This is a genomic window from Bacillus sp. FJAT-27986 (genome assembly GCF_001685035.1).
GTDB lineage: Bacteria > Bacillota > Bacilli > Bacillales > Pradoshiaceae > Pradoshia.
The window spans coordinates 346029-403699 of record NZ_MAYV01000001.1 but is presented as its reverse complement, the minus strand read 5'-3'; the positions used below and the strand labels follow the sequence as shown (position 1 = coordinate 403699).

57 protein-coding genes and 1 other annotated feature (2 of these 58 cut by a window edge) are annotated in these 57671 nt (G+C 39.2%); of the genes, 55 read left to right on the top strand and 2 right to left on the bottom strand.

Annotated elements, in window-relative coordinates; genetic code table 11:
- The 33 genes from spoVE to A8L44_RS01720 all read left to right on the top strand — a co-directional run.
- Window positions 1-37 carry the 3' end of a stage V sporulation protein E gene (gene spoVE, locus A8L44_RS01875; protein ID WP_066102297.1) on the top strand. The gene continues 1064 nt to the left of window position 1, outside the view, so 37 of the gene's 1101 nt are visible here — the last part of the coding sequence; the start codon falls outside the window, past its left edge; the stop codon is at window positions 35-37.
- Between the two features lie 182 nt (window positions 38-219).
- A complete protein-coding gene (murG, locus tag A8L44_RS01870) occupies window positions 220-1308 on the top strand; it encodes an undecaprenyldiphospho-muramoylpentapeptide beta-N-acetylglucosaminyltransferase (protein WP_066100700.1) in 1089 nt (362 codons plus the stop codon).
- A 472-nt stretch (window positions 1309-1780) separates the two neighbouring features.
- The gene (locus tag A8L44_RS01865) at window positions 1781-2527 is read left to right on the top strand and encodes a cell division protein FtsQ/DivIB (protein ID WP_254654679.1); all 747 of its coding nucleotides are present in this window, start codon (window positions 1781-1783) and stop codon (window positions 2525-2527) included.
- A gap of 444 nt (window positions 2528-2971) precedes the next feature.
- On the top strand, window positions 2972-4261 hold the full coding sequence (gene ftsA / locus A8L44_RS01860; RefSeq protein ID WP_066100693.1) for a cell division protein FtsA: 1290 nt from the start codon (window positions 2972-2974) through the stop codon (window positions 4259-4261).
- Window positions 4262-4298: 37 nt separating this feature from the next.
- A complete protein-coding gene (ftsZ, locus tag A8L44_RS01855; protein ID WP_066100689.1) occupies window positions 4299-5450 on the top strand; it encodes a cell division protein FtsZ in 1152 nt (383 codons plus the stop codon).
- 381 nt (window positions 5451-5831) lie between these two features.
- Entirely contained in the window at window positions 5832-6761 is a 930-nt protein-coding gene (spoIIGA, locus tag A8L44_RS01850; RefSeq protein ID WP_066100686.1) for a sigma-E processing peptidase SpoIIGA, read from the top strand.
- A 67-nt stretch (window positions 6762-6828) separates the two neighbouring features.
- Window positions 6829-7548 (top strand): RNA polymerase sporulation sigma factor SigE, encoded by a 720-nt coding sequence (sigE, locus tag A8L44_RS01845; RefSeq protein ID WP_066100683.1) that lies wholly within the window; start codon window positions 6829-6831, stop codon window positions 7546-7548.
- Window positions 7549-7700: 152 nt separating this feature from the next.
- Entirely contained in the window at window positions 7701-8477 is a 777-nt protein-coding gene (gene sigG / locus A8L44_RS01840; RefSeq protein ID WP_066100680.1) for an RNA polymerase sporulation sigma factor SigG, read from the top strand.
- A gap of 331 nt (window positions 8478-8808) precedes the next feature.
- Window positions 8809-9060 carry a YlmC/YmxH family sporulation protein gene (locus A8L44_RS01835; protein WP_066100677.1) on the top strand — a complete coding sequence of 84 codons (252 nt, stop codon included), beginning with the start codon at window positions 8809-8811 and terminating at the stop codon, window positions 9058-9060.
- Window positions 9061-9072: 12 nt separating this feature from the next.
- A complete protein-coding gene (gene pgeF, locus A8L44_RS01830) occupies window positions 9073-9939 on the top strand; it encodes a peptidoglycan editing factor PgeF (RefSeq protein WP_254654678.1) in 867 nt (288 codons plus the stop codon).
- Window positions 9940-9943: 4 nt separating this feature from the next.
- On the top strand, window positions 9944-10618 hold the full coding sequence (locus A8L44_RS01825) for a YggS family pyridoxal phosphate-dependent enzyme (protein WP_066100674.1): 675 nt from the start codon (window positions 9944-9946) through the stop codon (window positions 10616-10618).
- Window positions 10619-10634: 16 nt separating this feature from the next.
- Window positions 10635-11078, top strand: coding sequence for a cell division protein SepF (locus tag A8L44_RS01820; protein ID WP_066100673.1), 444 nt, complete (start codon window positions 10635-10637; stop codon window positions 11076-11078).
- 7 nt (window positions 11079-11085) lie between these two features.
- A complete protein-coding gene (locus A8L44_RS01815; RefSeq protein ID WP_066100670.1) occupies window positions 11086-11346 on the top strand; it encodes a YggT family protein in 261 nt (86 codons plus the stop codon).
- A 59-nt stretch (window positions 11347-11405) separates the two neighbouring features.
- Entirely contained in the window at window positions 11406-12179 is a 774-nt protein-coding gene (locus A8L44_RS01810; RefSeq protein WP_066100667.1) for a YlmH family RNA-binding protein, read from the top strand.
- Between the two features lie 86 nt (window positions 12180-12265).
- A complete protein-coding gene (locus tag A8L44_RS01805; RefSeq protein WP_066100664.1) occupies window positions 12266-12778 on the top strand; it encodes a DivIVA domain-containing protein in 513 nt (170 codons plus the stop codon).
- A 59-nt stretch (window positions 12779-12837) separates the two neighbouring features.
- Window positions 12838-13072 (top strand) — a binding site (T-box leader).
- Between the two features lie 69 nt (window positions 13073-13141).
- Window positions 13142-15916 (top strand): isoleucine--tRNA ligase, encoded by a 2775-nt coding sequence (gene ileS, locus A8L44_RS01800; protein ID WP_066100661.1) that lies wholly within the window; start codon window positions 13142-13144, stop codon window positions 15914-15916.
- 274 nt (window positions 15917-16190) lie between these two features.
- Complete coding sequence (gene lspA / locus A8L44_RS01795; protein WP_066100658.1) at window positions 16191-16664, top strand: signal peptidase II; 474 nt, start codon at window positions 16191-16193, stop codon at window positions 16662-16664.
- Window positions 16657-17571 (top strand): RluA family pseudouridine synthase, encoded by a 915-nt coding sequence (locus A8L44_RS01790; RefSeq protein ID WP_066100655.1) that lies wholly within the window; start codon window positions 16657-16659, stop codon window positions 17569-17571. The genes lspA and A8L44_RS01790 overlap by 8 nt, the downstream gene beginning before the upstream one ends.
- 183 nt (window positions 17572-17754) lie before the next feature.
- A complete protein-coding gene (gene pyrR, locus A8L44_RS01785) occupies window positions 17755-18294 on the top strand; it encodes a bifunctional pyr operon transcriptional regulator/uracil phosphoribosyltransferase PyrR (RefSeq protein ID WP_066100653.1) in 540 nt (179 codons plus the stop codon).
- 114 nt (window positions 18295-18408) lie between these two features.
- On the top strand, window positions 18409-19713 hold the full coding sequence (gene uraA, locus A8L44_RS01780; protein WP_066100650.1) for a uracil permease: 1305 nt from the start codon (window positions 18409-18411) through the stop codon (window positions 19711-19713).
- Window positions 19714-19862: 149 nt separating this feature from the next.
- Window positions 19863-20801, top strand: coding sequence for an aspartate carbamoyltransferase catalytic subunit (locus A8L44_RS01775; RefSeq protein ID WP_066100647.1), 939 nt, complete (start codon window positions 19863-19865; stop codon window positions 20799-20801).
- On the top strand, window positions 20764-22050 hold the full coding sequence (locus A8L44_RS01770) for a dihydroorotase (protein WP_066100644.1): 1287 nt from the start codon (window positions 20764-20766) through the stop codon (window positions 22048-22050). Before A8L44_RS01775 ends, A8L44_RS01770 begins: the two co-directional genes overlap by 38 nt.
- Window positions 22047-23135 (top strand): carbamoyl phosphate synthase small subunit, encoded by a 1089-nt coding sequence (locus tag A8L44_RS01765; protein WP_066100640.1) that lies wholly within the window; start codon window positions 22047-22049, stop codon window positions 23133-23135. The genes A8L44_RS01770 and A8L44_RS01765 overlap by 4 nt, the downstream gene beginning before the upstream one ends.
- On the top strand, window positions 23132-26344 hold the full coding sequence (carB, locus tag A8L44_RS01760) for a carbamoyl-phosphate synthase large subunit (RefSeq protein ID WP_066100637.1): 3213 nt from the start codon (window positions 23132-23134) through the stop codon (window positions 26342-26344). The genes A8L44_RS01765 and carB overlap by 4 nt, the downstream gene beginning before the upstream one ends.
- On the top strand, window positions 26341-27102 hold the full coding sequence (locus A8L44_RS01755) for a dihydroorotate dehydrogenase electron transfer subunit (protein WP_066100634.1): 762 nt from the start codon (window positions 26341-26343) through the stop codon (window positions 27100-27102). Before carB ends, A8L44_RS01755 begins: the two co-directional genes overlap by 4 nt.
- Complete coding sequence (locus A8L44_RS01750) at window positions 27099-28043, top strand: dihydroorotate dehydrogenase (RefSeq protein WP_066100632.1); 945 nt, start codon at window positions 27099-27101, stop codon at window positions 28041-28043. Before A8L44_RS01755 ends, A8L44_RS01750 begins: the two co-directional genes overlap by 4 nt.
- The gene (pyrF, locus tag A8L44_RS01745; protein ID WP_066100629.1) at window positions 28015-28728 is read left to right on the top strand and encodes an orotidine-5'-phosphate decarboxylase; all 714 of its coding nucleotides are present in this window, start codon (window positions 28015-28017) and stop codon (window positions 28726-28728) included. Before A8L44_RS01750 ends, pyrF begins: the two co-directional genes overlap by 29 nt.
- On the top strand, window positions 28725-29354 hold the full coding sequence (gene pyrE, locus A8L44_RS01740) for an orotate phosphoribosyltransferase (RefSeq protein WP_066100627.1): 630 nt from the start codon (window positions 28725-28727) through the stop codon (window positions 29352-29354). Before pyrF ends, pyrE begins: the two co-directional genes overlap by 4 nt.
- Window positions 29355-29612: 258 nt before the next feature.
- The gene (locus A8L44_RS18385) at window positions 29613-30092 is read left to right on the top strand and encodes a DNA-formamidopyrimidine glycosylase family protein (RefSeq protein WP_077247938.1); all 480 of its coding nucleotides are present in this window, start codon (window positions 29613-29615) and stop codon (window positions 30090-30092) included.
- Window positions 30046-30450, top strand: a complete 405-nt coding sequence (locus A8L44_RS18380; protein ID WP_077247980.1) for a zinc finger domain-containing protein — start codon at window positions 30046-30048, stop codon at window positions 30448-30450. The genes A8L44_RS18385 and A8L44_RS18380 overlap by 47 nt, the downstream gene beginning before the upstream one ends.
- A 137-nt stretch (window positions 30451-30587) precedes the next feature.
- Window positions 30588-31334: an SDR family NAD(P)-dependent oxidoreductase gene (locus A8L44_RS01730; protein WP_066100623.1), complete on the top strand. Its 747-nt coding sequence runs from the start codon at window positions 30588-30590 to the stop codon at window positions 31332-31334.
- A gap of 311 nt (window positions 31335-31645) precedes the next feature.
- Entirely contained in the window at window positions 31646-31912 is a 267-nt protein-coding gene (locus A8L44_RS01725) for an autorepressor SdpR family transcription factor (protein WP_066100620.1), read from the top strand.
- A 26-nt stretch (window positions 31913-31938) separates the two neighbouring features.
- Window positions 31939-32574 (top strand): SdpI family protein, encoded by a 636-nt coding sequence (locus A8L44_RS01720; protein ID WP_066100617.1) that lies wholly within the window; start codon window positions 31939-31941, stop codon window positions 32572-32574.
- A 43-nt stretch (window positions 32575-32617) separates the two neighbouring features.
- Here the strand turns inward: A8L44_RS01720 and A8L44_RS01715 are convergent, their stop codons facing one another.
- Window positions 32618-34321: an Rqc2 family fibronectin-binding protein gene (locus A8L44_RS01715; RefSeq protein WP_066100614.1), complete on the bottom strand. Its 1704-nt coding sequence runs from the start codon at window positions 34319-34321 to the stop codon at window positions 32618-32620.
- Between the two features lie 136 nt (window positions 34322-34457).
- On the opposite strand from A8L44_RS01715, the gene A8L44_RS01710 reads away from it, so the two are divergent.
- The 17 genes from A8L44_RS01710 to spoVM all read left to right on the top strand — a co-directional run bounded on the left by A8L44_RS01710 (window position 34458) and on the right by spoVM (window position 52352).
- Complete coding sequence (locus tag A8L44_RS01710; protein ID WP_066100611.1) at window positions 34458-37127, top strand: calcium-translocating P-type ATPase, SERCA-type; 2670 nt, start codon at window positions 34458-34460, stop codon at window positions 37125-37127.
- A 94-nt stretch (window positions 37128-37221) separates the two neighbouring features.
- The gene (locus A8L44_RS01705; protein WP_066100608.1) at window positions 37222-38097 is read left to right on the top strand and encodes a YicC/YloC family endoribonuclease; all 876 of its coding nucleotides are present in this window, start codon (window positions 37222-37224) and stop codon (window positions 38095-38097) included.
- Window positions 38098-38156: 59 nt separating this feature from the next.
- Window positions 38157-38420, top strand: coding sequence for an extracellular matrix/biofilm regulator RemA (remA, locus tag A8L44_RS01700; protein WP_066100607.1), 264 nt, complete (start codon window positions 38157-38159; stop codon window positions 38418-38420).
- Between the two features lie 9 nt (window positions 38421-38429).
- A complete protein-coding gene (gene gmk / locus A8L44_RS01695) occupies window positions 38430-39047 on the top strand; it encodes a guanylate kinase (RefSeq protein WP_066102291.1) in 618 nt (205 codons plus the stop codon).
- A 1-nt stretch (window position 39048) separates the two neighbouring features.
- Window positions 39049-39267 (top strand): DNA-directed RNA polymerase subunit omega, encoded by a 219-nt coding sequence (gene rpoZ / locus A8L44_RS01690; RefSeq protein ID WP_066100606.1) that lies wholly within the window; start codon window positions 39049-39051, stop codon window positions 39265-39267.
- Window positions 39268-39445: 178 nt separating this feature from the next.
- Complete coding sequence (gene coaBC / locus A8L44_RS01685) at window positions 39446-40660, top strand: bifunctional phosphopantothenoylcysteine decarboxylase/phosphopantothenate--cysteine ligase CoaBC (RefSeq protein ID WP_066100603.1); 1215 nt, start codon at window positions 39446-39448, stop codon at window positions 40658-40660.
- Window positions 40657-43071 carry a primosomal protein N' gene (priA, locus tag A8L44_RS01680; protein ID WP_066100600.1) on the top strand — a complete coding sequence of 805 codons (2415 nt, stop codon included), beginning with the start codon at window positions 40657-40659 and terminating at the stop codon, window positions 43069-43071. Before coaBC ends, priA begins: the two co-directional genes overlap by 4 nt.
- A gap of 22 nt (window positions 43072-43093) precedes the next feature.
- The gene (gene def, locus A8L44_RS01675; protein ID WP_066100599.1) at window positions 43094-43579 is read left to right on the top strand and encodes a peptide deformylase; all 486 of its coding nucleotides are present in this window, start codon (window positions 43094-43096) and stop codon (window positions 43577-43579) included.
- Window positions 43576-44517 carry a methionyl-tRNA formyltransferase gene (gene fmt, locus A8L44_RS01670; protein WP_066100596.1) on the top strand — a complete coding sequence of 314 codons (942 nt, stop codon included), beginning with the start codon at window positions 43576-43578 and terminating at the stop codon, window positions 44515-44517. Before def ends, fmt begins: the two co-directional genes overlap by 4 nt.
- Window positions 44518-44520: 3 nt before the next feature.
- The gene (gene rsmB, locus A8L44_RS01665; protein WP_066100593.1) at window positions 44521-45867 is read left to right on the top strand and encodes a 16S rRNA (cytosine(967)-C(5))-methyltransferase RsmB; all 1347 of its coding nucleotides are present in this window, start codon (window positions 44521-44523) and stop codon (window positions 45865-45867) included.
- A gap of 3 nt (window positions 45868-45870) precedes the next feature.
- Window positions 45871-46956, top strand: coding sequence for a 23S rRNA (adenine(2503)-C(2))-methyltransferase RlmN (rlmN, locus tag A8L44_RS01660; protein WP_066100590.1), 1086 nt, complete (start codon window positions 45871-45873; stop codon window positions 46954-46956).
- A gap of 4 nt (window positions 46957-46960) precedes the next feature.
- Window positions 46961-47713, top strand: coding sequence for a Stp1/IreP family PP2C-type Ser/Thr phosphatase (locus A8L44_RS01655; protein WP_066100586.1), 753 nt, complete (start codon window positions 46961-46963; stop codon window positions 47711-47713).
- Between the two features lie 5 nt (window positions 47714-47718).
- Window positions 47719-49755 (top strand): Stk1 family PASTA domain-containing Ser/Thr kinase, encoded by a 2037-nt coding sequence (pknB, locus tag A8L44_RS01650; RefSeq protein WP_066100585.1) that lies wholly within the window; start codon window positions 47719-47721, stop codon window positions 49753-49755.
- An 18-nt stretch (window positions 49756-49773) separates the two neighbouring features.
- A complete protein-coding gene (gene rsgA / locus A8L44_RS01645; protein ID WP_066100580.1) occupies window positions 49774-50655 on the top strand; it encodes a ribosome small subunit-dependent GTPase A in 882 nt (293 codons plus the stop codon).
- Between the two features lie 2 nt (window positions 50656-50657).
- Window positions 50658-51305: a ribulose-phosphate 3-epimerase gene (gene rpe / locus A8L44_RS01640; protein WP_066100577.1), complete on the top strand. Its 648-nt coding sequence runs from the start codon at window positions 50658-50660 to the stop codon at window positions 51303-51305.
- Window positions 51306-51553: 248 nt separating this feature from the next.
- Window positions 51554-52198, top strand: a complete 645-nt coding sequence (locus tag A8L44_RS01635; RefSeq protein WP_066100574.1) for a thiamine diphosphokinase — start codon at window positions 51554-51556, stop codon at window positions 52196-52198.
- A 73-nt stretch (window positions 52199-52271) separates the two neighbouring features.
- Window positions 52272-52352, top strand: coding sequence for a stage V sporulation protein SpoVM (gene spoVM, locus A8L44_RS01630; protein WP_049671465.1), 81 nt, complete (start codon window positions 52272-52274; stop codon window positions 52350-52352).
- 212 nt (window positions 52353-52564) lie between these two features.
- Here the strand turns inward: spoVM and rpmB are convergent, their stop codons facing one another.
- A complete protein-coding gene (gene rpmB / locus A8L44_RS01625) occupies window positions 52565-52753 on the bottom strand; it encodes a 50S ribosomal protein L28 (RefSeq protein WP_066100570.1) in 189 nt (62 codons plus the stop codon).
- Window positions 52754-52997: 244 nt separating this feature from the next.
- On the opposite strand from rpmB, the gene A8L44_RS01620 reads away from it, so the two are divergent.
- From A8L44_RS01620 to recG, 5 genes are all read left to right on the top strand, one after another.
- Window positions 52998-53360, top strand: coding sequence for an Asp23/Gls24 family envelope stress response protein (locus A8L44_RS01620; protein ID WP_066100567.1), 363 nt, complete (start codon window positions 52998-53000; stop codon window positions 53358-53360).
- 18 nt (window positions 53361-53378) lie between these two features.
- On the top strand, window positions 53379-55055 hold the full coding sequence (locus A8L44_RS01615; RefSeq protein ID WP_066100564.1) for a DAK2 domain-containing protein: 1677 nt from the start codon (window positions 53379-53381) through the stop codon (window positions 55053-55055).
- A 96-nt stretch (window positions 55056-55151) separates the two neighbouring features.
- Window positions 55152-55814, top strand: coding sequence for an L-serine ammonia-lyase, iron-sulfur-dependent subunit beta (sdaAB, locus tag A8L44_RS01610; RefSeq protein WP_066100561.1), 663 nt, complete (start codon window positions 55152-55154; stop codon window positions 55812-55814).
- Between the two features lie 32 nt (window positions 55815-55846).
- Window positions 55847-56191 carry a hypothetical protein gene (locus A8L44_RS01605; protein ID WP_066100558.1) on the top strand — a complete coding sequence of 115 codons (345 nt, stop codon included), beginning with the start codon at window positions 55847-55849 and terminating at the stop codon, window positions 56189-56191.
- A 1-nt stretch (window position 56192) separates the two neighbouring features.
- Window positions 56193-57671, top strand: partial view of an ATP-dependent DNA helicase RecG gene (gene recG / locus A8L44_RS01600; protein ID WP_066100556.1) — the 5' portion only. 570 nt of this gene lie beyond the right edge of the window; only the first 1479 of its 2049 coding nucleotides appear in the window; the start codon lies at window positions 56193-56195; its stop codon lies off the right edge, out of view.

Below are 57671 nucleotides of genomic sequence, written 5' to 3'. Positions count from 1 at the left end.
TGTATTGCTCAATATAAGCAGGTATTCTAATTATTAGAGTGAAATGAAGCTGATCCATTTAGCTTCTTTTTTTTTACAGATTATCATTATTTAAGTATAATGGTATTTTTAAGTAATATATATAATGAAGAACCTATGTAAACCTGGTTTAGAGTGTAGTAGAATATGGGTAAATCATATAGTTAGTAACATGTATGTTAAGTGAAAGGTGAATCAATCATGAAAATAGTATTAAGTGGTGGAGGTACAGGAGGACATATATACCCTGCACTGGCCATGGCAAGAGAAATTAAGAAGTTAAATCCGGAGGCATCTTTTTTATATATAGGTACCGAAAAAGGATTAGAAAAAGACCTCGTTAGTCGAGAAGGTCTTGATTTTAAAGCTATTGAGATTACAGGATTTAAACGATCTTTAAGCTTAGAGAATGTTAAAACAATATGGCGCTTCTTAAAAGGTGTTTCAAACAGCAAAAAACTATTAAAAGAGTTTAAGCCGGATGTCGTCATCGGGACCGGTGGATATGTATGTGGACCGGTTGTTTATGCAGCGTCCAAAATGAAGATTCCAACGATTATACATGAACAAAATAGCGTGCCAGGTTTAACAAATAAATTTTTAAGTCGATATGTTAATAAAGTGGCTATAAGCTTTGAAGAGGCTCGGCAATATTTCCCGAAGGAAAAAGTGGTCTTTACTGGAAATCCGAGGGGCTCAGAGGTTGTATCACATATTGGCTCAAATGCAATTCAGCAATTAGGCATTAAGAAAGGCATTCCTTCTGTGCTCATATTCGGAGGAAGCCGCGGAGCAAAAGCAATTAATGAAGCTGTTTTAAAAAATGTTGAAGTATTAAAGGATAAACCATACCAAGTGATATATATAACTGGTGACGTTCATTATCAATCTGTAAAAGAAGAGCTTGATTTAGTTGGAACTCCAGATAATGTCATTGTAAAATCATTTATACACAATATGCCGGAAATATTGCCTTCGGTTGATTTGGTTGTATCGCGAGCGGGAGCGACCACTTTGGCTGAATTAACAGCATTGGGAATAGCCAGTATCTTGATTCCAAGTCCTTATGTAACGAATAATCATCAGGAAAAGAATGCACAGGCTTTAGTACAAAAAGGGGCAGCAACCATGATAAAAGAAAGTGAATTGAATGGTAGCACCTTAATTAAAGCGATTGATGAAATAATGCTTGATACAGACAGGATTGAATCTATGAAGAAGTCAGCGAAGCAAATGGGTATACCTGATTCGGCTGAGCGTTTATTAAAAATGATGCAGGATCTGCAGTAAATAAATAGGACTAAATGAAATCAAAGAGGAATAAAAATCTTGATTCTAAAGATATCAAGCAGGACTTACGGTTAATGACTTATACTTATGTTCTTTTCTATTGTGATTAAAGGACTCATTAGATATGTTGGTTTTACCTTCTGATGGCCTGCTATGAAAAATGAATACCTCGTCCCTTCCGATTCATGATAATCCAATCGTCCTGTTTTTTAACCGTTGGAATCGGAAGTGGATTTCTTGATTCATTCCTTTAAAAAAGCAGAAAAAAATAAGAGATTATATGTTATAATTTTCTCATAATTGATGCGTTATCTATCAATTTTTGGTAAATGAGTTCTTTGAAATTTAAAAATAAAATCTTCACCCATCGATATAATTTTGCAATAATACCTATATATCATGGTGAGAATATTTTATTATGTATATGTAAAACGACGAGGGTATGCAGATTCTTAGTTGTTGGTTAAATGAGGTGTTTGTATTGGATAAGAATTTGGTATCTCTTGAAGATCGAATTCCTAAATTGAAACAGATGAGAAAAAAGAAAGCAAATAGGCGCCTAATTGGGCTGTTGACGATTTTCTTTCTACTTATATTCAGTATTATCTATTTGCAATCTCCATTGAGTCGAATCCAATCTATACAGGTCGAAGGCAATTCGTATTTGACAGATAAAGAAATCATTGAGCAAAGCGGTTTGGAAGTAGAGGATAATATTTGGGAGATTAAAGGTGACAAAATTGAAACGATGATTAAAAAACATCCCGAGATTGAGGATGTTAAATTAAAAAAAGGATTTCCCAACCATATAACATTGGAAGTCAGTGAATATAAATACACCGCCTATGTACAAAAGGGAAAGGAATATTATCCAATATTATCGAATGGTAAGATATTGGACAAGAAGTTAAGCCATATTCCTGATTCAGGGCCTTTACTTGTTTCATTTAAAGAGGGGAAACCATTGTCAATCGTTATTGGTCAGCTTGAAGAAATGTCCGAGGATGTGATGAACTCAATATCTGAGATTCACCATAATCCATCTAAGACTGATAAAACGAAAGTCACTCTTTACATGAATGACGGTTTTGAAGTAACTGCAAGTGGAGAAACTCTTGCTGAGAAGCTGGTGCATTATGCTGCAATTGTGAGTCAATTGGAGGAAGGCAGCAAAGGGGTTATCGATCTCGAAGTTGGTTCATATTTTCATTCTTATTAGTCAGATTCAAGGAGTGAAAAATGAAGGTAATTCCAAAAATTGTATTTAGGAACATAAAAAGAATCTTTGAACGTAATTTTAAGTCAACTGATATAGAAAATGAATTTTTAGGACATAGCGTATTATTTTAGTAGCTTAATTTTCTGAAATAAAACAGAATGAATTGGTCAGATGTGAGAAAATTCTTTTTTTATATGATATATGCTACAAATTTGACTTTTCTAGGCGTTCATATTGGTGTAGACTTGTAGTTAATAAGGTAATATGAAATAACAAATTGTTTTTCTAAAATATTTCTTATCATTAAAAAACAGACATTCTTTATACATTCTGATATTTTACAGGAAATAACAGGATAATAAAGGGTTTTGGCGAATAGTTGTTTTGTAGGGTTTCAAAAAGCTCAAACATAATATAGATAGCTATTAAAGGAGGTGCCAAAGGGTGCACAACAATGAAATTTATGTTAGCCTTGACATCGGTACATCCACTGTGAAAGTGATAATAGGAGAAATGGAAAATGACTCCTTGAACATAATCGGTGTGGGGAATGCAGCATCTGAAGGCTTGAAAAAGGGTCAGATTGTTGATATAGATGAAACTGTCAAATCCATTCGAAAAGCAGTTGAACAAGCTGAAAGAATGGTAGGTATGGAGATTCGTAAAGTGATTGTCGGAATCAGCGCCAATCATATTATGCTTCAGCCATGCCATGGGGTAGTCGCTGTATCCAATGACAATCGAGAGATTACAGAAGAGGATAAAACTCGTGTTAGAGAACAGGCGGAATTAGTTACAATTCCTTCTGATCGAGAAATTATTGATGTTATTCCTGTTCATTACAAAGTGGATGAAATAGATGAAATAAGCGACCCGAAAGGTATGACTGGAGTTCGCCTTGAAATGAGGGGCGTATTAATTACCGGACTCAGAACCATTTTACATAATACCCTTCGCGCTGTAGAACGTGCAGGTTTAGAAATAACTGATATTGCATTGCAGCCTATGGCGGCCGGCTCACTTGTTTTATCCAAGGATGAGCGTAATCTTGGAATAGCCCTAGTTGATATAGGTGGCGGTTCTACACAAGTCGCTGTATTTGAAGATGGGGAGTTAAAAGGAGCTACAGTTATCCCGCTTGGCGGAAATAATATTACAAAAGATATCAGCATTGTGTTAAAAACACCAACTGATGTTTCCGAACAAATTAAAGTTAGACATGGTCATGCATTTATTGATGATGATGCGGAAGAAGAAACATTCACAGTACCGGTGATTGGCAGCGAAAAACAACAGACCTGCAATCAATTTATCGTATCTGATATTATGGAAGATAGATTAACAGAAATCCTTGAAATGGTAGAAGATGCTATAGTGAATATGGGTGTAACTGATTTGCTTGGGGGGTATGTTCTCACTGGTGGAGTAGTAAAAACCCCTGGTATACTGGATTTAGCACAGAATATCTTGCAAAATCGCGTTCGTGGAGCGGAACCAAATTACATAGGTGTCAGAGAACCTCAGTACACAACTTCTGTTGGTCTTATCACATATGCATGTAACAAAGCCAGATCGCAAGGCTTGAAGTTAGGAGCGCATACTGTTGCTGCTACCAGAGAAACAACAGAAAAGCGTCCGGCTCAAAAACCAGCTCCAAAAGAAAAAGCACCAAAAAATCCGGAAGATAAAGTGAGTACAAAAATGAAAAAATTCTTCGGAGTATTTTTCGAATAAGGGAAACACTTTACCGAAAATAATAGGAGGACTTTCCATGCTAGAATTTGATACAAATATTGATTCGTTAGCAACGATAAAAGTAATCGGAGTAGGGGGCGGCGGAAATAACGCCGTTAACCGAATGATTGAACATGGCTTACAAGGGGTAGAATTTATTGCGGTTAACACAGATGCCCAAGCTTTGAATCTATCAAAAGCTGAAATAAAAATGCAAATAGGCGGTAAATTGACACGAGGACTTGGTGCAGGCGCCAATCCGGATGTTGGAAAAAAAGCTGCTGAAGAAAGTAAAGAACAAATTGAGCAAGCCCTTCAAGGAGCAGATATGGTATTTGTTACAGCTGGTATGGGCGGTGGTACCGGAACAGGAGCTGCTCCAGTTGTAGCTCAGATTGCCCGTGAATTGGGTGCCCTGACTGTTGGTGTAGTGACAAGACCATTTACATTCGAAGGCCGTAAGCGTTCCACGCAGGCTCAGGGTGGAATTGCGGCTATGAAAGAATCTGTTGATACGTTAATTGTTATTCCAAATGATCGATTATTGGAAATCGTTGATAAAAGTACACCAATGCTTGAAGCTTTCCGTGAAGCAGATAATGTTTTAAGACAAGGTGTACAAGGTATTTCTGATTTAATCGCAGTGCCAGGATTAATTAACCTGGACTTTGCAGATGTGAAAACAATTATGTCCAATAAAGGATCCGCTTTAATGGGAATCGGGGTTGCATCAGGTGAAAGCCGTGCTGCTGAAGCGGCTAAAAAAGCTATCTCCAGTCCATTGCTTGAAACATCCATTGACGGTGCTCAAGGTGTGTTAATGAACATCACTGGAGGAACGAACTTAAGCTTATTCGAAGTTCAAGAAGCTGCCGATATTGTAGCATCAGCCTCCGATCAGGAAGTAAATATGATTTTTGGTTCTGTTATTAATGAGAATCTGAAAGATGAAATTGTAGTAACTGTGATTGCGACTGGCTTCAATGAAATTGAACAACAACGTCCGGCGGCAAGACCGAACTTTGGCCAATCACGCCCTGCTCCTCAAACGAATCCAATCAAGCGCGAAGTACCTAAGCGTGAGGAATCTTATACTTCAGAACCTAGCAGAAATAATCAAGTGAGCAGCAATACTGATGATACACTTGATATTCCGACATTCTTAAGAAATCGTAATCGTCGTAGATAATATATTTCATAGAGGAAGATGATGATGTAATAGTAAATTACATCATCATCTTTTTTTGTTTTTGTAAATATTTTTAATGAGCTGATTTGTAGATTCCCGCTGCAGGGTTTATAGCTCATTCTATGGATTTAGTCCGATAGTTCTATTTCAAACATTTTAATTAAGAATCTGATTGATTATCTCAATTCCTTTTTCCACCCCGATAGTTCTAATAGTTCAAATTAAATATGACTGGTGAAATTTTGCAGTAAATCATCGACAAATACTGATGAAAATATAAATAAAAAACGGTTGCACTCTTTACATGAAGCGACAACCTTTTGGATTATGTCAGGTTATAATTTCTCATATGTTCTATTAAAAAAAGTATGGGGAAACAATATGACTATTTATATTGATGCCATTTGGTTTCTCAATTGGGTCTTTGATACAAGTATATTAGTGTGGACTGCGGTTTTACTAAAAAACCAAATAAAATGGATTAGAATGCTAGCTGGAGGATTAGTGGGATCTATGGTTGTTTGGCTATATATCACTCCCTTTTCCTATTTAGCTGATCAAATTTGGCTGAAAAGCATGGTTTCTATTTTCATGGTTTTAACCGCATTTGGTTTTAGAAGTATCCGAGCATTTTTTAAAAGAGTTGTAACTTTATATGCTGTAACCTTTACAATTGGTGGGATCCTCTTAGGCAGTCACTATTTTTTTAGTTTTGAAGTGACTGAATATTTCAACGGATTCACAAGTGGAGCAGGCAGCTTCGGTGACCCGGTCAGTTGGATTTTTGTTATGATTGGATTTCCATTGGCATGGCATTTTTCAAAAAAGCATATTAACATCCTTGATCTTGCCAAGTGGAATAAAGAGCAGAGGGTTACAATGATTGTTGAAATTAATGGCGTTTCATTTGAATCAGAAGGGCTTGTTGACACAGGAAATCAATTACTCGATCCATTATCCGGTTCTCCTGTAGCAATTATTTCACTCTATGGAAGGGAAACAATGATACCTGCGTCTGTATCCAAGTTAATTGACAAAGGGATCCAGAATTTGCATGGCGATTTTGCTGATTTCCCTGATGAGTGGCAAGAAAAAATGAGAATTATTCCGTGTAAGGTTGTTGGGAATGACAGTCAATTGTTAATTGCATTTAAACCAGATGTCCTATCCATTAAAGTAGCCAATGAATGTCGTGAGGTTCAAAAATGTTTAATTTCTTTTACCATGCAGCAATTATCAGGAGAAGGGCTTTTCGATTCCATTGTTCATCCAAAAATGGTACCGGCCGGTGATTCAGCATCTGCCTCTTAATGTAATAATCACTATACTCATTTCAGGAAGAAAATAGACGTTGAGGATTAGGAAAGGGGTTAAACAATTGAGAAATTTCCGCTTTAGACTATCCTATTATTGGACAAAAGTTTTAGTTAAATTAAAGCTTAAGTCAGATGAAGTGTATTATATTGGCGGCAGTGAGGCTCTTCCACCGCCACTCAGTAAGGAAGAGGAAGAAATATTAATTCATAAACTGCCTGCTGGAGATGAAACAGCAAGATCTATGCTAATTGAACGAAATCTTCGTTTAGTTGTATACATAGCACGTAAATTTGAGAATACAGGTATTAACATTGAAGATTTAATCAGTATTGGCACAATCGGCCTTATTAAAGCTGTAAATACCTTTAATCCTGAAAAGAAAATAAAGCTGGCGACATATGCATCAAGATGTATAGAAAACGAAATTTTAATGTATTTACGACGGAACAGTAAAACACGTTCCGAAGTCTCATTCGATGAACCGCTGAATATTGATTGGGATGGGAATGAATTGCTTTTATCAGATGTATTGGGCACAGATGATGATATCATCACAAAAAACTTAGAGACAAGTATTGATAAAAAACTTTTGGCTAAAGCACTGGAACAATTGAATGATCGGGAAAAGCAGATTATGGAACTAAGATTTGGCTTAGTTGGCGGAGAGGAAAAAACACAAAAGGATGTTGCTGATTTACTGGGGATATCGCAATCCTATATCTCCCGTCTCGAGAAGCGAATTATAAAAAGGCTTAGAAAAGAATTTAATAAAATGGTTTAAGGAAGGTGTAAAAAATATTTAGTCGTATAAAAGCTTTATGAAATCTGGATTTTTCATTTAGTCACTATACGGAAATAATTTTCATATGCATATAATTCCCTCCCGCGGAGATACTTTACTTTGTACAGCAGCTCCTGCTAGGAGGGAATGGATTGACACGAAACAAAGTAGAAATATGTGGTGTGGATACATCAAAATTACCTGTTTTAAAAAATGATGAAATGCGAGAGTTGTTTAAACAGATGCAATCTGGAGAATCATCATCAGCACGGGAGAAGTTGGTTAACGGTAATCTTAGACTTGTCCTAAGTGTCATTCAGCGCTTTAATAACAGAGGTGAGTATGTTGATGACCTCTTCCAGGTTGGATGCATTGGTTTAATGAAATCGATTGACAACTTTGACTTAAGTCAGAATGTAAAATTTTCTACGTATGCTGTTCCAATGATCATTGGGGAAATTCGCCGTTATTTACGGGATAATAACCCGATTAGGGTTTCCAGATCGTTGAGAGATATTGCATACAAGGCTTTACAGGTCAGAGAGAGACTGATGAGTGAAACATCGAGAGAACCGACATCTGAAGAAATTGCAAAAGCTCTTGATGTTACGTATGAAGAGGTAGTATTCGCACTAGATGCAATCCAGGACCCGGTGTCATTATTTGAACCTATCTACAATGATGGAGGCGATCCAATTTTTGTAATGGATCAGCTCAGTGATGAGAAGAGTAAAGATAGCACATGGATTAATGAGATTGCATTAAAAGATGGCATGCGCAGGTTAAATGAGCGTGAGAAAATGATCCTTAAGAAACGTTTCTTCCAAGGGAAAACGCAAATGGAAGTTGCTGAGGAAATCGGAATTTCACAGGCACAGGTATCCCGCTTGGAAAAAGCGGCTATTCGCCAAATGAATAAAAATATCTAGCTGCTGATTAATGAACTTATAATTAAATATGTATTGCCCTTAAGCTATCCTCGTTTGCAGGATAGTTTTTATTTATATTTAAGCCTATTTATTATAGCTGGGCCTCCAATCCTTATGTAAAAAAAGGAACTCAAAATTCTTGCATCACCTGCATCTGTTATTAAAGATTTTATGGTTTTGTAGATAGCCAGATATGAAAGAAACTAAATCCTTTTTTTATAACGTTCAAGATTTGATGGATAGGAGGGCGTGCCAGAGAGAGAAGTTCTTTATTGTTCTTTCCATTCATATAATGCCTGTAACTACAGATCCCGAGTGGAGGAGATAGAGTATGATTAAAATTTCTGAGTTACAAGTCAAAGATATCGTAAATACATTCGATGGAAAACGATTGGGCAATGTTGAAGATATTGAAATTAATCTAAGTACTGGGAAAATAGAAAGTATAACGGTAGCAAACAGTAAAATGCTTTCGTTTTTAAATAAAGAGGAAGACACTGTCATTCCGTGGTATAAAATTAAAATGATTGGAGAAGATGTGATTCTTGTGGAATACAAGGGATACGGAAGTTTTAATGAATAGAAGAAGAAAATTATGCGGGATTATGATAAAATGAAAGAAAAATCGAGGGGTATTAGCTTGGAACCATTTGTTCGTTTTTCCGAATCATTATTGTCGATAAAAGATTGGAAGGATCGGCATCCAAATTTATTGGCGGGATTTACTACGAAGAACGGAGGCATCAGCCATTTTCCGTTTCATTCGATGAATACAGCTTTTCACGTCTTTGATTTGGATGGAAAAGTAATAGAAAACAGGCGTATTCTGGCTGACCAGCTCCATTTTCCTGTTGAAAGATGGGTTGGAGCTGAGCAGACGCATGAAGCTTCTATTTTGAAAATTGAAAAAAGTCATGCCGGGCTTGGAGCTTTAGATTATAAAACAGCATTAAAAGCAACGGATGGTTTATATACAAAAGAAAGCGGAATATTACTGACGCTTTGCTTTGCGGATTGTGTACCCGTATATTTTATGGCGCCAAACCATCATTTGATTGGGATTGTACATGCGGGCTGGAAGGGGACGGTTGCCGGCATAGGTTCATCTATGATTGATATCTGGAGACAGGCTGAAGGCGTACAGCCTGAAGAGATATATGCTGCAATAGGGCCATCTATTTGCCAAAACTGTTATACTGTCGACAAAAAAGTAATTAACTATTTAGAGGTTATACTAGAAGAACAGACAAAAACCGCTTATAATCAAATTACGGAGAATCAATATCAGCTTGATTTAAAGCTGGCGAATGCTTTAATTCTTCAGAAAGCCGGTATTTTACCAGAGAATATTATGACAACTGGTTTTTGTACAAGTTGTGATGATTCTTACTTTTTTTCTCACCGACGTGATGAGGGGAAAACTGGTCGAATGTTGGGGTTAATCGGCTGGAAGGAGGAGTAGGATATTGGAAGTGACGGAAAACCTGCAGATCATTCATGAAAAAATCGAGAGTGCTGCAAAACGTGCAGGTCGTAATCCACAAGATATACAAATAATTGCTGTTACAAAATATGTTTCAACAAAACGTGCTCTAGAAGCCTATAAAGCTGGAATTAAAAACTTTGGTGAAAACCGCCCGGAAGGATTAATAGCCAAGCAAGAGGGTATAAAAGAACGACCAGTTTGGCATTTTATCGGTTCGCTTCAAACGAGAAAGGTAAAAACGATCATAAACCGTGTGGACGTTCTACATTCTCTTGATCGCTTATCATTGGCTGAAGAAATAGAAAAGAGAGCCACTCGCCCGATTGACTGTTTTGTTCAGATAAATGTAAGCGGAGAAGATACTAAACATGGAATACAGCCTCAGGTTGCAATTGAGTTTGTACAACAGCTTGCTGAATTTGAAAAAATTAGGGTAATGGGACTTATGACGATGGCTCCTTTCACAGATGATGAAGAAGAAATACGTACTTGTTTCCGTAAACTCAAAGAATTGCAAGTAGTGATACAAAATATGAAGTTGCCCAATGCCCCATGCACAGAACTCTCAATGGGTATGTCTAATGACTATGAAATCGCCATTGAAGAGGGTGCAACCATGGTTAGAATCGGAACTGCCTTGGTAGGGAATGAATAAAAGAGAGGTGTAAATGATGTCTATCGTATCAAAAATGAAAACGTTCTTTGCACTCGAGGATGAAGAATATGAGTATGAGGAACAATATGTTGAAGAAGAAAAAGTTCCGGCAAAAGTGAATAAACATGATCAGCAGCAAAAACAACAAAATATAGTGAGTCTTCAAAGCATACAGAAATCTTCTAAGTTAGTATTGCTGGAGCCAAGAGCGTATGCAGATGCTCAGGAGATTGCCGACCATTTAAAAAATCGCCGTGGGGTTGTTGTGAATTTACAAAGGATTTCACCAGACCAGGCTAGAAGAATTGTTGACTTTTTAAGTGGGACAGTCTATGCAATCGGTGGGGATATTCAGCGTATCGGGTCAAATATATTCTTATGTACCCCTGATAATGTTGATGTTTCAGGTTCCATCTCTGGATATGCTCAAGAAGATGAACTGGAGGATATAAGGTGGTAAGTAAATAATGGATATAGTTTTTTATATACTTTATAAAGCAGTAGATATATATTCCTGGGCCTTAATTATTTACATATTAATGTCGTGGTTTCCAAATGCAAGGGATACAGGAATTGGAATGTTTTTAGCACGCATATGTGAGCCGTTTTTGGAACCATTCAGGAGAATTGTACCTTCGCTCGGCATGATTGATATTTCTCCAATTATAGCGATTCTTGTGTTAAATATGGCACGAGTAGGAATCTCCGCGTTGGCAGGCATTTTTTAAGAAGAATGTTAGCTCCCTTTCAAAACAGGGAGCTTTTATATTTTAGCTGGAGGATGTAAATGGATATTTATCAGCATTTTCGTAAGGAAGAAAGAGAATTTATCGATCAGGTGCTTGGATGGATTGATCAAGTGCAGGAGCAATATGCCCCTAAACTGACAGATTTTCTTGACCCCAGAGAATCAGAGATTGTAAGGATGCTAATTGGTACAAATGGAGATGTACTTGTTTCCTTTTTTGGAGGAAGCAAAGCGGCCGAGCGGCAAAGAGCGCTCCTCTATCCGGACTATTATGAACCGCAAATCGAGGATTACGAACTGACCATTTATGAATTGTTTTATTCTGCAAAATTTACGACACTGAAACACAGGCAGATTCTTGGCACGTTAATGTCTGTTGGCTTAAAGAGAGAAAAATTTGGTGATATATGGATTGAAGGCGAGCGAGTACAATTCGTTGTTGCAAAAGATGTAGCATCCTATCTGGAGATGAATATATCTAAAATGGGCAATGCGGGTGTAAAGTTTCAGGAAATACCTGCTGATCAGGCCATGACTGTTACGGAACAATGGAAGGAATGCCAAGTGACAGTTTCCTCCATGAGAATTGATACGATATTGTCGGCTATCGCCAATATTTCGAGGCAAAAGAGCCAAACACTCGTACACCAGGGGCGTGTTAAGGTAAACTGGAAACAAGTCGATAATCCATCATATGAAATCAGAGAAAGTGATGTGTTATCCACTCGTGGGATAGGGAGAATGAAGATATTTTCCATTGAAGGAAAAACAAAGAAAGATAAATGGAAAATAAAGTGTGGTATACAAAAATAATCAGGAATTTAGAAGGAATATCACCATTACTGTCGAAAGCATAGTATAATAATTAAGAGAAGAATCAGTATTCGGAGGTGCAGTCTATGCCATTATCACCGCTAGACATACATAACAAGGAATTCGGCAGAGGATTCCGCGGTTACGATGAAGATGAAGTAAATGAGTTTCTTGACCAAATAATTAAAGATTACGAGTTGGTCCTTCGAGATAAGAAAGATCTTGAAGCTAAAGTGGAAGAGTTGGAACAACGCCTTGAGCATTTCTCCAACATTGAGGAAACGTTGAATAAATCAATCGTCATTGCTCAGGAAGCCGGAGAAGATGTCAAACGAAATTCTCAAAAAGAGGCTAAATTGATTATGAAGGAAGCAGAAAAAAATGCTGACCGAATTGTCAATGAGGCATTATCTAAAGCAAGAAAAATTGCTATTGAAATTGAAGACCTTAAAAAGCAATCTAAAGTATTCAGAATGCGTTTTAAAATGCTTGTTGAAGCCCAGCTTGATTTATTAAACAGTGAAGATTGGGATAAACTTCTTAAATATGACGTGGATGCCACTGAATTTGATATCGACCTGAATGAAGAAGAAATGTAAGGTCTTGACTTTATCGTAAGTTATTGAATATAATATTTTAACAAATCTATTCAAAAAATGATAAAACGAAGACGGGAACAGTACATCAGATTATACTTTTTGTAGCGAGCCGGGGAAGGTGGGAGTCCGGTAAAAGAATCTGGATGGAAGATCATCCCTGAGTCTGCTTTTGAACCCAGCTTGGCTGGCAGTAAATAGCGGCGAGTCATTCACGTTACGAATACCAAGAGGAATATTGTCAGGCAATATTCTAAAAGGGTGGTACCGCGGAAATATAGCCTTTTCGTCCCTTTACCGGGATGAAAAGGCTTTTTTGTATTTATTTATGAAAATAGTTTAACCGAAGTTTAAGGAGTGAATGGAATGGAATTTAAAGACACATTATTGATGCCTAAAACAGAATTTCCAATGCGTGGGAATTTACCAAAAAGAGAACCGGAAGTTCAAGCAGGTTGGGAAGAAAAAAATATTTACAAATTAGTACAGGAGCGCACGAAGGACCTTCCTAAATTTGTGCTGCATGACGGACCTCCTTATGCGAATGGAAACATTCATATCGGGCATGCAATGAATAAAATCTTAAAGGATTTTATTGTTCGCTTTAAATCAATGAATGGTTATAATGCGCCATATGTACCAGGTTGGGATACTCATGGTTTACCAATTGAAACAGCTCTAACTAAAAACAAAAAAGTAAATCGTAAGGAAATGACAATCGCTGAATTCCGTAAACTTTGTGAGGAATATGCTTATACACAAATTGATCAGCAGCGCACTCAATTTAAACGTTTAGGTGTAAGAGGAGACTGGGAAAATCCATACATCACACTGAAACCTGAATATGAAGCTGAGCAAATCAAAGTTTTCGGTGATATGGCGAAAAAAGGCTATATCTATAAAGGATTAAAACCGGTTTATTGGTCTCCTTCCAGTGAATCTGCACTAGCTGAAGCGGAAATCGAATACCACGACAAGAAATCAGCATCTATCTTTGTTGCATTTGATGTGAAGGACGGCAAAGGAGTAGTGGAAGAGGGAGCGAAGTTCATTATTTGGACAACGACACCTTGGACCATTCCAGCTAACCTTGGAATTGCTGTTCACCCACGCCTTGATTATGTACTTGTGAATGTGGATGGTACAAAATATATTGTGGCTGAAACATTATTGCCTTCCGTTAAAGAAACACTTGGATGGGAGAATGCTGAAGTTGAGAAGACTGTTAAAGGTGCTGAACTGGAATATGTAGTCACTAAACATCCATTGTATGACCGTGACTCACTTGTTATTTTAGGAGAGCATGTAACCACTGATGCAGGTACAGGTTGTGTTCATACTGCGCCAGGACATGGTGAAGATGACTTTATCGTAGGTCAGAAATATAATCTTGGAGTACTCTGCCCAGTGGATGGAAAAGGCCATATGACTTCTGATGCTCCTGGATTTGAAGGATTATTCTATGATAAAGCAAACAAAGAAATCACGGATAAACTCGAGGAAGTCGGTGCTCTGTTAAAACTTGATTTCATTACACACTCTTATCCGCATGATTGGAGAACGAAAAAGCCAACAATTTTCCGTGCAACTGACCAATGGTTTGCTTCAGTTGATGATATCCGTGAAGACCTATTGCAGCAGATCAAAGAAACTAAATGGGTACCTGCATGGGGTGAAACGAGATTATTTAACATGATTCGTGATCGTGGAGACTGGTGTATTTCCCGTCAGCGTGCATGGGGCGTACCGATTCCGGTGTTTTATGCAGAAAATGGTGAAGCAATCATTACGGATGAAACGATTAAGCATGTATCCGATTTATTCCGACAATACGGTTCCACTGTTTGGTTTGAGAAAGACGCAAAAGATCTTCTCCCAGAAGGCTTTACACATGAAGGCAGCCCTAATGGCTTATTTACGAAAGAAACAGATATTATGGACGTATGGTTTGACTCTGGCTCCTCCCATCAATCAGTTCTTGAAGCAAGAGAAGATTTGAGAAGACCAGCTGACCTTTACCTCGAGGGTTCAGACCAATATCGTGGATGGTTTAATTCCTCTTTGATCACGTCAGTTGCTGTTACTGGTAAAGCTCCTTACAAGGAAGTATTAAGCCACGGATTTACACTTGATGGAGAAGGCCGTAAAATGAGTAAATCCCTAGGAAACACAATTGACCCATTAAAAGTTATTAATCAAATGGGTGCAGATATTCTGCGTCTTTGGGTTGCGAGTGTCGATTACCAGGCTGATGTACGTGTTTCTGATAATATTCTGAAACAAGTATCCGAAGTATATCGTAAAATTCGTAACACATTCAGATTCCTGCTTGGAAACCTGAGCGGATTTAACGCAGAGCATGATGCTGTTTCTTACGAAAATCTTCGTGAAGTGGACCAATATATGCTCATTAAGTTAAATGATTTGGTTGATCAGGTAAAACAATCCTATGACAATTATGAATTTGCTGATATCTATAATGGTATCAATAATTTCTGTACACAGGATTTAAGTTCCTTCTATCTGGATTATGCAAAGGATATTCTATACTGCGATGCGGAAAACAGTGATGGCCGCCGTGCAATTCAAACTGTACTGCATGAATGCGTTATGAAGCTAGTTAAATTGATTGCTCCTATTCTGCCGCATACAGCTGATGAAGTTTGGACTTTTATCGATGATGCTGATGCAGAGAGCGTACAATTAACAGATATGCCGTCGGTTGAAAATTATCCAAATAGTACAGCTGTTAAAGCGAAATGGGATTTGTTCATGAATTTACGTGATGATGTCCTTAAAGCGCTTGAAGAAGCAAGAAATTCAAAAGTAATTGGTAAATCATTAAATGCGAAAGTAGCATTGTATGTAAGTGAAGAAACAAAAGATTTGCTTGAAAGCATTGAAGAAAGCCTTGAACAATTATTTATCGTTTCTTCAGTGGAAGTTGCCGGATACATTTACGATGCACCGGAAGAAGCTATTAAGTTAGAGCATGCGGCAATTTTAGTCACAAAAGCAGATGGAGAAACTTGTGAACGTTGCTGGAATATCAGTGAAGAGGTTGGTACAATTGAAAAACACCCAACTTTATGTGAACGCTGCTCCACAGTGGTAGTTAACGAATATCCAGAACTCGGATAATCGAGTATTTTAAAATGATAGAGAGCCGATTTCCTGAGTGCTTATGCAATCAGTGAAAAGTGAGGTACACTCTCATTTGAAGAGCTTTTATGTGTGGGCAGTAGAGGTGATAGACCGACCTGCTCCAAAATACTGGGATGCTATTCCTTCTATAGGCCCTTTCATCTATTCGAAAGGGCCTGTATTTTTGTTAAAGTTTTAAAACATTTGTTAGATAGATATGCTACAATTTGTTAGGCAGTATGTACATTTTAAGCAGGCAGGGGGCAAGCTTATGTTATATATGTATTATTTGATTGCGTTGCTCATTATCATGATTGACCAATTTACAAAATGGTTGGTCGTTAAGTATATGACCTTAGGGGAGAGTATACCAATCATTGAAAACTTTCTATACATCACCTCGCACAGAAACCGAGGGGCGGCATGGGGAATTCTTCAGGGACAAATGTGGTTTTTTTACATCGTAACAACCGTGGTTATTATTGGAATTGTCTTTTACATAAGAAAATTCAGTACCGATAAGTTGACGGGGATATCCCTTGGACTTATTCTTGGGGGAGCGATTGGTAATTTTATTGATCGGATTTTCCGCAATGAAGTGGTTGATTTTGTGCATACGTATATATTCTCATACAGTTTTCCTGTCTTTAATGTGGCAGATTCTGCTCTTTGTATAGGAGTTGGATTATTGGTTATTGCTATGTTTATGGAGGAAAAAAGAGCTAAGGAGCTAAAGAATGGATAGTCAAAGACTGATAGTAACAGAAGAACAAAAAGGTGAAAGGCTTGATAAAGTCCTTTCCGTTTTAAATGAAGAATGGTCACGTTCTCAAGTCCAGCAGTGGATAAAAGAAGGGAATATTCTGGTGAATGACAAACAGATAAAGGCAAATTATAAATGTCAGCCTGGTGACTCTATTGAAATCACACCATCAGAGCCAGAGGAACTTGATGTTGTAGCTGAGAACATTCCTCTTGATATTTATTATGAGGATGCGGATGTCATTGTTGTCAATAAACCAAAAGGCATGGTTGTACATCCGGCAGCAGGACATGGATCAGGTACACTTGTAAATGCTTTAATGTACCATTGCAAGGATTTATCAGGGATCAATGGTGTGATGCGTCCAGGTATCGTCCATCGTATCGATAAGGATACTTCAGGATTGCTCATGGTCGCTAAAAATGATTATGCGCATGAGAGACTTGTAAAGCAATTAACTGAAAAAACAGTTACCCGGAAGTATAAGGCACTTGTCCACGGTATCATTCCACATGATGCAGGAACGGTAGATGCGCCGATAGGCCGTGATAAACGAGATCGTCAAAGCATGACAGTAACAGACGATAATTCTAGGCATGCAGTTACACATTTTCATGTACTGGAAAGATTTAAAGACTTTACTTTTATTGAATGTCAGCTTGAAACAGGACGCACTCATCAAATTCGTGTCCATATGAAATATATTGGTTATCCTCTTGCTGGTGACCCTAAGTATGGACCAAGAAAAACTCCTGATTTAAATGGACAGGCTTTACATGCAGCAGTTCTGGGATTTGTCCATCCTAGAACAGAGGAATATTTGGAATTTGAAGCTCCATTACCAGCATATTTTGTCGATTATTTGGAAACTTTAAGAATTGACTGTTGACAAGGATAACAATCCTAAAGTAATATAGATACAACTGAATAGGGTCCTTTAAATACAGTCCCGTGAGGCTGAAAAGGTACGTGAAAACTAATGGAAGATGTATGTCTTTTTCTATGGTTTATTATATCCTTTTGCCTACACGGCAAAAGGATTTTTTACGTTTTTTAGGAAAGGGACGATGATATGTTAGAGAAAGCAATCTTGCTTGATGAAAAGGCAATCTCAAGAGCGTTAACAAGGATTTCTCATGAAATTATCGAGAAAAATAAGGGTGTGAGTGATTGTGTGTTGATCGGTATTCGTACCCGTGGTATTTTTCTTGCTAAACGTCTGGGAGAAAGAATTCACGAAATTGAAGGAGCGGAAATTCCTGTTGGTGAACTGGATATTACCTTGTACCGGGATGATTTAAGCACAAAGACAAAAAGTGGGGATCCACAGGTAAATGGATCAGATGTATCATTTAGCTTAAAAGATAAGAAAGTCATTCTGGTTGATGATGTTTTATATACTGGCAGAACGGCGAGAGCAGCTCTTGATGCTCTTATAGATATTGGCAGACCGGCTCAAATCCAATTAGCTGTCCTGATCGACAGAGGGCACAGAGAGCTTCCAATCCGAGCTGATTATGTAGGCAAGAATATACCTACTGCAAAAAATGAAAAGATTGTCGTCAAATTAAAAGAAATGGATGATGGTGAACAAGTCTCCATTTTTGAATAAAAAAACCTTTTTAATTCAGTCCTGTGAGGCTGAAAAGGGGAGCATGCGATATTTGCTTATGCAAATAATCATCTCCCTTCGAAACCTATTAATTTCATCAGGGAGGCAATAATTATGACTTCTACAGAAATAGCAAACAATCCTCAAATAAGGTACGATGTCAATGAAAAACCTACTCCGAAGCAATGGTTTATATTAAGCCTGCAGCATTTATTTGCGATGTTTGGTTCAACCATTCTTGTACCGATTCTAACAGGGCTGGATCCTGGAATTGCCCTATTGACAAGCGGTATAGGTACACTGGTTTACATTCTGATCACCAAAGGGCAAATACCTGCTTATCTTGGTTCATCCTTTGCCTTTATCTATCCGATTACTTTACTAAATGAAAGCAGCGGTGTTGGTTCTGCTTTAGTAGGCGGCTTTTTGATTGGACTTGTTTATGCACTCGTTGCTTTATTAGTTAAAAAACTAGGCACTAAAACCATCCTAAACTTTTTACCGCCTGTAGTCGTAGGTCCTATCATTATGGTAATTGGTCTTGGTCTTGCCTCAACAGCAGTCAATATGGCCATGTATGAAAATCCGAATGCAGAAGTGCTTGTTTACAGCACAAAACATATTACGGTTGCCTTAATTACACTTGCCATCACGATCATATGCAGTGTAGTCTTAAAAAACTTTTTTTCACTGATTCCAGTATTAATCGGTATTATTGGTGGTTATATTACAGCCCTCTTCTTTGGAATTGTAGATTTCACTCCGGTAAAAGAAGCAGCCTGGTTCCAGCTTCCAAACTTCACGATGCCATTTGTTGATTATACGCCAACGTTAAGCTGGGAGATTATTCTGGTTATGATTCCGATTGCCATCGTCCCTATATCAGAACATATAGGTGATCAATTGGTTATTAGTAAAATCGCAGGACGTAATTTTGTTGAGAAACCAGGATTGCATCGCTCATTGTTAGGAGATGGAGTATCCATTATGATTGCCTCTTGTCTTGGTGGTCCTCCGAATACAACCTATGGAGAAAATATAGGTGTTATGGCTCTTACACGGGTATTCAGTGTGTATGTTATAGGCGGAGCGGCAGTCTTTGCAATCCTGTTCGGATTTATTGGAAAAATTTCAGCCCTTATTCAATCCATTCCATCAGCTGTGATGGGTGGGGTATCCATTCTTCTGTTCGGTATCATAGCATCAAGTGGTTTACGGATGTTGATCGACAGCAAAATCGATTTATCTAAAAATAGAAACTTAGTCATATCCTCTGTCATTTTAATCATTGGTGTAGGTGGTGCAATGCTCAAAATCACCGATCATGCCTCCATTTCAGGAATGGCATTAGCCGCCATTGTAGGTGTCATCTTAAATCTTGTACTTCCCGGTAAGGAAACCAGCGAAAGTCAGGGTTGATAGTAGATCCAACAAGTAAAATACAGGGATTAGGTTAAGTACGACAATTCCAGTATGCGATATTGGGATGAATCGACTAAATAAACTAAAACCCTGATTCGTAAAAAACGAATTAGGGTTTTTTTTAGAATATGGGAGGCTGGTTGATTGTGAAACATTTACTTACGATGACAGATTTGTCGATTGAGGAAATTACAGGCTTGCTTTTAGATGCTGAGGCATTTGCTAATGGGGAAACGTGGATGCCAGCAAAAAGACACTTTGTAGCAAATTTATTTTTTGAAGCGAGCACGCGTACTAAAATCAGCTTTGAAATGGCACAGCGGAAGCTTGGGCTGGATGTAATCCCTTTTGAAGTGCAAACATCAAGTGTATTAAAAGGCGAAAGCCTATCCGATACAGTGAAGACTTTAGAAGCAATTGGAGTGGAAACCGTAGTAATTCGTCATTCAGAAGATAATTTTTTTGCAAATTTAATACAAAGTGGTGTATATTTATCCATAATGAATGCTGGTGATGGATGCGGGCATCATCCTACACAATGTTTATTGGACTTGATGACCATTAAACAGGAATTTCAAACGTTTCGAGGTTTAAAAGTGGCAATCATAGGAGATATCAGGCATAGCCGCGTAGCGCGATCAAATGCGGAAACACTGACCCGATTAGGCGCAAAGGTTGTTTTCTCAGGCCCACAAACTTGGGCGAATCCTCCGGGAAGTAATGTGGCCTATGAACCAATTGATGACGCTATCGAAAACGCAGATGTAGTTATGTTGCTCCGGATCCAGCATGAACGTCATTCAGTGGAAATGCCAATGAGCAAAATAGAATATTTGAACAGATATGGCTTGACGATTGAAAGGGAGAGACGGTTGAGGAGTAATTGTATAATTATGCATCCTGCGCCAGTGAACAGAGGTGTGGAAATTGATGATTCTTTAGTTGAATGCGCACGTTCGCGAATATTTAAACAAATGACCAATGGAGTATATGTGAGAATGGCTGCTTTAAAAAATAGTATCGAGCAAAGGGGAGGAGCGGCAAATCATGAATACAATTATAAAAAGTGCGCAATTTTATCTTGAGGATGGAACACAGGTCACAAAGGATATTTTAATTCAAAACGGAGTGATTTCCGATATCCAGGATGAATTGCAAAATCAGCAGGCAAACATCATTCATGCTAAAGGATTTTTATTGGCACCTGGTTTTATCGATTTGCATGTTCACCTAAGAGAGCCGGGAGGAGAACATAAAGAAACGATTGAAACAGGTACACAGGCTGCAGCAAAAGGCGGATTTACCACTGTAGCTGCTATGCCGAATACACGACCCGTTCCGGATACAGCCGAACATTTACGTTCGTTAAATAATAGAATAAGAGAAACGGCGAGCACAAGGGTATTGCCCTATGCATCAATTACAGTCAGGGAGCTCGGAAAGGAATTAACTGATTTTGAATCTCTGAAAAAATCCGGAGCATTTGCCTTTACAGATGACGGAGTCGGCATCCAGTCAGCTGGTATGATGCTTGAAGCTATGAAAAAAGCTGCAAAACTGGATATGACCATTGTCGCTCATTGTGAGGATAATTCGTTAATTCAAAGTGGATGTGTACATGAAGGAATCTATTCGAGAGAACATGAATTACCCGGCATCCCTTCAGTATGTGAAGCGGTCCATATTGCCAGGGATGTATTACTGGCCGAGACAACAGGGTGCCATTATCATGTTTGCCACATAAGCACGAAGGAGTCTGTAAGAACGGTTCGTGATGCCAAGAAAGCAGGCATACATGTAACAGCAGAGGTAACCCCCCATCATTTGTTACTGTCCGAAATGGACATTAAGGAGCTGGATCCTAATTTTAAAATGAATCCGCCTTTAAGAGGTGAGGATGACAAAAAAGCATTGCTAGAAGGCCTGTTAGACGGGACGATTGATTTTATCGCTACGGATCATGCCCCCCATTCAGAAGAAGAAAAATCACAACATATCAGGCTTGCACCGTTTGGCATAGTTGGATTAGAAACAGCTTTTCCGCTGTTGTATACATATTTGGTGAAAAAGGGAGCGATGACCCTGAAACAATTAATTGATTTCTTGACGATAAAACCAGCTCAAGCATTTAAACTTAACTACGGAAAAATAGAAATAGGAAGACAAGCGGATCTAGTTCTGATTGATTTAGAAGAAGAGCAAGTAATTAATCCTCAAACCTTTCTTTCCAAAGGAAAAAACACACCATTTGCTGGCCTGAGCTGTCAAGGATGGCCGGTTATGACGATTGTGGAAGGTAAAGTAGTTTGGCAGAAAGGAAGTCTAACTGAATGAAGAGACAATTAATTTTAGAAGATGGAACAATTTTTATTGGTGAAGCATTTGGAGGAGAAAGCGATAAAATTGGTGAGGTTGTATTTAATACGGGGATGACCGGTTATCAGGAGATTTTATCTGACCCTTCTTATTGTGGTCAAATTATTACGATGACTTATCCTTTAATCGGCAACTATGGAATCAATAGGGATGATTTTGAGTCAATCGCTCCGAGTCTCAGTGGCCTAATTGTAAAAGAAGTGGCTGATTTTCCTTCGAATTGGAGAAGTGATTTTTCTCTTGATGAATACATGAAAATAAAGAATATTCCTGGCATTGCAGGGATTGATACTCGGAAATTGACAAGAATGATTCGTGAAAGAGGTACAGTAAAAGGTGTAATTTGTTCAATAACTAAAGATGCTGAAACGATGCTCCACCAAGTGAAAGCAACTGTGCTGCCTCGTAATCAGGTTCAAAAGGTATCTACAAAAAAAGCGTTTCCCAGTCCAGGACGCGGTTATCGAGTAGTCGTGGTGGATTTCGGAATGAAGCATGGAATATTAAGAGAATTAAATAATCGAGGCTGTGATGTAATCGTTGTTCCTTATAATACTACCTTTGAAGAAATTATGACGCTGCGTCCGGATGGTATCATGCTGACAAATGGACCGGGAGACCCTGAAAATGTTCCGGAAGCGATTGAAATGATAAGAAAAATTATCGGAAAAGTGCCAATGTTCGGTATTTGTCTCGGTCACCAGTTGTTCGCTTTAGCATGTAATGCTGAAACTAAAAAAATGAAATTTGGGCATCGCGGTTCCAATCACCCAGTTAAAGATTTAAAAACAGGTAAAATTGCACTGACCTCGCAAAACCATGGATACACAGTAAAATATGACTCTATTGAACAAACAGACTTGGAAGTTACGCATATTGCATTAAATGATGGAACGATTGAGGGATTAAGACATAAATACTACGATGCTTTCACCGTCCAATATCACCCGGAATCATCGCCTGGCCCGGAGGACGCAAATTATTTATTTGATCAATTCATTAGCATGATTGAGAGATCCAAACTGAAGGAGGCAGTAAAATGAGTAAACGTACAGATATTAAATCCATCCTGGTTATTGGATCCGGACCGATTGTAATCGGCCAGGCAGCAGAATTTGATTATGCGGGTACACAAGCTTGTCTGGCATTAAAAGAAGAAGGGTATCGTGTAGTCCTGGTAAATTCCAACCCGGCTACAATTATGACAGACACGGAAATTGCAGATGCGGTTTATATTGAGCCATTAACGTTAGAGTTTGTCAGTAAAATCATCCGTAAAGAACGCCCTGATGCTTTATTGCCCACACTTGGAGGCCAAACTGGACTAAATCTGGCTGTAGAACTGTCCAATTCTGGAGTGCTCGAGGAATGCAGTGTTGAAATTCTGGGAACAAAGCTATCGGCAATTGAGCAGGCTGAGGACCGTGATCTATTCCGAACCTTAATGAACGAATTGAATGAACCGGTTCCTGACAGCGCAATTATTCATAATCTGGAAGAAGCCGAGGCTTTTGTTCAGACTGTAGGATACCCTGTAATTGTACGACCGGCTTATACACTTGGAGGGACAGGCGGCGGAATCTGTTCAAACGAAGAGGAATTACGCGAGATTGTAGCCGGTGGTCTCAAGAGCAGTCCTGTCACCCAATGCTTGCTGGAAAAAAGTATTGCAGGGTTCAAGGAAATTGAATATGAAGTCATGAGAGATTCGAATGATAATGCAATCGTGGTTTGTAACATGGAAAATATCGATCCTGTCGGAATACATACGGGAGATTCGATTGTAGTGGCACCGAGCCAAACATTGAGTGATCGAGAATATCAATTATTGCGCAATGCGTCGTTGAAAATTATTCGTTCTTTAAAAATTGAAGGAGGCTGTAATGTTCAGCTTGCTCTTGATCCAGATAGCTTCAATTACTACATTATCGAGGTTAACCCAAGGGTGAGCCGTTCGTCTGCACTTGCTTCTAAAGCAACCGGTTATCCCATTGCAAAGCTTGCAGCTAAAATTGCAGTTGGTTTGACACTTGATGAGATGATCAATCCCGTAACTGGAAAAACATATGCGAGCTTTGAACCGGCACTTGATTATGTCGTAACCAAAATACCACGCTGGCCTTTTGATAAATTTGAGGAAGGGAACAGAACCCTCGGAACGCAAATGAAAGCAACTGGTGAGGTTATGGCAATTGGCAGAACGTTCGAGGAATCTCTATTAAAAGCAATTCGCTCCCTAGAGGTTGGAATCTTACACTTTGAATTGCCCAAGGCTGAGATGATTATGGATGAAGAGATTGAAAAACAAATTAAAAAAGCAACAGATGAACGTCTATTTTATATTGCTGAAGGGCTGAAGCGCGGATTAACGATTCAGTTGATCCATGAATGGTCTCGGATTGATTTATTCTTTCTGCATAAATTTGCAAAGATTGTTGAGATGGAAGCTAAACTATTAGAAGCCCCCTTCCATCCGGGATATACATTAATAGCCAAAAAACTTGGTTTCTCTGATTATATCTTAGCAAAGCTTTGGAATAGCTCTGAATTGGAAGTGTATCAATGGCGCATGGACAATCAAATTAAACCGGTATTTAAAATGGTCGATACCTGTGCTGCGGAGTTTGAATCTGAAACACCATATTTTTACTCCACTTATGAGGATGAGAATGAATCAATCGTAACACCAAAGAGGAGTGTCGTCGTACTTGGTTCAGGACCCATTCGAATCGGGCAGGGAGTTGAATTTGATTACGCAACTGTTCATTCTGTCTGGGCGATTAAAGAGGCCGGCTATGAAGCGATTATTATAAACAGCAATCCGGAAACGGTCTCAACTGATTTTAGCATATCAGACAAATTATATTTTGAGCCCTTAACGATTGAAGATGTGATGAATGTCATAGATTTAGAAAAACCAGAAGGGGTTATTGTACAATTTGGCGGCCAGACTGCCATTAATCTTGCCTCAGCCCTTGTAGAAAGAGGAGTTAAGATACTGGGAACGTCTTTAGAGGATGTGGATCGATCTGAAAATCGCGATATGTTTGAGCAAGCCTTAACGGAACTGAATATCCCGCAGCCTAAAGGGAAAACAGCCTTGTCAGTGGAGGAAGCAGTCGAAGTGGCTGATGAGATTGGATACCCTATTTTGGTAAGGCCGTCCTATGTTCTCGGTGGAAGGGCAATGGAGATCGTGGATGATCAGGAGGATTTACTGCATTATATGGAAAATGCCGTAAAGATAAATCCGAAGCATCCTGTATTAATCGATCGTTATTTAACAGGGAAAGAAATTGAAGTGGATGCGATTTCTGATGGTGAAACAGTTGTTATTCCGGGAATCATGGAGCATATTGAACGGGCTGGCGTCCATTCCGGCGATTCTATAGCAGTCTACCCTCCACAGAATCTATCAGAGAGTATGAAAGAAAAAATCATAGATTATACGATTAAACTGGCAAAGGGTTTAAATATCATTGGCTTGTTTAATATCCAATATGTAGTCTCCAATAATGAAGTGTATGTAATTGAAGTTAATCCCCGTTCAAGCAGGACTGTGCCGTTCTTAAGCAAGATCACTAATGTTCCAATGGCAAACTTGGCTACTAAGGTCATTTTGGGACAAAAGCTTAAAGATTATGGTTTCGAAAATGGTCTTGTATCTGAAAAGACGGGTGTTTACGTAAAAGTACCGGTATTTTCATTCGCGAAGCTACGCCAGGTTGAAATTACGCTCGGACCAGAAATGAAGTCAACAGGTGAAGTGCTGGGAAAAGACGATACATTACAAAAGGCTTTGTATAAAGGGTTAATTGCATCAGGAATTCAGATAAAGCAATATGGAACTGTCCTCTTGACTGTTGCGGATAAAGACAAAGAAGAGGCCGTTTTACTTGCGGAACGTTTCAATGAAATCGGCTATCAAATCATTGCTACAGAGGGAACGGCTCAAGCGTTAGATCAAGCGAATATTCCATGTCGAATTGTTGGAAAAATTGGCAGTGAAGAGCCGAACTTATTGGATATGATTCATAATGGCAAAGCACAGCTGGTTATTAATACGTTAACCAAGGGAAAACAGCCTGAACGTGATGGCTTTAGAATTCGTCGTGAGTCGGTTGAAAATGGGATTCCTTGCATGACTTCCTTGGATACGGCCAATGCCATTTTAACAGTACTGGAATCGCTAACGTTTTCGACAACTAAAATGAACCATATGCAAACAGCCAAGGAGGCAATCAGCTTATGATTCAAAAAGAGATGATGACAGTCGTCAGCCATCGAATGATTGTACCGAAAATATTTGAAATGACTATGGAGGGGACGCTTGTCTCCTCCATGACAATGCCCGGACAATTTGTACATATCAAAGTATCGGATGGGATAGGTCCTTTGCTGCGCAGGCCAATCAGCATATGTCAGATTGACCCTGAGCAATCTCGTTTTACAATCGTTTACAGAGCGGAAGGAAAGGGAACCAGCATTCTTTCTGAAAAAAAGCCGGGGGAAAAAGTCGATGTGCTTGGTCCGCTTGGCAATGGGTTTACGATTGAGGAAGTGAACCCGGGAGGAAAAGCACTTTTGATTGGCGGAGGAATTGGAATACCACCTTTATTACAGCTATCAAGAGATTTAACGGCAAAAGGTGTATCTGTCATTCATATTTTTGGTCTCCGTACCAAAGCTGATATTTTTTATGAGAACGAATTTGCTGAGCTCGGGGAGACCATTGTCACAACTGAAGACGGGACGTACGGAATAAAAGGATATGTAACAAATGCTTCAGCTCCGTTGGACATTGATGTGGTTTATGCATGTGGACCAACACCGATGCTAAAGGCCGTTAAGGATAAATATGAAGGGAAAAAGGTGTTTATTTCGCTTGAAGAGAGAATGGGCTGCGGAATAGGAGCCTGCTTTGCCTGTGTGTGCCGTACCCCGGAAAATGGTTACCGGAAGATATGTACGGATGGCCCGGTATTTCGTTCAGAGGAGGTGGTCATATGAATAATCAATTACGTATGCAGCTGCCTGGATTAGCCTTAAAAAATCCGATTATGCCGGCATCTGGTTGTTTCGGGTTTGGCAGGGAATACAGCCAGTTCTATGATCTCGGAAAGTTGGGTGCCGTCATCATTAAATCAACGACTCTTGAACCGCGTTTTGGAAATCCGACCCCAAGAGTAGCGGAAACAAATGCAGGGATGCTAAATGCTATTGGACTTCAAAACCCTGGCTTGGAGCATGTGATGAATGAGGAACTTCCATGGCTTGATACGTACGATGTACCGATTATTGCTAATGTGGCAGGAACCTTGATGGAGGATTACGTGGAGACGGCGAAACGGATCAGTACAGCTCCGAATGTGCATGCTCTTGAACTAAATATTTCCTGTCCGAATGTAAAATGCGGCGGTATTCAATTTGGTACCGATCCGTCTGTGGCTAAAGAATTAACTAAAGCGGTAAAAGAAGTATCTTCAGTGCCAGTCTACGTTAAATTGTCTCCGAATGTCAGCGATATAGTTTCCATTGCGAAGGCAGTCGAAGAAGGCGGTGCTGATGGACTGACGATGATTAATACACTAATAGGAATGCGTATTGATCTCAAAACAGCCCAGCCGATTTTAGCGAATCGGACAGGCGGTTTATCAGGGCCGGCTATTAAGCCGGTTGCGATTCGAATGATTCATGATGTTAGCTCACAGGTTTCGATTCCTATCATTGGCATGGGCGGCATTGAAACAGCAGAGGATGTAATTGAATTCCTATATGCAGGTGCGAGTGCGGTTGCGGTTGGAACAGCAAACTTCATTAATCCGTTTGTAATGCCAGAGATTATTGACGCTCTGCCAGATCTTATTTTATCACTCGGGTTTGATCATATATCTGAATGTATAGGAAGGAGTTGGAATAAGAATGCGCAGTACACCGGTTATCGCGCTTGATTTTCCTAATAGAGAGCTTACCTTGCGTTTTTTACATAAATTTAATGATGAAAAACTGGCTGTTAAAGTAGGTATGGAGCTTTATTACGGAGAAGGTCCTTCTATCATCACTGCAATTAAAGGATTGGGACATGACATTTTTTTGGACTTGAAATTGTACGATATTCCTAATACGGTTGGAAAAGCAATGGAGACAGTGGCAAGACTGGGAGTCGATATGGTTAATGTTCATGCAGCAGGCGGAAGAAAGATGATGGAATATGCGCTTGATGGTCTTGAAAAGGGTACCTCTACTGGAGAAAAAAGACCGCTATGTATAGCGGTTACGCAATTGACAAGCACAAGTGAAGAGCAGATGCAAAGAGAGCAATTCATTCAGACAACCCTGGCTGAAAGTGTCATTCATTATAGTCAATTAGCAAAAGAATCAGGTCTTGATGGAGTAGTTTGCTCCGTACATGAAGTACAGCAAATTAAAAATCAGGTTGGTCGAAATTTCGTAACAGTTACTCCGGGAATTCGTCTGGCCAGTGATGCAGCAGGAGACCAACAAAGGGTGGCTACACCGTTTATGGCTAGTAGGCAGGGCAGTGATTTTATCGTTGTGGGAAGAAGTATTACAACGGCAGAGAATCCAATAGAGGCCTATTATAAGATAGTTGAAGAATGGGAGAGACCGATATGAAAAGAAAAATAGCAGAGCATTTATTATCTATTCAAGCTGTAGCCTTACAGCCAAGCAATCCATTTACTTGGTCATCAGGTATCAAATCCCCGATTTATTGTGATAATCGATTAACGATGTCTTACCCGGAAGTACGGAGGGATGTAGCGAGAGGCCTAGCTCAATTAATAAAAGAAAAATTTCCTGAAGCTGAGATTATTGCAGGAACAGCTACAGCAGGCATTCCGCATGCTGCCTGGGTAAGTGAACAGCTAGATTTGCCGATGATTTATGTTCGTTCCAGTGCAAAAGGGCATGGAAAAGGAAATCAAATTGAAGGGAAAGCGGAAAAGAATGATAAAGTAGTCATCGTGGAGGATTTGATTTCAACAGGAGGAAGTTCGATCACATGTGCCAAGGCATTACGTGAAGCCGGTTGTGATGTACTAGGGGTTGTATCGATCTTTACATATGAAATGGATAAAGCAAGAATTGCATTTGCTGATAGCGAGGTTCCATATTACCCCTTAAGCGATTATTCAACTCTTATCGAAGTTGCGGAAGAACATCAGTACGTGACAAAGGAGGAGCTGAATAAGCTCCGCAAATGGAAGCAAAACCCTTATGATGAGAGCTGGGTTAACTAAAAACATAAAGAATCAGTGGGATAAAATCTGAAATAGTTGGATTTTATCTCTTTTTATTTGTGTCTGTTAAACTTAGATGTTGATAAATATATAATCTGATTGACCGATTGCTAGAATTAGAGGAAGAGTATGCAGCAAGCTGCCAACAAGAAATATCATAATGAAAAAGACTGAGTGGTTATATTCAGCCTTTTTGTTCGTTCGGTTCTTCGGAATAGTCTCCGATGAGGTAAATTTGCATAAAAGGGGGAATGGAGAATGGCAGAGTTACCCGAAATCTATCAATTAAGTACCCAGATGAATGACTCTCTCTCGGGCAAACAAATCGAACGGGTGGAAATAAAGCAGGAAAAGTGCTGCAATGTTTCGGGGTTGGTATTTTCATCACGAGTAATAGGATCAACGGTTAAAGCGGTTCAAAATAAAGGGAAAGGGATCATCGTTTCCCTATCGAATGGAGAAAACATGTTAATTTCGCTCGGGATGGGAGGGGATTTGCTTTATTTTGAACCTATTTCATCCAATCCCGTTCAGGAAAAATATCAATTCCTCATCCAATTTCAAGATGGGACAGGGTTTTCCATCCGATTTTGGTGGTTTGGAAAAGTGTATATCGCCAATGATCAAGAAATCAAAGAAGAAAAAATAATTAAAGCTATTGCTTTCACCCCATTCGATAAGGAATTTACCTATGACTATTTCAGACAGTTGGTTAACGGGAAAAAAAGCGGGAATTAAATCCTTCTTGTTGAATCAAAAAAACGTCGGCGGAATCGGCAATATGTATATTCACGATATCTTGTTTGAAAGCGGAATCCATCCTCAGAAGAAAGTATCCGACCTATCGGAAGAAGAGGTCAAAAACCTCTATAACAATATGCATAAACAATTGCATCATTCTTTATCCAAGGGGAGTTTTTCTCTTGAAAAGGATTTTTACGGACATAACGGTGAGTACTTGACGAGTGATTTTCAAATTGCGTATAAAAAAGGGGAACCTTGCCCTAGATGCGGGGAGACCATTCAATCAATCAAAACAGGGAGCACCACTTCATACATTTGCCCTGCGTGTCAGAGGTTATCAAAGACGGAATGAAATATTCTGTCTTTTTCTTGATCGTATTCATCCAGGGAACATCCGTTTTAGTTAGACAATCCCACTTGAAAATGCTTGGAAATACCAAAATTGGGTAAAGGTGTGAGTGTGAATGTGAATAAAAAGGAGGAAAGATCATGGGGAGACTGGATGGAAAAGTGGCAATTATCACGGGTGCATCACGAGGAATGGGTTCTGAACACGTTAGAGAGTTTGTCAAAGAAGGAGCTAAAGTAGTGATTACGGATATACTCGAAGCGGAAGGAAGGACGTTATCGAAAGAGCTCGGGGAGAACACACTATTTGTGAAACACGATGTTACCAATCCAGACGATTGGAAACATGTCATAAACCAAGCGGTTGAAGCCTTTGGCCCTGTTACGGTTTTGGTGAATAATGCTGGATATGCTGGCCCTGTGTCTTCGCTGACCGATTTGGCAGATGAAGACTACCTCAAAATCATAAGTATAGACCAACATGGAACCTTCTATGGGATGAAAGCGTTAATTCCGCATATGATTGAGGCGGGGGGAGGCTCAATTGTGAATATTTCATCTACCGCAGGATTAAGACATGTCAATGGAACCCCCAATGTGGCGTATACGGCAGCCAAACATGCGGTTAACGGTTTGACGAAAGCAGCAGCCGTAGAATACGCCGACAAGAATATTCGAATCAATGTGATATGTCCAGGGGGTGTATTAACCCCACTGCTAAAAGAAACCTATACGCAAGAACAACTGGATATGTATGCTACATCTCCGATAGGGCGATTATCAGACCCACAAGAAATCTCTAAACCAGTCTTGTTTTTAGCCTCGGACGACGCCTCCTATATAACGGGAGCGGAATATGTCGTGGATGGGGGACTATTAGCTAGATAGCTCAATCGGGGACAGGTGAAAATCAACCGACTGGCCGTCTTCAGAGGCTCAAAAAAATATCAGGGAAGATCCCTGATATTTTTTATTGGCAGTCTTTTTCTCCCCCCACTTTAGCAAGTGTGTATAAGGAGGAAATTTAAGAAGATAACAAAACAGGTTAATATAACTGTGGATATACTTTGATCCTGTTCATAATTAAATTTTTTAATTCTTAGGTTGCTACCTATTTACAAGGCTATCTTTACCGTTTATTATTTAAGTAATTACTTAATTACTTATACATCATCAAATATTTATGGGGGTTATTGAAAATGAATGAGACTTTTAAAGCTTTATCGGACCCCACACGCAGAAAAATTCTTGATTTATTAAAAGATGGTGATTTAACAGCCGGGGAGATACATGAACATTTTGATATGTCCAAGCCAAGCATATCTCAGCATTTAAAAATCTTGAAAAGCGCAGGCTTAGTCCATCATATCAAAAAGGGGCAATATGTGTATTATTCTTTAAATACAACTGTTCTGCAGGATCTGATCAGTTGGGCATATGGGATTACTCAGCCCCAAAAAGATTAAAACAGATAAAGAAAGAGGGGAAAATTATGAAAAGGAATATTTTTCCAATTACTTTAATTGCCATATCAATCATTAGCTGGCTGGCCTTTTTCCCATCCTTACCTGCAGAGGTGCCGATTCATTGGGGTAAAGATGGAGCAGATGGATTTCAATCGAAGGGAGCTGCTTTTTTTACCTTGCATTCCATTATGATTTTTACTTATGTTCTCATGATGGTAATTCCTAAAATTGATCCGAAAAAGAAAAATTTTAATTATTTTTCAAAAGGTTATCTGATCATTAATTATGCACTTATTACATTGTTTTTTGTTATCAATATGATTACATTACTCATATGTCTGGGAATTGATATCCCAATGGAACGTTTGGCTGGGCCTATTGTAGGTCTGCTATTTATGATTCTTGGAAATTATATTCAGCAAGCAAGAACTAATTTTTTTGTTGGTATACGAACGCCCTGGACACTCAGCAATGATGAAGTTTGGAGAAAGACGCATCGTTTAGGCGGCAAGTTATTTATGGGTGGGGGCCTACTCATTTTCCTTACGATTTTCATGCCTGCAGATTGGGAGTATTATATGATCATGGGTGTAACTGCCATTATAGTGATTGTGCCAACAGGCTATTCATATTTTCTATTTAGAGCAATAACAAAAGAATGATATAATGAAAACGCAGCGGAAGATTTAGTCCGCTGCGTTTTTTCTATGCTTTTAAGGATAAAACCACTTCTTCATCCGGGGTAACATAGTAGGTTGTTTGATTATCATAGGTTACAAAGCCCGGTTTTGCTCCAGCTGGTTTTTTGACATGCCTGATTAGTGTAGAGTCTACCGGAACTTGGCTCGACTGCCTGGCTTTACTGAAATAGGCAGCCAGAATGGCGGCTTCTTTTATCGTTTGTTCGGTAGGGTTTGCATCGCGGATGACAACATGGGATCCCGGAATATCCTTTGTATGGAACCAAAGCTGATTTTTAGCCGCTAGGCGATTGGTTAAATATTCATTCTGCTTATTGTTTTTACCTACCAAAATTTCAATGCCATCACTGGACAAATAGGAATCAAGGACAGGTTTTAAATCTTTTTTCTTACCTTGCTTTTTGGTATATCTTTTTTTCACATATCCGCCTTCTTCAAGCTCTTCACGGATTTCCTGCAAATCTCTTGGTGAGGCAGTGTTCATTTGGTGGATTAAATTATCGAGATATTGAATTTCCTCATTTGTTTTTTCGATTTGATCGATTACAAAGGATTTGGCGTTCTTTGCCTTTTGGTATTTAGAAAAATACCATTGAGCATTTTCAGAAGGGGTTTTTCGGACATCGAGCTCAATCAAAAGAGTAGGTTGATTTTCATCATAATAATCAATTACTTCAGCACTCTTCATTCCTTTGTTCAAAGCGTAAATATGACCGGTTATCAGTTCCCCGTATTTCTTGAATATTTCTGCCTTCTCTGAATCCTGCAGAGTCTCTTCTAATTTTATTAGTTTCTTTTCATTTTTTTCTTTTTCATTTGAGAGAATTCTCTCCAGGTCATGCGCTTGCTGCTTGACGCGATCCCGATCCGCTTTTTGATAATAAAAGCGATCTAACAATAAGCTTAGCGAAGGGAATTCCTTCTTATCACCTTTCAAATGCTGAAGGGGGATGAGGTAAAAAGCTTCCTTATCACCTGTAACCAATGTTGGCTGATAATTATGTGATTTTAATTGCTCCATTATTATATTGAAGCTCTCTGGAACGGTCTCCCTGTTTACGAGTCCAGCCCTGTATGTTATTTCTTTCGCAAGAAGAGGAGAGATACCAGCAAACTGTGTGACCAATTGTTTATCAATTTTGCCAGCAAAATAATCAATATGTGTCAAGCCTTTATCTATATCTGATAGCGGATTGATTTTATTCTGAGCTGGCGGCAAAACGTAGGAATGACCTGGCAATAATGTCCTGTAGCTGTTTAAAGCAGGCGGTACATGCTTGATACAGTCTATGATCATATTTCTTTCTTTATCAACAAGAATAATATTGCTGTGTTTGCCCATTATCTCTATGATTAATAATTTTTGAGTTATGTCGCCGATTTCATTGCGCCCTCTAATCTCAAATTTAATGATTCTTTCCAATTCAGGCTGTTCGATTTTCTCTATAAAATAGCCTTCCAAATGTTTACGAAGCAGCATGCAAAACATGGGTGCTTCTGAAGGGTTATCCGTGTTTTCTTCTGTTAGTTGTACACGAGCATAGCTGGGATGTGCAGACAACAGAAGCTTATGATTGGTTCTGCCTGCGCGAATGACTAGCAGTAATTCATTTTTATAGGGCTGATGAATTTTTGTTATTCGTCCACCAGTTAACGTCTCTGATAATTCTTCGGTCATTGCTCTTGTAAAAAAACCGTCAAAGGACATATATGTGACACCTTCTTTAGTAAGTATTCGAATTATAAATCTCCATTCAAACAAGTATAGCATTTTTTAGGACAACTCTGAATAAACATGTACCAAAGAAAGTTATTCGGATTGTTAAGGAGGTTGTATCCGTCACATGAAACTTGCAGAAATGGACAAAGAAAAGCTACAATCCGCTTTTGGAGTACATACAAAAAAAGGGTTAAGTCATCAGGAAGCAAAAAAAAGGTTAAACCAATACGGAGAAAATGAATTAGCAGAAGGAGAAAAGCAATCTGCTTTAATTCTGTTTTTTCAGCAGTTTAAAGATTTTATGGTCCTTATCCTGCTTGCGGCTACTCTCGTTTCAGGTTTGCTGGGAGAGTATATTGATGCAATTGCCATTATCATGATCGTATTGATTAATGGTTTATTAGGGTTCTTTCAGGAAAGGAAAGCAGAAAAATCGCTGTCGGCTTTAAAGGAAATGGCTGCACCTCAAATGATTGTATTACGTGATGGGTTATGGTCGAAAATTCCGGCTAAAGAATGTGTTCCGGGAGATATAGTAAAGTTTTCAAGTGGCGACCGTATTGGTGCAGATATGAGGATTTTCCAGCAGTATAATCTTGAAATAGAAGAATCTGCATTGACAGGTGAATCGCTCCCTGTTGCTAAAACGGAAGAACCAAAAAGAGATGGGCAAGACGGAATCGGCGATCAGGTTAATATGGCATTTATGGGAACGATGGTAACACGTGGGTCAGGTGAGGGTATAGTTGTTGCGACAGGAATGAAAACGGCAATGGGCCAAATCGCAGATCTGCTGCAAAATGCCAATACGCAACAGACACCTTTGCAGCTTCGCCTGGAACAACTGGGAAAGATACTCATTGTTGTTGCATTACTGCTGACTTTATTGGTTGTAGGAATTGGTGTTTTACAAGGAAATAACTTATACACCATGGTTCTTGCGGGAGTATCTTTAGCCGTAGCTGCTATTCCGGAAGGTTTACCGGCTATTGTTACGGTAGCCTTATCCCTGGGAGTCCAGCGAATGATTCGACAGAAAGCAATCGTAAGGAAACTGCCTGCTGTAGAAACATTGGGCTGTGCATCAGTCATTTGTTCTGATAAAACAGGGACGATGACTGAGAATAAGATGATGGTGACTAAGGTTTGGGTTTCAGGGCAGCAGTGGTCAGTGTCTGGGAAGGGGTTTGATCCAACCGGTAAGTTTGAATGTGTGAGCGGTCATCAGGATGATACAGAGCTGAAGCAATTGCTAACCTATGGTATCCTCTGTAACAACTCTGAGCTTAAGCTTAAAAAGAAAAAGTATTATATAGATGGGGATCCGACTGAAGGAGCTATGCTTGTTGCCGCTATGAAGAAGGGAATTGACCGCCAGCTTTTATTCGAAAAGTATAAGATTTTAAAGGAGTTTCCTTTTGAATCAGAACGTAAATTAATGAGTGTATTGGTAAAGGATCATAACGGAAGGCAATTTGTCATTACTAAAGGGGCACCTGATGTTTTACTTGGGAAATGTACAACGGTTATGTCCAATGGAAGAGTGCAGCATATGGACGAGCAACTTCGTGAGTCCATAGGGAATACAACTGAACATATGGCTGAACAAGCATTAAGGACAATTGCGGTTGCCTACAAAAGTGTACCAGCCAATCAAGCAATTCTTGACCAAACGGATGCTGAAAATGAATTGATATTCCTTGGCCTTGAAGGAATGATGGATCCACCGCGTCCAGAAGTAAGGAAAGCGGTGCTGGAATGTCGCGATGCCGGTATTAAAACGGTGATGATAACCGGCGATCACTTAATAACAGCAAAGGCTATCGGTAAACAATTGGAGATATTCCGCGAAGGAGACCGTGTGCTGACCGGTAAAGATTTAGATGCGATGTCTGTGGATGATTTGGAAAATATCGTTGATGAGACGACTGTTTTTGCCCGTGTTTCACCAGAGCATAAATTAAAAATAGTCAGTGCCTTTCAACGAGTAGGACATATAGTGGCTATGACAGGAGACGGAGTGAATGATGCACCTGCTATAAAGGCTGCAGATATTGGAATAGCGATGGGTATATCCGGTACAGATGTGGCCAAAGAAACATCTTCTTTAATTTTATTGGACGATAATTTTGCAACCATAAAATCGGCCATAAGAGAAGGCAGAAATATTTACGAAAATATTCGTAAATTCGTACGCTATTTATTAGCATCAAATGTAGGAGAGATTTTAGTTATGCTATTTGCGATGGTCATAGGATTGCCCTTGCCTTTATTGCCAATCCAGATTTTATGGGTAAACCTGGTTACCGATGGATTGCCGGCTATGGCACTGGGACTCGATCAACCTGAAGAAAATGTGATGAAGCGGGGTCCGCGTCATCCAAAAGAAGGCGTATTCGCTAGGGGATTGGGGTGGAAAATCATATCAAGAGGATTCTTGATTGGTATCGCCACATTGCTCGCGTTTATAACTGTATATAAATCAAACCCTGATAATTTACAATATGCTCAGACCGTAGCCTTTGTAACTTTGGTTCTTGCACAATTAATCCATGTATTTGACTGCAGAAGTGAAAAATCAATCTTTTCAAGAAACCCATTTGGCAATATGTATCTTGTATGGGCAGTCGTTTCTTCTTTAATTCTTATGCTGATTGCCTTGTACTATCCACCTTTACAAACCGTTTTCCATACGGTGCCGATTGCCCCTCGTGATTGGCTATTAATTGTCGGAATGGCGTCTATTCCAACTTTTTTATTGGCGGGTACATTTTATGTAAGTAAATCTAAATAAATTGTGATATAATTTTTAAGGTAGTAGAGTGAGCTCTATTACCTTTTTATTTTATATTAGCGTGTATAATGTTACTGATTGGAGCTGGGGCCGGATGATTTTAAGCATGACAGGGTATGGAAGAGCGAAGACAGAAAACGATTCTTTATCCATAACCATTGAGATGAAAAGTGTGAATCATCGTTTTTTTGAATGCAGTATCCGATCACCTCGTCAACTGCTCATGTATGAAGACAGGATTAAAAAGATTATTCAGCAAAAGCTGCATAGAGGTAGAATAGAAGTATTTATCAGCCTTCAGGGTGAAGGAACCGTTAAAAGAACGATGACACCTAATTGGGATTTAATTGACCAATTCATGAATATATCTACTGAATTCAATAATAAGTACAGTGCGTTTGCAGAACCGGAGATGACTGATTTGCTTCATCTCGAACATATTATCTCTATTGATGAGAAGGAAGAAGTTAATGCCGATCTTGAGAAAATGCTGCTTGGTACGGTAGAAAAAGCTGCTTCTCGCTTGTCAAATATGCGGGAAACAGAAGGTGAGTTCCTAAAGAGCGATTTAACTGAGCATATTAAAAAATTTGATGCAGAGGTTGAGGATGTCAGGGAGCGTGCACCGGAAGTTGTTAAGCAATATAGCAGCCGTCTCAAACAAAAGCTTGAAGAAGCAGTTGGAGATATCTTTGATCCAAACAGGCTGTTAACAGAAGTAGCTTTATTTACAGATAAAGCAGACATACATGAAGAAGTTTCAAGGTTGAAAAGCCATATTGCACAATTTCTAGAATCATTGGAGGCAAGCGGTCCGATTGGAAGAAAGCTTGATTTTCTCATCCAGGAGATGAATCGGGAAACAAATACAATCGGCTCTAAAGCAAACGATGCAATAATTGCAAGAAAAGTTGTCGAGATGAAAACAATTCTTGAGAAAATGAAGGAACAGGTTCAAAATGTAGAATAATACAGTTTATGACAGTACATACAAGCATACACTAGGTAAGAGGGATGGAGGCTGCTTCAATGTCCATAAAGTTGATTAATATTGGATTTGGGAATATAGTTTCTGCTAATCGCATTGTTACCATTGTAAGTCCTGAATCTGCACCTATTAAAAGGATTATTCAGGATGCCAGGGACAAGGGTTCGCTTATAGATGCTACATATGGAAGAAGAACACGCGCAGTGATTATAACCGATAGTGACCATGTGGTTCTTTCAGCGGTACAGCCGGAGACCGTGGCTGCGAGGTTACATGACCGTGATGAGAGCGTGTTGGAAGGATAGGTGATTGTTTTGGAGGAAAAAGGGTTATTAATAGTTTTATCAGGTCCATCTGGAGTGGGGAAAGGTACAGTCAGAAAGGCGATTTTTTCTCAGCCGGATGTTGATTTTCAATATTCAATTTCAGCAACTTCCAGAAAACCTCGTGAGGGAGAAGTTGATGGGGTGGATTATTTCTTTAAATCAAAGGAACAATTTGAAGATATGATTGCCAATGATGAACTTTTGGAGCATGCTGAATATGTGGGAAATTATTATGGCACACCAATTGAATACGTTCGCCAAACGTTAAATGAAGGCAAGGATGTATTTCTTGAAATAGAAGTACAAGGAGCGCGTCAGGTTCGTGAGAAGTTTCCTGACGGTTTATTTATTTTCCTTGCTCCGCCAAGCCTTAAGGAGCTTGAAAATCGAATCGTAACAAGAGGCACGGAAACAGATGAGTTAATCCGTAACCGAATGAAAGCGGCTCGGGAAGAAATCGAAATGATGAATCTTTACGATTATGTAGTTGAAAATGATCGTGTAGAGCATGCGTGCGAGCGCATCAATGCAATCGTGGTGGCTGAACATCTACGCCGTGAACGAGTAGAAAAAAGATACAAAAAATTATTGGAGGATGATAAATAATATGTTATACCCATCTATTGACTCACTATTGACAAAAATTGATTCTAAATATTCTTTGGTATCCGTTGCAGCTAAACGTGCACGTTATATGCAGGAATCTGGAGAAAGCACAAAAATTGCAAAGCCGGTATCTCATAAATATGTTGGAAAAGCGCTTGAGGAAATCCATTCTGGTGACTTAACGTATCGAGTGGTAACTGAAGGTCGTCAAGACTTTTAATAGGCAATGCTTTCGAAAAAACAACCTTACGATTGATAATAAGGTTGTTTTTTTTTGCTGGCTGATGATATGTTTTCGAATTATAGTAAAACATATTAGTGCAAATTTAATAGATAATATATGATATAAAAGATGTATATAAAGGAATTCTCAAGAATACCAGTTATGGAGTGATTAGATGCTTGATAATAAGAAGATACTTGTTTGTGTAACAGGAGGTATTGCTGTATACAAATCGGCCGCCTTAACAAGTAAACTTGTTCAGGCCGGTGCGCAAGTAAAGGTAATAATGAGTGAATCAGCAACTAAATTCGTGATGCCGTTAACTTTTCAGGCTTTATCCAAAAACGATGTTTATATAGATACATTCGACGAGAAAATCCCTGGTAAAATCGCACATATTGAGCTCGCTGACTGGGCGGATGTCATTCTGGTTGCACCTGCTACAGCCAATATTATAGGGAAATTGGCAAATGGAATTGCCGATGATATGATTTCAACTACCTTGCTGGCAGCAACGGCGCCTGTTATGATTGCCCCGGCTATGAATGTCCATATGTATCACCATAAAGCTGTACAGCGAAATATGGCGCAGCTACGGGAAGATGACTATTTATTTATGGAGCCTTCAGAAGGCTATTTAGCCTGTGGGTATGTTGGTAAGGGAAGGCTGGAAGAACCCGAAACAATTGTTGCTAATTTAGAAGATTTTTTTGCTGAAGAAAAGAAATCATTAAGTGGCAGAAAAGTCCTGATTACAGCTGGTCCAACCCGTGAACGAATCGACCCGGTACGTTATATATCCAATTTTTCGAGCGGTAAAATGGGATATGCTTTAGCGGAGGTGGCAAGAAGCATGGGAGCTGAGGTTACATTGGTGTCAGGCCCGGTGTCATTGGACGCTCCTGCAGGTGTCAAAGTAATTAAAGTAGAAAGTGCTTCCGAAATGTATGAAGCGGTAATGGATGTAATGGATGAGCAGCATATTATTATTGGTACAGCTGCTGTAGCTGATTATAAACCAGCTGTTTATGAGAATCAAAAGGTGAAGAAACAAGCAGGCGACAGTACGCTTGAACTGACTCGTACAAAGGATATTCTCCGAGAGGTTGGTAAGAGAAAAACAAACCAAATCTTGATAGGTTTTGCAGCTGAAACGAATGATTTGGATGAGTATGCAAAGAAAAAGCTGGTTAAGAAAAATGCTGATATGATTGTCGCTAATAATGTGACCCATGAAGGTGCCGGGTTCGGAACGGATACCAATATTGTTACCTTATATAAAAAGGATGGCAGTTTCAGAGAACTTCCTTTACTAAGTAAAGCTGAAGTTGCCAAAGAAATATTGAAAGAAATAGAATCACTGCAAGTAAATGAGGATCACTCTTTATGATAGCAGAAGTAATCGTAGATGTACCGGCCCAGCAAACGGACCGTCCATTCGATTATAAAATCCCGGAAAAATGGGCCGGCATTATTCGTGAGGGAATGCGAGTGACAGTTCCTTTTGGCCCAAGGAAGTTGCTTGGCTTCGTCGTAAGAATAAAGGAGCATACAGAAGTAAAGGGCTTAAAATCAATCAGCAGTTTATTAGATATTGAACCAGCGCTAAATAACGAATTATTGGATGTAGGACATTGGCTCGCGGATGAGACGATGTGTTTTAAAATATCAGCATTCCAGGCAATGCTTCCAGCAGCATTGAAAGCAAAGTATGAAAAACAAATCCGGCTTGCTCCAGGTAAGCAGACAAATGATCTCCCAATACAAATCCAGTATTTGTTCAGTAAAGCGGAAGCCGTCAGCTGGATTAAGATTCAAAATGACGAGCTTTTGTCCTGTATAAAGACTGAAATTGACAATGGAAATCTTGAAATTACTGTTCAGGTATCTGATAAAACAAAAATAAAAAAGCAAAAATATATAGCGTCATTGCTAACAAGGAACGAGTTGCTTGAACAATTAGACCACTTAAATGCGAATGCCAGCAATCAGAAAAAACTAGTATCCTATCTTGTAGAACATCCTGGAGAGCAATTGCTGGCAAAAGTGCTGGAAGAAACGAATATTAACAGTTCCTCTGCCATCAAACCTCTTGTTTCAAAAGGAATCGTTCAGATTACTGAGAAAGAGGAATATCGTAATCCATATGCGGAAGGCCAATTTACAAAGGATCAATGCCTGAAGTTAACAGATAACCAACAGGCAGCTATTAATCCGATTAAGTTAGCTATAAAGGAAAATCGAAATGAAAATTTCCTATTGTATGGTGTAACGGGAAGCGGCAAAACGGAAATCTATTTACAATCCATCAAGCAAATCGTAGATAAAGGGAAGGAAGCCATTGTTTTGGTGCCCGAAATTTCTTTAACACCCATGATGGTGACTAGATTTAAGCGACGATTTGGAGATTTGGTAGCCGTATTACATAGCGGCCTGTCTCATGGTGAAAAATATGATGAATGGCGCAAAATACAACGCGGAGAAGTTAAGGTTGTAGTTGGTGCCCGTTCCGCTGTATTTGCACCGTTTACTAATTTAGGTCTGATTATTATTGATGAGGAGCATGAGGGTAGTTATAAACAGGAAGAAACACCTCGTTATCATGCACGCGATGTAGCACTTAAACGGGCGGCCTATCACAATTGTCCGGTTGTCCTCGGCAGTGCTACACCGTCTCTGGAGAGTTTTGCAAGAGCGAAAAAAGGTGTATATACGTTGTTAACATTAAATAGCAGAGTAAACGATCAGGCTTTACCAGCTGTTTCAGTCGTTGATATGAGGGATGAAATGAGAGGGGGAAACCGCTCGATGTTCTCCGGCCTATTATTTGAAAAGCTGAAGGATCGTGTAGACAAAGGGGAACAGACTGTTCTCTTGTTAAATAAAAGAGGACATTCATCCTTTGTGATGTGCCGAAACTGCGGACTAGTAGTTACATGTCCAAATTGTGATATATCAATGACATATCATCGTGTTCAAGCGCTTATGAAATGCCATTATTGCGGTCTTGAAGAACGGGTTCCAGAGGTTTGTCCTGACTGCGGCAGTGACCATATCCGTTTTTTTGGTACAGGAACTCAAAAGGTTGAGGAAGAGCTGGGGAAATTGCTGCCGCATGCCAGAGTCATTCGAATGGATGTGGATACAACCAGACGCAAAGGAGCACATGAAGCGTTGCTGAAAAAATTCGAAGATGGACAAGCAGATATTCTTCTTGGTACGCAGATGATTGCCAAAGGCCTCGACTTTCCAAGAGTGACTTTGGTAGGGGTTCTTACTGCAGATACAATGCTGCACTTACCTGACTTCCGCTCATCAGAACGTACCTTTCAGCTACTAACGCAGGTCAGTGGGCGTGCCGGAAGACATGAATTGCCAGGCGAAGTGGTAATTCAAACCTATACTCCTGAACATTACAGCATTCAACTGGCATCAGAGCAGGATTATGACGGTTTCTTTATGAGAGAGATGTTCTTACGGAAACAAAATGACTATCCTCCCTATTATTATATCGCGCTTTTAACAATTTCTCATGAAGATGTGATGAAAACGGTGGAAGCAGCCGAGAAAATAGCAGCATTTATTAAGCGGCAGGTAGGGCCGGAAACGGTTGTATTTGGACCATCTGCTTCCCCAATGTCTCGAATCAACAATAGATATAGGTACCAATGTCTGATAAAATACAAGCGGGAACCTAATCTAAGTACAATTTTAAAAAAATTGAATGAAACATATGGACGTAATGCCACCCAATCAGGGTTACAATTATCGATTGATGTCAATCCGTTCATTATGATGTAAATAGAAAGGCGGAAAAGAATAAGTGGCAGTATTACCTATAGTAAAACATCCGGATAAAATTCTTGAAACTCCCTGTAAAAAGGTTGAAGTTTTTGATCGTAAATTAGCGAAGTTACTTGATGATATGTACGACACAATGATAGACGCGGATGGCGTGGGATTGGCTGCGCCGCAAATCGGCAAAAATATTAGAGTAGCGATTGTTGATGTAGATGATGAGTCTGGAACATTTGAATTAATTAATCCGACAATTCTTTCCACGAAGGGTAAGGATCGTGATGTGGAGGGCTGTTTAAGTTTTCCCAATCTGTATGGAGAGGTTGAACGACCTGCATATGTTAAGATACAAGCACAGGATCGTCAGGGACGAACGTATATTTTAGAAGCTGAGGATTACTTGGCCAGAGCTATTCAACATGAAATGGATCATTTGGAAGGAATCTTATTTACTTCAAAAGTTGTGCGTTATATAAGTGAAGAAGAGTTAGAAGGGTATGAAGTAGAATGACTAGAATAATATTTATGGGAACACCTGATTTTTCTGTCGGTGTATTAGAACGTTTAATAAATGATGGATATGAAATCGTTGGTGTCGTAACCCAGCCTGACCGTCCGGTTGGACGGAAACGCATTTTGACACCACCTCCTGTAAAGGTGACAGCCGAGAAACATGGTATTCCAGTTCTCCAGCCAGAAAAAATTCGTGTGGATTCAGAAGTTGACAAGGTACTTGCTTTAAATCCAGACTTAATTGTTACCGCGGCATTTGGACAAATCCTGCCGAATCGTTTATTAGAGGCTCCAAAGTATGGTTGTATAAACGTTCATGCCTCCTTACTGCCTGAATTACGTGGTGGTGCACCTATTCACTATGCAATCATGCAAGGGAAAGAAAAAACAGGTGTAACCATTATGTACATGGTAGAAAAGCTGGATGCAGGTGACATGCTGTCAAAAGTAGAAGTTCCAATTGAGGAAACTGACCATACAGGCAGTTTACATGATAAATTGAGTAAAGCTGGTGCACAACTGGTTTCTGAGACCATTCCAAAATTATTGAATGGAGAAATCACTCCAATTAAACAAAATGAGGAAGATGCTACCTTCGCTTTCAATATTAAAAGAGAACAGGAATTAATCGATTGGGCACAAGGCGGAGAAGAGGTTTATAACCATATCCGCGGTTTACATCCATGGCCTGTAGCCTATACTTTGTTAAATGGAACAGTTTTAAAGGTTTGGTGGGGCGAAAAAGTGAAGACCGCCAAGCAAGGTAGTGCCGGTGAAGTGCTTGATATCGAAAAAGATGGTTTCGTTGTGAAGACAGGAAATGATACAGCAATCAAAATTACTGATTTACAACTAGCTGGTAAAAAGAGAATGACTGCTGAACAGATGCTCCGAGGTACTGCAATCATATCAACAGGAATGAAATTGGGAGAATAAAGAATGCCACAAAAAAAGAATGTAAGAGAAGTTGCGCTTGATATTCTGGTGTCTGTCGAAAAAAGCCAGGCATACAGTAATCTATCATTAAACCATGCCATAAAAGAAAATGAACTCTCCCCACAGGATGTAGGGTTGTTGACCGAGCTGACGTATGGAACGATACAACGGAAAATGACATTGGAATACTATGTTAAACCGTTTATCAAAAACCCTAAAAAGCTTCAATCCTGGGTGTTATTGCTCATTGAAATGACAGTTTTTCAAATGTTTTATCTTGATCGGGTTCCTGATCGGGCTGCTATCCATGAAGCAGTGGAAATTGCAAAAAAACGCGGCCATCGCGGAATTGCCTCATTGGTTAATGGTGTACTGAGGTCTATCCAACGTGAAGGAGTTCCATCATTGGATGACATAAAAGATCCCCTGGAAAAAATCTCAGTCTCAACAAGCCATCCATTATGGCTTGTAAGAAAGTGGGCAGAGGACTTTGGAGTGGCTAAAACCAAGGAAATGTGTGAGGAGAACTTGCACGCTCCTGTTCAAACCGGCAGAGTAAACCTGACGAAAATCAGCAGGGAAGAATTGATGGAAAAGCTGAAAAGCGAAGGATACATGGTTGAACCAAGTCTTTTAATAGAAGAAGGAATTCGCTGCCTCAAAGGTAATATGGCTTTGTCAGCAAGCTTTAAAGAAGGGCTTTTTAGTATTCAGGATGAGAGCTCCATGCTTGTGGCTTATGCTTTAGCACCGAAAGAAAATGATACGATTCTTGATAGCTGTGCGGCTCCAGGCGGGAAAACCATGCATATGGCAGAAAAGATGAACGATACCGGGCAAATTTACGCACTTGACCTTCATGCACATAAAACTAAATTAATTGATATGCAGGCAAAACGTCTTGGTTTATCGAATATTGTAACCAAACAAATGGATGCCAGAAAAACTCAAGAATTTTTTGAAACAGAGATGTTTGATAAAGTCCTTGTGGATGCTCCTTGTTCAGGACTAGGAGTGTTAAAGCGTAAACCGGATGCCAAGTATACAAAAAGCGAGAACGATTTGAGCGCGCTTGCGAAAATTCAATTTGATATTTTACATCAAGTATCCCAATTGGTAAAAAAAGGCGGTACAATAGTTTATAGTACTTGTACTGTTGGCAATGATGAAAATAATGATGTGATTGATGCGTTTATACAGGCGCATCCTGAGTTTGAAAAGGATCTTACCCTAAAGGAAAGAATGCCGGAACCGGTAAGACCTTATATAATGGATAATAGTTTGCAAGTACTACCTCAATATTTTGGAAGCGACGGATTTTTTATTGCTTCTATTCGAAAGAAGGCATAAGGAATGGAACAAACAACAGCTAAGGAAGTAAAGAAACAGGAGCAACTCCCATCTATATATTCCTTACAATTAGATCAACTGAAAGAATGGCTTGAAGAAAACGGAGAAAAAGCATTCCGGGCAACACAAATTTTTGAATGGTTATATGAAAAAAGGGTTTCTACTTATGAAGATATGACGAACCTTTCCAAAAATTTACGTACAAAATTGGAAGAATCATTTACATTAACCACTTTAAATACACTAATCAAGCAAACATCAAAAGACGGCACGATTAAATTCTTATTTGAATTGAAGGATGGTTATTCAATCGAGACCGTATTAATGCGCCATGATTATGGAAACTCAGTCTGTGTAACCACACAGGTTGGCTGCAGAATAGGCTGTACATTCTGTGCATCCACTCTGGGCGGGTTAAAGCGAAATCTTGAAGCAGGTGAAATTGTTGCACAGGTTGTAAAAGTGCAGCAGGCCCTTGATGAAACTAATGAGCGTGTTAGTTCCGTAGTAATCATGGGTATCGGGGAACCATTCGATAACTATGATAATATGATGGGATTCTTACGAATCATTAACCATGATAAAGGGTTAAATATCGGAGCGCGTCATATAACGGTTTCAACTAGCGGAATCATTCCTAAAATATATAAATTTGCAGATGAAAAATTACAAATTAATTTTGCGATTTCCCTGCATGCGCCAAACACTGAGCTTCGCAGTAAGCTTATGCCTATTAACAGAGCCTACAAGCTTCCGCAGTTAATGGAAGCTGTTAAGTATTATGTTGAAAAAACGGGCAGAAGGATTACATTTGAATATGGTCTCTTTGGTGGTGAAAATGACCAAGTAGAGCATGCGCTTGAACTTGCGGCACTTATCAAGGATATAAAATGCCATGTGAATTTAATACCGGTCAACTATGTTCCAGAACGGGATTATGTCCGGACACCAAGAGAGCAAATCGATCTGTTTGAAAAAACATTGAAGGATCAAGGCGTTAATGTTACTACGAGAAGAGAGCAAGGGCATGATATTGATGCGGCTTGCGGACAACTAAGAGCAAAAGAGAGGAAAGAAGAGACGAGGTGATGGGATGAAGGCAGTTTTTAGGACAGACCGGGGCAAGGTGAGAATCCATAATGAGGATCAGGGCGGTATATTTTACAAGGAAAATTCTCAAATGGTTTTTGCTGTCATTGCCGATGGAATGGGTGGTCACAAAGCTGGTGATGTAGCAAGTGAAATGGCTGTTTCCAAACTAAAAGAAGCATGGGAAACCGAGTTGCAGTCTGATTCACCAAGTTCAATCGAATTGTTTTTGGAGGAGCAGGTTAAAAGGGTTAACCATGAAATTTTTGAGCACTCCATGGCACACGAGGAATGTGAAGGAATGGGGACAACAATAGTTGGCGTAGTTTGTACAGACAAATCAGCCACCATTGTGAATGTTGGAGATTCGAGATGTTATCTGCTGAATGATAGTGGGTTTAAACAAGTAACTGAAGACCATTCCCTGGTTAATGAGCTTGTCCGTTCCGGTCAAATATCTAAAGAAGACGCCGCACATCATCCTAGAAAAAATGTCATCCTTCGCGCTCTTGGAACAGAAAATAGTGTGGATGTAGATATTAAAACAATCAGTTTTGAGGAAGGGGACCGTCTGTTATTATGCTCAGACGGCCTCTCTGATAAACTATCTGAAACTGAAATAGAAACCATTATTACAGGCAATGATTCTTTAGACCATATTGCAGATACATTTATTCAAAAAGCTAATGAAAACGGAGGAGAAGATAATATAACTCTAGTAATCCTTCTGCACAGCTTTGAAAGTGAAAGAGGGTGAGTTATATGTTGACCGGCAAACGAATTAGCGATAGATATAAAATCCTCCGTATGATTGGCGGAGGCGGTATGGCTAATGTTTATCTGGCAAGAGATATGATTCTTGATCGTGATGTAGCATTAAAAATTCTTCGTATGGACTTTTCCAACGATGAGGAATTTATCAGGCGCTTTCATAGGGAGGCACAATCAGCCACAAGCCTGACTCACCCAAACATTGTTAGTATTTATGATGTTGGAGAAGAAGGCGATATATATTATATTGTGATGGAATTTGTCGATGGTATGACCTTAAAGCAATATATCCAAGCCTATTCGCCAATTCCGGTTGAGAAAGCCTTGGATATTATGAAACAAATTACATCAGCGGTCACACATGCCCATCAGAACCATATTGTACATAGAGACATTAAGCCGCATAATGTATTAATTGATCATGACGGCAATGTGAAAATCACTGACTTTGGGATTGCAATGGCTCTTAGTGCAACGTCCATAACTCAAACGAACTCTGTTCTTGGGTCGGTTCATTATTTGTCTCCTGAACAAGCAAGAGGCGGTATGGCGAATAAAAAGTCCGATATCTATTCTTTGGGGATAGTGATGTTTGAATTACTTACAGGCCGATTGCCTTTTTCCGGTGAGTCTGCTGTTTCGATTGCCCTGAAGCATCTGCAATCAGAGACACCGTCTCCAAGACGATGGAATCCAGCTATACCTCAAAGTGTGGAAAATATTATCCTAAAGGCAACCGCAAAGGATTCATTTCACCGATATTCGAGTGTGGAGGAAATGGAACAAGACATAGAAACGGCCTTGAATCCAGACAGATTAAATGAAAGCAAATTTATCATCCCAAGTGATGATGACGCGACAAAAGCGATTCCGATTATTACAAACGATGAAATGTTTGGAAATCATGATGAGACGAAAATCCTGACTCTGGACGAAGATACCGTGATGATGGAACCAGCGGAACAATCAAGCGGTAAAAAGGGATTGTTAAAAAACAAAAAGCAAAAACAAAAGCAAAAGAAAGATAAAACAAAAAAGCAAAAGCAACAGCCTAAGAAAAAGAAAAAATGGCCTAAAATAATTGGGGTTATTTTAGCCAGTCTAATTTTGATTGCTGTTCTGGCTGTCTTGTTTTTGCCGGGAATGCTCGCAGCAAAGGATGTTAAAGTACCTGATGTAAGGGATGAACAATTGGAAAACGCTCTGTCGACTCTAATTGAGCAAGGTTTTGAAATCGGTGAGACGGTTGAAAAGCCTGATGAAGAAATCGCCGCGGGAAATGTTATAAACACTGATCCTGAAGCAGGTGATACCGTTAAGGAAGGTTCAGTTATTAATGTATTTTTCAGCAGTGGCAAAGAGCAGGTAGAAGTTCTCGATTATGAGGATCGGAATTATGAAGATATTAAATCACTCATTGAGGGTTTCGGATTCAAAGATATTGAGATAGAGCGGGTAAATGATGATTCAGAAGTAGGGACTGTACTTGAACAGGATCCTAGGCAAGGGGATGAGGTCATCCCATCGGAAACCATTTTGAAATTAACGCTAAGCAGCGGCCCAGCCAAAATCACCCTGAAAGATTTAACGGATTACAACCAGAGAGCACTGGATGATTATGAGGCTGATACCGGGTTAAAGATTACAATCGCAAAAGAGGAGTACAGTTCGAAAATTAAAGAGGGACAAGTCATTTCCCAGGAACCGGCTGCCGGCACTGCTGTTGAGATTGGGTCGGAAGTCAAAGTAACAGTTTCAAAAGGAGAAGAAGAAATTCCTCCTAAGGTTATGAGTAAAGAGGTTACCATAACGTATGATGAAGAATTAGCCGGTGTGCCACAAACCGTGACCATCCTAATTGAGGACTTAAATAACAATATGACAGAACCTGTTGAAACGTTTGAAATGACTTCAACTGTCAAAAAAACGTTGCAATTTACTATCCCGCATGATGGAAAAGCAGGGTATAAGATTATAAAGGATAACAGTGTTTATGATGAGGGCGTTATTAGTTATTCGGATAGTTAACTTTGAAGGAGGGAATATATGCCTGAAGGAAAAATTATTAAAGCACTGAGCGGCTTTTATTATGTAGCGGATGAAGGTCAAATCATTCAATGCAGAGGCCGAGGTGTTTTCAGAAAACAAAAGGTAACTCCGCTTGTTGGAGATACAGTTATTTATCAAGCGGAAAATCCAACAGATGGATATATAATGGAAATTAAAGAACGCCAAAATGAATTGGTACGTCCGCCTATTTCAAATGTGGATCAAGCGATTCTCGTATTTTCCGCTGCAGAACCGGATTTCAGTACGAGTTTATTGGATCGATTTTTAGTTTTGGTTGAATCGAAGAATATTGCTCCAATTATTTGTATCAGTAAAATGGATTTACTGGAACCTGAAGAAAAAAAAAGGATTCATGAATATGCCGATCAGTACAGGGCAATTGGCTATGATGTTATATTAACGTCTTCCTTGGAAGAAGCAGGAGTATCAGAGTTAATGCCTTTCTTGAGGGGGAAAATCTCAGTATTTGCAGGACAATCCGGAGTAGGCAAGTCTTCTTTGTTGAATGTGCTTGATCCTTCTCTTAATTTGAAAACTAATATCATTTCCTCCCATTTGGGCAGGGGGAAGCATACAACAAGACATGTGGAGCTTATTGACCTTGGTGATGGGTTATTAGCTGACACACCTGGTTTTAGTTCGCTTGAATTTACTGAAATTGAAGCAGAGGAGCTGCCAGGCTGTTTCCCTGAAATCAGGGAAAGAAGCTCAGAATGCAAATTTAGAGGCTGCTTGCATGTAAAAGAGCCAAAATGTGCTGTAAAGCATGGTGTTGAAATTGGGGAAATCCAGAAATATAGATACGAGCATTATTTGCAGTTTCTGGAGGAAATAAAAGATAGAAAGCCGAGGTATTAACGATGGTTAAAATTGCTCCATCCATATTATCAGCTGATTTTTCGAAATTGGGAGAGGAAATACGGGATGTAGAAAGAGGGGGAGCAGATTGGATTCATATCGATGTTATGGATGGTCATTTTGTTCCTAATATAACGATTGGTCCACTTATTGTTGATTCTGTACGCCCCATCACTAAATTAATGCTTGATGTTCATCTCATGATTGAAAATCCTGACCAATATATTGAAGCATTTGCAAAGGCCGGTGCTGACTATATAACAGTTCATGCGGAAGCCTGTACACACTTGCATCGTACGATCCAATTAATTAAATCCTATGGGGTTAAGGCAGGGGTAGTATTAAATCCAGGGACGTCACCTGCCGTTTTGGAATATATTTTGGATGATCTTGATATGGTCCTCTTAATGTCGGTCAATCCTGGCTTTGGTGGACAAGCCTTTATTCCAAGTGTCCTTGATAAAATCGAGCAGGTGGATAAAATGATCAAAGAAAAAGGCTTGTCTATCGAAATTGAGATTGATGGCGGTGTAAATGAGGAAACTGCCAAGTTGTGCATTGAAAAAGGTGCAACAGTTCTTGTGGCAGGTTCGGCTATATATAATAAGGATGATAGAAAGAAAGCAATCGCTGCCATTCGTGGGGAATAATTTTGTGTGAGTTTTTTCCCTGTTATAAATTCAGTTAGAAGAGCAGTTTATGTGGTCTATAAATGATTCTAAGTCTATTAGCCAGATCATTGTAAGTATAAAAGAAGTGAGCAGGATTTGTATACCAGGGGGAAACCGATCTGGTATCTGAATTAGTAAAGAATCATATAATAAAAAAGTAAAGGGTTGTCCATTCGCTAAAAGAGGATAACCCTTTTTTTGTGAAAATAAGTAAAGGAGCTGACTTTATGGAAATAAATATCGTCGCAGGCGGTCCTGATATATATATTCCGGATTTAAGGAAGTTAAATAGCAAAGAGATGATTTGGGTTGGTGTTGATCGGGGCTCGCTACAAATTTTAGAGGTGGGTATTCATCTACATAGTGTGTTTGGTGATTTCGATTCAATCTCTAAGGATGAGCTCAACCGTGTACGAGAGCACAGTGAACACTTTTATGAGTATCCTCCTGAAAAAGATGCTACCGACCTGGAATTAGCTCTTGAATGGGCTTATAAGCAAGTGCCGGACAGAATCACGATTTATGGGGCAACGGGCGGCAGAATGGACCATACATTGGCCAATATCATGATGCTTGCAGATGAGAAGCATATGAAAGAAGGAATTCCTACAAGAATAGTGGATCGTAACAATGAGATCAGACTTTTTAAACCTGGTTCCTATGTATTGGATGAGACTGAGTTTAAATACATATCGTTTATACCAATAACAGAAGAAATAGAGGGAATCACCCTTGTAAACTTTAAATATCCATTATCAAATGTCACTCTTTACCGTGGCCGGACATTATCGGTTAGCAATGAATTAAATTTTAAAACTGGTACTTTTTCGTTTTTGAAAGGCATATTATTGGTGGTAAGAAGCAGAGATTGATTTATGTGTTGGAATTTTTACTATATAAATGAAAATGTATAATGAGAACCGGGCAGAGCTAAGGAGGGACACAATGAAATTTTATACAATTAAATTGCCCCGCTTTTTGGGAGGAATCGTCAAGGCGATGTTGGGAGCTTTTAAGAAAGGATAATTAAATATATGGCACCCTGTAAAAGGGTGTTTTTCTTATGTTTAATTTAATTCTTTATAAAATTTCTTGTCTTAGGCTAAGTCCTGGAAATTATAAAAATTTTCCTTCGGTGGTTTTATTTTCATAAAAATATTCAAGAACACAAGACTAAACAGGGGTTATGATGGGAAAAATAAACAAGCATCCTTTAAAAGGATGCTTGTTTTCGTTTATTATACGCGTTCAACTTTACCAGATTTTAACGCTCTTGTAGAAACGTATACTCTTTTCGGTTTTCCGTTAACAAGAATACGAACTTTTTGAACGTTAGCTTTCCATGTACGTTTGTTAGCGTTCATGGCATGAGAACGATGGTTTCCGGAAGTTGTTTTTCTGCCGGTAATAACACATTTGCGTGACATAGCCCAATTCCCTCCTTACTGCCTATATTAATCATTTCTTTTTTAGTCGGTCTCTTCAAAAGATACTTTAATAATTTAACATACCTATCGCTATAATGCAATACAATTGAAAGGGTCTTTCAAGAAAAAAACCTTGACATACTATTTTATCTTTGATTAATTGGAAAAGGATAAAGGCTTTCCATTCAAAAGTGATTATAGTAAAATGGATTCTAGCTATGGTTACTATAAAGGGGGAACAAACATGTCCATTGAAATGAGTACAAAATACGGACAAATAGATATTTCTAATGATGTATTAGCAATCATTGCTGGTGGAGCAGCCGTAGATTGTTACGGGATCGTCGGTATGGCTTCAAAACATCAGATTAAAGACGGAATCAGTGAGATACTGCGTAAAGAGAACTTTTCCAAAGGAGTCGTAGTCAGACAGGTTGAAGATGAATTACATATTGATATGTATATCATTGTAAGCTACGGAACAAAAATTTCCGAAATAGCTCATAATGTTCAATCTAAGGTTAAATATACATTAAGCCAAACTGTTGGACTTTCGGTAGAATCCGTTAATATCTTTGTTCAAGGGGTTCGTGTTACGAATCCGTAATTTAAGGAGGAAATTTGAGTGGCTATAACATCTATTGACGGCAAAAGATTCGCCGAAATGGTCATACAGGGTGCGAACAGGCTGTCTGCCAACGCTAAATTAGTTGATTCATTAAACGTATTTCCTGTGCCTGATGGTGATACAGGAACAAATATGAATCTTTCCATGACATCAGGTGCTAAAGAAGTGAAAAATAATGTACAGGACCATATTGGTAAGGTTGGTTCTTCTTTAGCTAAAGGATTGTTGATGGGAGCGCGTGGAAACTCAGGCGTTATTTTATCCCAATTATTCAGGGGATTTGCAAAAAATATTGAGCCAAAAGCGACCATTGATGGTAAAGAATTTGCTTTGGCATTTGAAGCTGGTGTAGAAACTGCCTACAAAGCGGTTATGAAACCTGTTGAAGGAACGATCCTGACGGTTGCTAGAGAAGCATCAAAAGCAGGCCTTGCAGCTTCTGAAACGGAAACAAATATCATTGCAATTATGGAAGCTATTTTGAAAGAAGCTAAAGCTTCATTAAAACGTACTCCAGATTTATTGCCAGTGCTTAAAGAAGTAGGCGTAGTAGATAGTGGTGGTCAGGGATTAGTTTTCGTTTATGAAGGATTTCTGGCTGAATTAAAAGGTGAAAAGCTTGCTGAAACACCTGAATCCATGCCTAAGATGGATGAGCTTGTAAAAGCAGAGCATCATATCAATGTTCAGGGACATATGAAAACAGAAGATATCGAATTTGGATATTGCACAGAGTTCATGGTCCGTTTTGAACCTGAAAAGATTGCTGAGAATCCTTTCAATGAAGAGCAGTTCAGAAATGACTTGAGCCAGTACGGTGATTCCCTGCTTGTCATTGCAGATGATGATATCGTAAAAGTCCATGTTCATGCAGAAAATCCTGGGAACTGTTTAAATTACGCTCAACAATACGGCAGCTTGATTAAAATCAAAATCGAGAATATGCGTGAACAGCATTCAACGATTTTAAATGAAACTGCGAATGACTTACGAGAAACTGCACCTGTAAAAACAGAGAAGAAAGATTTTGGTGTAGTAGCGATTGCTATGGGCGAAGGAATTGCTGATTTGTTCAGAAGCATCGGTGCAGATGTGGTGATTGAAGGCGGACAAACTATGAACCCTTCAACTGAAGATATCGTAAAAGCAATTGAATCTGTTAATGCAGATCATGTATACATCCTTCCAAATAATAAAAATATTATTATGGCAGCTGAACAGGCTTCCGATGTAATGGAAAAGGCTGTTACAGTGATTCCAAGTAAGACGATACCTCAAGGGTTAACTGCCTTGTTGTCCTTTAATCCTGCTGCTTCAGCAAGCGAGAATGAAGGTATAATGAAAGACGCGCTGGAGAGTGTTATAACAGGACAAGTTACGTTTGCGGTACGTGACACAAACATTGAAGGTCTTGAAATCGAGAAAAACGACTATATGGGCCTAATTGATGGTAAGATAAAAGTGAAAAACAAGGATAGAGTGGAAGCGGCTAAACAGGTGCTTGAAAACATTCTGGATGATGCTGAAATCTTAACGATTCTTTATGGTGAAGAGAGCTCACAGGATGAAGTGGACCGTCTAGTTCAATACTGTGCGGATAGCTACCCAGAAGTAGAAGTTGAAGTGCATAACGGAAAACAGCCGTTGTACTCCTATATTTTTGCTGCTGAATAAAAAGCATATATAAATCATCACATTAATAGAAGGGGGATACCCCTTCTATTTCAGTATGTAAAGATTTTTTTTGATTTTACTGGGAGAGGATAAGAAATGAAATATAAAAGTGGATTTGATATAATCGGCCCAATAATGGTTGGTCCTTCCAGTTCTCATACGGCTGGGGCTGCACGAATAGGACGGGTGGCGAGAAGCCTGTTTAATAGAAAGCCTAAATGGGCGATTATTTCATTTTATGGTTCATTTGCCAAAACGTACAAGGGACATGGAACCGATGTCGCCATTGTGGCTGGGTTATTAGATTTCGATACTTCGGATACACGTCTTATTCAATCTCTTGACATAGCAAAAGAGCAGAACATAGAAATCACATTTGTAGAAGAAGATGCTGTAACTGATCATCCAAATACAGCCAGAATTAGAATGGGCGATGATACCGGAGAAATGGAATTAGTCGGCATTTCGATAGGCGGTGGAAAAATAGAAATACTTGAACTGAATGGGTTTGAATTACGTTTATCAGGCCATCACCCGGCCATTTTAGTTGTACACGACGATCGTTTCGGAGCTATAGCAAGTGTTTCTAATGTCCTAGCCAAGCATGAAATTAATATTGGTCATATGGAAGTATCGCGAAAAGATGTAGGAAAAATGGCTCTAATGACAATTGAGGTCGATCAAAATATCGGTGATGATATAGTAGAGGAAATTTCATTGCTGAATCATGTGACACAAGTTACAAAAGTTTCAGATTAAAAGCAGACTACCCTTTATTAGGAGGTTACTGTATGTTTCGCAATGTTGCCGAATTAGTTAAACTTGCTGAAAATAAAGGTGAGAAGATATTTGACATGATTCAGCAGGGAATGAAGTGCATCGTCATATCAAAGGAAACGCTTATCAGGCAGATGAATCAAATTCTAGCCGTTTTGGAACAAGCTATCGAAAGAGGATGGGATGACATTCGTTCTCATATACGGTTTAGCATCCTCTGTGATGAAAGAATTAAAGCAATGGTTAACATCATACAAATGTTGCCGATATCATTGCATGAAACAGCTCAAGGTGGATTAGCTGCTACACCAACGGGCAAAGAAATAAATGAAAAATACTTAGGATTTCAAAGGATATAAAATGAGTAGACTAAATGATTTATCAGTAGATACAGTAAAGGGGATAGGACCTGAATCCGCTCTGCAGCTTAATAATCTTGGCATTTATACAGTTGCGGATTTGCTTGAATATTTTCCGTATCGCTATGAAGATTTTCGAATTAAAGATATCGTGGAAGCAGCCCATGATGAACGTCTAACGATTGAGGGTGTTATTCAATCAGCCCCAAATTTAACCTATTTCGGACGAAAAAAATCCCGCTTAAATGTTAAACTTTTAACGGGACGCCACATTATTACTGTTACATTCTTCAATCAACCCTATATGAAAAACAAATTAAAACTGAATGAAACGATAACGGTAACAGGGAAATGGGATAAAAACCGTTTAACCCTGACGGCATCTGAATATAAACTGGGTTCAGAGGCGAGGGAACAGGAATTTGAACCAGTTTATCATACAAAAGGTGATATCTCTGTCAAATCACTGCGCAAATGGATTAAAAATGCGTATCTTGCTCATAGAGAAGATCTTGTAGAAATTTTACCTGAACATTATCTTACCCAATATAAATTACCGGAAAGAGGTCTTGCTTTACGTTACTTGCATTTTCCTCAGAACGCCGCTGAAGTAAAGCATGCACACAGGAGATTTGTCTACGAGGAATTTTTATTGTTTCAAATTAAAATGCAGGCCCTTAGGAAAGTTAAAAGGGAAAATTCAAATGGACAGTCTCATATGTACGATAATACGAAATTGAAGAAGTTTATCGCTTCTTTACCATTTGAGCTGACAGATGCTCAAAAAAAGGTCGTAAATGAAATTGCGCAGGATTTACGGTCTCCTTATCGTATGAATCGACTGCTCCAGGGGGATGTTGGTTCTGGAAAAACGGTAGTGGCAGCAATCCTTCTTTATGCTGTAGTGACTGCCGGGTATCAAGGCGCCTTAATGGTACCGACTGAAATTTTGGCAGAGCAGCATGCCAATTCCCTGTTTGAACTTCTGCAGCCCTTTGGTGTAAATGTAGCTCTGCTAACATCGAGTGTGAAGGGAAAACGCCGGAGAGAAATGATGGAGATGCTTGAACAAGGTGAAATCGATATATTAATAGGAACACATGCTTTAATACAAAAGGATGTTAATTTCAAACACGTCGGCCTTGTCATTACAGATGAACAACATCGGTTTGGTGTGGAGCAACGTCGTATATTGAGGGAAAAAGGGGAGAGTCCCGATGTATTATTCATGACCGCTACGCCTATTCCCAGAACTCTTGCGATAACGGTGTTTGGTGAAATGGATGTATCAATCATTGATCAAATGCCATCTGGAAGGAAAAAGATAGAAACGTATTGGGCCAAGCATAATATGTTAGACAGAATTCTGGCATTTATGAGCAAGGAATTGGACAATGGACGGCAGGCATATGTGATTTGTCCACTGATTGAGGAATCAGAAAAGCTGGATTTGCAAAATGTATTGGATGTTCATACGGCT

Excerpts from the sequence above, each read along its gene's own strand:
- murG (WP_066100700.1), top strand. The coding sequence starts at position 220 with ATGAAAATAGTATTAAGTGGTGGAGGTACAGGAGGACATATATACCCT.
- ftsZ (WP_066100689.1), top strand. The coding sequence starts at position 4,299 with ATGCTAGAATTTGATACAAATATTGATTCGTTAGCAACGATAAAAGTA.
- spoIIGA (WP_066100686.1), top strand. The coding sequence starts at position 5,832 with ATGACTATTTATATTGATGCCATTTGGTTTCTCAATTGGGTCTTTGAT.
- A8L44_RS01835 (WP_066100677.1), top strand. The coding sequence starts at position 8,809 with ATGATTAAAATTTCTGAGTTACAAGTCAAAGATATCGTAAATACATTC.
- pgeF (WP_254654678.1), top strand. The coding sequence starts at position 9,073 with ATGCGGGATTATGATAAAATGAAAGAAAAATCGAGGGGTATTAGCTTG.
- A8L44_RS01820 (WP_066100673.1), top strand. The coding sequence starts at position 10,635 with ATGTCTATCGTATCAAAAATGAAAACGTTCTTTGCACTCGAGGATGAA.
- A8L44_RS01815 (WP_066100670.1), top strand. The coding sequence starts at position 11,086 with ATGGATATAGTTTTTTATATACTTTATAAAGCAGTAGATATATATTCC.
- A8L44_RS01810 (WP_066100667.1), top strand. The coding sequence starts at position 11,406 with ATGGATATTTATCAGCATTTTCGTAAGGAAGAAAGAGAATTTATCGAT.
- A8L44_RS01805 (WP_066100664.1), top strand. The coding sequence starts at position 12,266 with ATGCCATTATCACCGCTAGACATACATAACAAGGAATTCGGCAGAGGA.
- ileS (WP_066100661.1), top strand. The coding sequence starts at position 13,142 with ATGGAATTTAAAGACACATTATTGATGCCTAAAACAGAATTTCCAATG.
- lspA (WP_066100658.1), top strand. The coding sequence starts at position 16,191 with ATGTTATATATGTATTATTTGATTGCGTTGCTCATTATCATGATTGAC.
- A8L44_RS01790 (WP_066100655.1), top strand. The coding sequence starts at position 16,657 with ATGGATAGTCAAAGACTGATAGTAACAGAAGAACAAAAAGGTGAAAGG.
- pyrR (WP_066100653.1), top strand. The coding sequence starts at position 17,755 with ATGTTAGAGAAAGCAATCTTGCTTGATGAAAAGGCAATCTCAAGAGCG.
- uraA (WP_066100650.1), top strand. The coding sequence starts at position 18,409 with ATGACTTCTACAGAAATAGCAAACAATCCTCAAATAAGGTACGATGTC.
- A8L44_RS01770 (WP_066100644.1), top strand. The coding sequence starts at position 20,764 with ATGAATACAATTATAAAAAGTGCGCAATTTTATCTTGAGGATGGAACA.
- A8L44_RS01765 (WP_066100640.1), top strand. The coding sequence starts at position 22,047 with ATGAAGAGACAATTAATTTTAGAAGATGGAACAATTTTTATTGGTGAA.
- carB (WP_066100637.1), top strand. The coding sequence starts at position 23,132 with ATGAGTAAACGTACAGATATTAAATCCATCCTGGTTATTGGATCCGGA.
- A8L44_RS01755 (WP_066100634.1), top strand. The coding sequence starts at position 26,341 with ATGATTCAAAAAGAGATGATGACAGTCGTCAGCCATCGAATGATTGTA.
- A8L44_RS01750 (WP_066100632.1), top strand. The coding sequence starts at position 27,099 with ATGAATAATCAATTACGTATGCAGCTGCCTGGATTAGCCTTAAAAAAT.
- pyrF (WP_066100629.1), top strand. The coding sequence starts at position 28,015 with ATGCGCAGTACACCGGTTATCGCGCTTGATTTTCCTAATAGAGAGCTT.
- pyrE (WP_066100627.1), top strand. The coding sequence starts at position 28,725 with ATGAAAAGAAAAATAGCAGAGCATTTATTATCTATTCAAGCTGTAGCC.
- A8L44_RS18385 (WP_077247938.1), top strand. The coding sequence starts at position 29,613 with ATGGCAGAGTTACCCGAAATCTATCAATTAAGTACCCAGATGAATGAC.
- A8L44_RS18380 (WP_077247980.1), top strand. The coding sequence starts at position 30,046 with ATGACTATTTCAGACAGTTGGTTAACGGGAAAAAAAGCGGGAATTAAA.
- A8L44_RS01730 (WP_066100623.1), top strand. The coding sequence starts at position 30,588 with ATGGGGAGACTGGATGGAAAAGTGGCAATTATCACGGGTGCATCACGA.
- A8L44_RS01725 (WP_066100620.1), top strand. The coding sequence starts at position 31,646 with ATGAATGAGACTTTTAAAGCTTTATCGGACCCCACACGCAGAAAAATT.
- A8L44_RS01720 (WP_066100617.1), top strand. The coding sequence starts at position 31,939 with ATGAAAAGGAATATTTTTCCAATTACTTTAATTGCCATATCAATCATT.
- A8L44_RS01715 (WP_066100614.1), bottom strand. The coding sequence starts at position 34,321 with ATGTCCTTTGACGGTTTTTTTACAAGAGCAATGACCGAAGAATTATCA.
- A8L44_RS01710 (WP_066100611.1), top strand. The coding sequence starts at position 34,458 with ATGAAACTTGCAGAAATGGACAAAGAAAAGCTACAATCCGCTTTTGGA.
- A8L44_RS01705 (WP_066100608.1), top strand. The coding sequence starts at position 37,222 with ATGATTTTAAGCATGACAGGGTATGGAAGAGCGAAGACAGAAAACGAT.
- remA (WP_066100607.1), top strand. The coding sequence starts at position 38,157 with ATGTCCATAAAGTTGATTAATATTGGATTTGGGAATATAGTTTCTGCT.
- rpoZ (WP_066100606.1), top strand. The coding sequence starts at position 39,049 with ATGTTATACCCATCTATTGACTCACTATTGACAAAAATTGATTCTAAA.
- coaBC (WP_066100603.1), top strand. The coding sequence starts at position 39,446 with ATGCTTGATAATAAGAAGATACTTGTTTGTGTAACAGGAGGTATTGCT.
- priA (WP_066100600.1), top strand. The coding sequence starts at position 40,657 with ATGATAGCAGAAGTAATCGTAGATGTACCGGCCCAGCAAACGGACCGT.
- fmt (WP_066100596.1), top strand. The coding sequence starts at position 43,576 with ATGACTAGAATAATATTTATGGGAACACCTGATTTTTCTGTCGGTGTA.
- rsmB (WP_066100593.1), top strand. The coding sequence starts at position 44,521 with ATGCCACAAAAAAAGAATGTAAGAGAAGTTGCGCTTGATATTCTGGTG.
- rlmN (WP_066100590.1), top strand. The coding sequence starts at position 45,871 with ATGGAACAAACAACAGCTAAGGAAGTAAAGAAACAGGAGCAACTCCCA.
- A8L44_RS01655 (WP_066100586.1), top strand. The coding sequence starts at position 46,961 with ATGAAGGCAGTTTTTAGGACAGACCGGGGCAAGGTGAGAATCCATAAT.
- pknB (WP_066100585.1), top strand. The coding sequence starts at position 47,719 with ATGTTGACCGGCAAACGAATTAGCGATAGATATAAAATCCTCCGTATG.
- rsgA (WP_066100580.1), top strand. The coding sequence starts at position 49,774 with ATGCCTGAAGGAAAAATTATTAAAGCACTGAGCGGCTTTTATTATGTA.
- rpe (WP_066100577.1), top strand. The coding sequence starts at position 50,658 with ATGGTTAAAATTGCTCCATCCATATTATCAGCTGATTTTTCGAAATTG.
- A8L44_RS01635 (WP_066100574.1), top strand. The coding sequence starts at position 51,554 with ATGGAAATAAATATCGTCGCAGGCGGTCCTGATATATATATTCCGGAT.
- spoVM (WP_049671465.1), top strand. The coding sequence starts at position 52,272 with ATGAAATTTTATACAATTAAATTGCCCCGCTTTTTGGGAGGAATCGTC.
- rpmB (WP_066100570.1), bottom strand. The coding sequence starts at position 52,753 with ATGTCACGCAAATGTGTTATTACCGGCAGAAAAACAACTTCCGGAAAC.
- A8L44_RS01620 (WP_066100567.1), top strand. The coding sequence starts at position 52,998 with ATGTCCATTGAAATGAGTACAAAATACGGACAAATAGATATTTCTAAT.
- sdaAB (WP_066100561.1), top strand. The coding sequence starts at position 55,152 with ATGAAATATAAAAGTGGATTTGATATAATCGGCCCAATAATGGTTGGT.
- A8L44_RS01605 (WP_066100558.1), top strand. The coding sequence starts at position 55,847 with ATGTTTCGCAATGTTGCCGAATTAGTTAAACTTGCTGAAAATAAAGGT.